Source organism: Chamaesiphon sp. VAR_48_metabat_403, from assembly GCF_031422475.1.
Taxonomy (GTDB): domain Bacteria; phylum Cyanobacteriota; class Cyanobacteriia; order Cyanobacteriales; family Chamaesiphonaceae; genus Chamaesiphon.
On sequence record NZ_JANPLS010000448.1, the window covers coordinates 1 to 43,980 of the forward strand.

General features: G+C 44.7%; 41 protein-coding genes and 1 tRNA gene. 30 read left to right on the forward strand and 12 right to left on the reverse strand.

Annotated features, from left to right (window positions below; genetic code table 11):
* From RMO79_RS21390 to gyrA, 3 genes are all read left to right on the forward strand, one after another.
* The coding region (locus RMO79_RS21390) for a hypothetical protein (protein WP_310485287.1) at positions 1-235 on the forward strand (235 nt) is incomplete at its 5' end.
* A gap of 341 nt (positions 236-576) precedes the next feature.
* Positions 577-2,208 carry a glycosyltransferase family 39 protein gene (locus RMO79_RS21395; RefSeq protein WP_310485288.1) on the forward strand — a complete coding sequence of 544 codons (1,632 nt, stop codon included), beginning with the start codon at positions 577-579 and terminating at the stop codon, positions 2,206-2,208.
* 375 nt (positions 2,209-2,583) lie between these two features.
* Positions 2,584-5,184, forward strand: a complete 2,601-nt coding sequence (gene gyrA, locus RMO79_RS21400) for a DNA gyrase subunit A (RefSeq protein ID WP_310485289.1) — start codon at positions 2,584-2,586, stop codon at positions 5,182-5,184.
* Positions 5,185-5,503: 319 nt separating this feature from the next.
* Here the strand turns inward: gyrA and RMO79_RS21405 are convergent, their stop codons facing one another.
* Positions 5,504-6,031 carry a glyoxalase-like domain protein gene (locus tag RMO79_RS21405; protein ID WP_310485290.1) on the reverse strand — a complete coding sequence of 176 codons (528 nt, stop codon included), beginning with the start codon at positions 6,029-6,031 and terminating at the stop codon, positions 5,504-5,506.
* Between the two features lie 272 nt (positions 6,032-6,303).
* On the opposite strand from RMO79_RS21405, the gene rplS reads away from it, so the two are divergent.
* The 4 genes from rplS (at position 6,304) to RMO79_RS21425 (ending at position 7,554) form a co-directional block, all read left to right on the forward strand.
* Positions 6,304-6,669: a 50S ribosomal protein L19 gene (gene rplS / locus RMO79_RS21410; protein WP_310485291.1), complete on the forward strand. Its 366-nt coding sequence runs from the start codon at positions 6,304-6,306 to the stop codon at positions 6,667-6,669.
* 97 nt (positions 6,670-6,766) lie between these two features.
* A tRNA-Trp gene (locus RMO79_RS21415) sits at positions 6,767-6,839 on the forward strand.
* Between the two features lie 59 nt (positions 6,840-6,898).
* Positions 6,899-7,102, forward strand: coding sequence for a hypothetical protein (locus RMO79_RS21420; RefSeq protein ID WP_310485292.1), 204 nt, complete (start codon positions 6,899-6,901; stop codon positions 7,100-7,102).
* A gap of 8 nt (positions 7,103-7,110) precedes the next feature.
* Entirely contained in the window at positions 7,111-7,554 is a 444-nt protein-coding gene (locus tag RMO79_RS21425) for a PIN domain-containing protein (RefSeq protein WP_396136652.1), read from the forward strand.
* Positions 7,555-7,585: 31 nt separating this feature from the next.
* Here RMO79_RS21425 and RMO79_RS21430 read toward each other — a convergent pair whose 3' ends face one another.
* The gene (locus tag RMO79_RS21430) at positions 7,586-7,936 is read right to left on the reverse strand and encodes a DUF6464 family protein (protein WP_310485294.1); all 351 of its coding nucleotides are present in this window, start codon (positions 7,934-7,936) and stop codon (positions 7,586-7,588) included.
* A gap of 210 nt (positions 7,937-8,146) precedes the next feature.
* Here RMO79_RS21430 and psaC point away from each other — a divergent pair, with 210 nt between their 5' ends.
* The 4 genes from psaC to RMO79_RS21450 all read left to right on the forward strand — a co-directional run bounded on the left by psaC (position 8,147) and on the right by RMO79_RS21450 (position 12,501).
* Positions 8,147-8,392 (forward strand): photosystem I iron-sulfur center protein PsaC, encoded by a 246-nt coding sequence (gene psaC / locus RMO79_RS21435; RefSeq protein WP_015160556.1) that lies wholly within the window; start codon positions 8,147-8,149, stop codon positions 8,390-8,392.
* A 255-nt stretch (positions 8,393-8,647) separates the two neighbouring features.
* Positions 8,648-10,522: a glutamine--fructose-6-phosphate transaminase (isomerizing) gene (gene glmS, locus RMO79_RS21440; protein WP_310485295.1), complete on the forward strand. Its 1,875-nt coding sequence runs from the start codon at positions 8,648-8,650 to the stop codon at positions 10,520-10,522.
* A 75-nt stretch (positions 10,523-10,597) separates the two neighbouring features.
* Complete coding sequence (locus RMO79_RS21445) at positions 10,598-11,809, forward strand: AAA family ATPase (RefSeq protein ID WP_310485296.1); 1,212 nt, start codon at positions 10,598-10,600, stop codon at positions 11,807-11,809.
* Complete coding sequence (locus RMO79_RS21450) at positions 11,809-12,501, forward strand: hypothetical protein (protein ID WP_310485297.1); 693 nt, start codon at positions 11,809-11,811, stop codon at positions 12,499-12,501. Before RMO79_RS21445 ends, RMO79_RS21450 begins: the two co-directional genes overlap by 1 nt.
* 89 nt (positions 12,502-12,590) lie before the next feature.
* Here the strand turns inward: RMO79_RS21450 and RMO79_RS21455 are convergent, their stop codons facing one another.
* Both RMO79_RS21455 and RMO79_RS21460 read right to left on the reverse strand, forming a co-directional pair.
* Positions 12,591-13,496, reverse strand: a complete 906-nt coding sequence (locus RMO79_RS21455) for an AraC family transcriptional regulator (protein ID WP_310485298.1) — start codon at positions 13,494-13,496, stop codon at positions 12,591-12,593.
* A 193-nt stretch (positions 13,497-13,689) separates the two neighbouring features.
* Positions 13,690-14,652, reverse strand: coding sequence for an AraC family transcriptional regulator (locus RMO79_RS21460; RefSeq protein ID WP_310485299.1), 963 nt, complete (start codon positions 14,650-14,652; stop codon positions 13,690-13,692).
* 131 nt (positions 14,653-14,783) lie between these two features.
* On the opposite strand from RMO79_RS21460, the gene RMO79_RS21465 reads away from it, so the two are divergent.
* From RMO79_RS21465 to RMO79_RS21505, 9 genes are all read left to right on the forward strand, one after another.
* The gene (locus RMO79_RS21465; protein WP_310485300.1) at positions 14,784-14,981 is read left to right on the forward strand and encodes a hypothetical protein; all 198 of its coding nucleotides are present in this window, start codon (positions 14,784-14,786) and stop codon (positions 14,979-14,981) included.
* 275 nt (positions 14,982-15,256) lie between these two features.
* The gene (locus tag RMO79_RS21470) at positions 15,257-15,748 is read left to right on the forward strand and encodes a hypothetical protein (RefSeq protein ID WP_310485301.1); all 492 of its coding nucleotides are present in this window, start codon (positions 15,257-15,259) and stop codon (positions 15,746-15,748) included.
* A 213-nt stretch (positions 15,749-15,961) separates the two neighbouring features.
* Entirely contained in the window at positions 15,962-16,567 is a 606-nt protein-coding gene (locus RMO79_RS21475) for a hypothetical protein (protein ID WP_310485302.1), read from the forward strand.
* 260 nt (positions 16,568-16,827) lie between these two features.
* Complete coding sequence (locus tag RMO79_RS21480) at positions 16,828-17,304, forward strand: hypothetical protein (RefSeq protein WP_310485303.1); 477 nt, start codon at positions 16,828-16,830, stop codon at positions 17,302-17,304.
* Positions 17,305-17,499: 195 nt separating this feature from the next.
* The gene (locus tag RMO79_RS21485) at positions 17,500-19,767 is read left to right on the forward strand and encodes a hypothetical protein (RefSeq protein ID WP_310485304.1); all 2,268 of its coding nucleotides are present in this window, start codon (positions 17,500-17,502) and stop codon (positions 19,765-19,767) included.
* A 57-nt stretch (positions 19,768-19,824) separates the two neighbouring features.
* Positions 19,825-21,051: a hypothetical protein gene (locus RMO79_RS21490; RefSeq protein ID WP_310485305.1), complete on the forward strand. Its 1,227-nt coding sequence runs from the start codon at positions 19,825-19,827 to the stop codon at positions 21,049-21,051.
* Positions 21,052-21,116: 65 nt separating this feature from the next.
* A complete protein-coding gene (locus RMO79_RS21495) occupies positions 21,117-21,611 on the forward strand; it encodes a hypothetical protein (RefSeq protein WP_310485306.1) in 495 nt (164 codons plus the stop codon).
* A gap of 439 nt (positions 21,612-22,050) precedes the next feature.
* Positions 22,051-22,617 (forward strand): sigma-70 family RNA polymerase sigma factor, encoded by a 567-nt coding sequence (locus RMO79_RS21500; RefSeq protein WP_310485307.1) that lies wholly within the window; start codon positions 22,051-22,053, stop codon positions 22,615-22,617.
* Positions 22,618-22,628: 11 nt separating this feature from the next.
* Positions 22,629-23,408 (forward strand): anti-sigma factor, encoded by a 780-nt coding sequence (locus RMO79_RS21505; protein ID WP_310485308.1) that lies wholly within the window; start codon positions 22,629-22,631, stop codon positions 23,406-23,408.
* A 446-nt stretch (positions 23,409-23,854) separates the two neighbouring features.
* Here RMO79_RS21505 and RMO79_RS21510 read toward each other — a convergent pair whose 3' ends face one another.
* The 4 genes from RMO79_RS21510 to RMO79_RS21525 form a co-directional block, all read right to left on the reverse strand.
* Entirely contained in the window at positions 23,855-25,054 is a 1,200-nt protein-coding gene (locus RMO79_RS21510) for a DUF4159 domain-containing protein (protein ID WP_310485309.1), read from the reverse strand.
* A gap of 98 nt (positions 25,055-25,152) precedes the next feature.
* Complete coding sequence (locus RMO79_RS21515) at positions 25,153-26,187, reverse strand: phage tail protein (RefSeq protein WP_310485310.1); 1,035 nt, start codon at positions 26,185-26,187, stop codon at positions 25,153-25,155.
* Positions 26,188-26,533: 346 nt separating this feature from the next.
* The gene (locus RMO79_RS21520; RefSeq protein WP_310485311.1) at positions 26,534-28,732 is read right to left on the reverse strand and encodes a putative baseplate assembly protein; all 2,199 of its coding nucleotides are present in this window, start codon (positions 28,730-28,732) and stop codon (positions 26,534-26,536) included.
* A 2-nt stretch (positions 28,733-28,734) separates the two neighbouring features.
* Positions 28,735-29,151 carry a GPW/gp25 family protein gene (locus tag RMO79_RS21525; protein ID WP_396136653.1) on the reverse strand — a complete coding sequence of 139 codons (417 nt, stop codon included), beginning with the start codon at positions 29,149-29,151 and terminating at the stop codon, positions 28,735-28,737.
* 369 nt (positions 29,152-29,520) lie between these two features.
* Here RMO79_RS21525 and RMO79_RS21530 point away from each other — a divergent pair, with 369 nt between their 5' ends.
* From RMO79_RS21530 to RMO79_RS21575, 10 genes are all read left to right on the forward strand, one after another.
* Positions 29,521-29,754 carry a hypothetical protein gene (locus tag RMO79_RS21530; RefSeq protein ID WP_310485313.1) on the forward strand — a complete coding sequence of 78 codons (234 nt, stop codon included), beginning with the start codon at positions 29,521-29,523 and terminating at the stop codon, positions 29,752-29,754.
* Between the two features lie 2 nt (positions 29,755-29,756).
* Positions 29,757-30,287, forward strand: coding sequence for a phage tail protein (locus tag RMO79_RS21535; RefSeq protein ID WP_310485314.1), 531 nt, complete (start codon positions 29,757-29,759; stop codon positions 30,285-30,287).
* A 24-nt stretch (positions 30,288-30,311) separates the two neighbouring features.
* On the forward strand, positions 30,312-33,686 hold the full coding sequence (locus RMO79_RS21540; RefSeq protein WP_310485315.1) for a hypothetical protein: 3,375 nt from the start codon (positions 30,312-30,314) through the stop codon (positions 33,684-33,686).
* A gap of 29 nt (positions 33,687-33,715) precedes the next feature.
* Positions 33,716-34,237, forward strand: coding sequence for a hypothetical protein (locus tag RMO79_RS21545; RefSeq protein ID WP_310485316.1), 522 nt, complete (start codon positions 33,716-33,718; stop codon positions 34,235-34,237).
* A gap of 164 nt (positions 34,238-34,401) precedes the next feature.
* Positions 34,402-36,222, forward strand: coding sequence for a VgrG-related protein (locus tag RMO79_RS21550; protein ID WP_310485317.1), 1,821 nt, complete (start codon positions 34,402-34,404; stop codon positions 36,220-36,222).
* Between the two features lie 70 nt (positions 36,223-36,292).
* Positions 36,293-36,778, forward strand: a complete 486-nt coding sequence (locus tag RMO79_RS21555) for a PAAR domain-containing protein (protein ID WP_310485318.1) — start codon at positions 36,293-36,295, stop codon at positions 36,776-36,778.
* 646 nt (positions 36,779-37,424) lie between these two features.
* The gene (locus tag RMO79_RS21560; protein WP_310485319.1) at positions 37,425-38,156 is read left to right on the forward strand and encodes a response regulator transcription factor; all 732 of its coding nucleotides are present in this window, start codon (positions 37,425-37,427) and stop codon (positions 38,154-38,156) included.
* 14 nt (positions 38,157-38,170) lie between these two features.
* A complete protein-coding gene (locus RMO79_RS21565) occupies positions 38,171-38,341 on the forward strand; it encodes a hypothetical protein (RefSeq protein WP_310485320.1) in 171 nt (56 codons plus the stop codon).
* A 101-nt stretch (positions 38,342-38,442) separates the two neighbouring features.
* Positions 38,443-39,180 (forward strand): orotidine-5'-phosphate decarboxylase, encoded by a 738-nt coding sequence (gene pyrF / locus RMO79_RS21570; RefSeq protein WP_310485321.1) that lies wholly within the window; start codon positions 38,443-38,445, stop codon positions 39,178-39,180.
* Positions 39,181-39,371: 191 nt separating this feature from the next.
* The gene (locus RMO79_RS21575; protein ID WP_310485322.1) at positions 39,372-40,628 is read left to right on the forward strand and encodes a pitrilysin family protein; all 1,257 of its coding nucleotides are present in this window, start codon (positions 39,372-39,374) and stop codon (positions 40,626-40,628) included.
* An 89-nt stretch (positions 40,629-40,717) separates the two neighbouring features.
* Here the strand turns inward: RMO79_RS21575 and RMO79_RS21580 are convergent, their stop codons facing one another.
* From RMO79_RS21580 to RMO79_RS21595, 4 genes are all read right to left on the reverse strand, one after another.
* On the reverse strand, positions 40,718-41,005 hold the full coding sequence (locus RMO79_RS21580) for a DUF5340 domain-containing protein (protein WP_310485323.1): 288 nt from the start codon (positions 41,003-41,005) through the stop codon (positions 40,718-40,720).
* 33 nt (positions 41,006-41,038) lie between these two features.
* On the reverse strand, positions 41,039-41,923 hold the full coding sequence (gene trpC / locus RMO79_RS21585; protein ID WP_310485324.1) for an indole-3-glycerol phosphate synthase TrpC: 885 nt from the start codon (positions 41,921-41,923) through the stop codon (positions 41,039-41,041).
* Between the two features lie 215 nt (positions 41,924-42,138).
* Positions 42,139-43,119, reverse strand: coding sequence for a DNA polymerase III subunit delta (gene holA, locus RMO79_RS21590; RefSeq protein ID WP_310485325.1), 981 nt, complete (start codon positions 43,117-43,119; stop codon positions 42,139-42,141).
* Between the two features lie 104 nt (positions 43,120-43,223).
* Positions 43,224-43,980: pentapeptide repeat-containing protein (locus RMO79_RS21595; RefSeq protein WP_310485326.1), on the reverse strand; the 757-nt coding region annotated here is incomplete at its 5' end.

Consider the following 43,980-nt stretch of genomic DNA (forward strand, 5'->3'; position numbering starts at 1 on the left):
AACCATCCAAACTTCGGTGGTGACTGGTGTAGCTAACGACACTACTCAAGGTAGCTTCACTCGGATCGATAATAGCAAATACGGTCGCACTGGTAATACTAGCAATACTGGTACTTCGATCGTCACCGACCAAGCTACTGACGTTCAAGGTAAATACAACCGGACTACTCAAATCGGCGAAACTAACGTTGATAACTCTCAGCGTAATACTAGCCCTCGCTTCAAACGCTACTAAATCTTACTGGTAGCGAGATCTCATCCTTGAGATCGCCATTAGCCAATCGTGTAAACTCATTATCTTTACTCGCTCTCTTACTATATTTAGTAGGGGAGCGAATTGGCTTGCATAGCCACTAACCAGGTGGTTTGGAGGACATTGAAATTTCGATCGAGGCTAATGTTGCATAATGTCGGCTTTACCCCTAGTAGAATCGATCCGAATCCGCACAAACACGGTAAGATTTGTATCTATGTGCTCTACGTACGATTTCAATTTACCTAACTTTTCGATCGATCCAAGCTGTACCAGTACTGCCACAACTGCCAACTATCAACTGTTAACCGTGCTAAGTATTCATGGCAATCCAACGTTACCCAGGTGTTCCGGCTTACTATCATCGAGCGGCAATAATTATTTTACTGGCTGGCTTCTTCGTCAGATTAGTTATTGCCAGTTGGCTCCACCCAGGATTTGATGAAGCCTATTATTATCTCTACACGCTGCATCCCGACTGGAGTTATTTCGATCATCCCCCGCTGGTTGCCTGGACGACAAATTTGGGTATTTGGTTGACAGGTGGTGAAGTATCGCAATTGACGATTCGGATTGGAACTTTACTGATTTACACTGGCTCGTTAATCTTTTTGTATCTAGCCGCACTGCGCTTATATACGCTGCAAATTGCCATTAATACCCTCGCGATCGCGTCAGTAATTCCAATTTTTCAGATTGCATTTGGGACATTAAATATTCCCGATACGCCGCTACTATTTTTCTGGGCGATGTCATTATGGATTGCTACTCAAGAATTTTTTGATTATCGGGTATATCAACCGAGTTTTCGCCTGACTTTACTATGTTTTACAGTCGGATTAGCTTGTTTGGGTAAATATCATGGTTTTATTTTAGGATTTGGCTTAATTGGTTTTTGTTTATTTAGTCCTAATTATCGTCGGGCACTCAAATCTAAGTGGTTTTTACTGGGCATTCCCATTTTTCTGCTGACAATATCGCCAATATTATATTGGAATATTCTCCATAATTGGGCTTCATTTCGCTTCCAGTCCGAACGCGCCGTTCCCGATAGTGGCTATCAGATCGATCGATTAGCCGTGACACTAGGTGTGGAAATGCTCTATTTATTCCCCACTTTTGGATTACCGCTCTTATGGACGACAATTCGATCTACAATCCAACAAGTTAGAACTTTTAGTTGGCAAGGATCTTTCCGAAATAGAGCTTTTAATGATGAATGGGACTTAGAGAAAAGGGCATTAATCTTGTGGTTTTCATTGCCGTTAATTTTAGGGTTTACGCTGATATCTGGTTATCAGCAAATTTTACCTGCTTGGAAAATGCCTGGATATTGGTCGGCGACGATTTTATTTGCCGAGCGCGTGGCAATTAGTCGGCGTTACTCACATTCTCGGATTCCCTATCGGTGGTTTTTTGGCTCGGTCGCAGTTATTATTTTATTACTATCGATCGGCTTATCTCATGTTGCTTTTGGGACATTTCAGACTCCTGGCAAATTTTCAATTTATGGGTTGTTGCCAATTAAAACAGATGCATCGATTCAACTTTTCGATGTCAAACAACTAGGTCGAGGCTTAGTCGAAAATAGTAAATTAAGTACAGCCTTAAAAAAAGCAGATTTTGTATTTACCAATCGTTATTATCTTGGCGGACAAATTGGCATGGCGATCGAACCAATTTTTCATAAGCCCCTCACCTGCTTTGAGTCCGATCTCAGAGGTTTTGCCTTTTGGTCGAAGCCCAAACAGTGGGTCGGTAAAAATGCCATTTATATAGGTAGTAAAACTTTTAAAGTAGATCTAGAAGCCAAAACAATTTTTCCAAAATATTTTCAGAAAGTCACTAAATTAGGTGAAATTCCCATTCGTCGCGGCGGTGAAATCGTCGAAACATTCAGCGTTTATCAAGCCCAAAATATGCTCAAACCATTTCCACGTCCTTATGGGAATTAGGCTTTAGGTTTTAGGTTTTAGGCTTTAGGCTGTAGAGATTAGTGGCTATTAAAATTCCCTCCAAGGAGCGGCGTGTTTATTCTGGGGGTCCCCCAGAATAAAAAAACGACAAGACAGGGGTGGCGCGCAGCGACGGGGTGGGTAGATCTCCGCAACTCACTAATTCACATTCCCCCATTCCCATCTCCCATCTCCCATCTCCCATCTCCCATCTCCCATCTCCCATCTCCCATCTCCCATCTCCCATCTCCCATCTCCCATCTCCTTGAAATAAACCGCCTTCCAGGCGCGATCGCCAGTCCCCCTGTACCCCCCTAAATGTGATAAAATTGAACTAACGAAACAGTAAAATTAGCAACCTGGACGGAGCATTCCATGACTACTTCCCAAGAGCGGATCGTCCCTACAGATCTAAGAATTGAGATGTCTCGCTCTTATCTAGAGTACGCCATGAGCGTAATCGTCGGACGAGCGTTGCCCGATGCCAGAGATGGTTTGAAACCAGTCCACCGCCGCATTTTGTATGCGATGCACGAATTGGGCTTAACCGCTGACAGACCGTTTAGAAAGTGCGCGCGGGTCGTCGGGGAAGTTTTAGGTAAATACCATCCTCACGGTGATACAGCGGTGTATGACGCGCTGGTGCGGATGGCTCAAGATTTTTCGATGCGGAATCCGTTAATTAACGGACACGGTAACTTTGGTTCGGTCGATAACGATCCGCCAGCGGCGATGCGGTATACCGAGTGTCGGTTGCAAGCTTTGACGATGGAAGCAGTATTACGGGATATCGAAGCAGAAACAGTTGACTTTGCTGATAACTTTGACGGTTCGCAACAAGAACCAACCGTCATGCCAGCACGGATACCCCAATTATTACTCAATGGTTCTTCGGGTATTGCAGTGGGGATGGCGACAAATATTCCACCCCACAACTTGGGCGAATTGATCGATGGTGTTGTGGCATTGATTGCCAATCCAGAGATTACGGATATGGAATTGATGCAATATATTCCTGGCCCTGATTTTCCGACCGGAGCGCAGATTCTGGGTACAGGGCCGATCAAAGAAGCTTATGCAACTGGACGCGGTTCGATTGTCATGCGCGGGGTTGCTAATATTGAAACATTAGAATACAAAGGCAGACCCGATCGCGAAGCGATTATTATTACCGAGTTACCCTTCCAAACGAATAAAGCTGCTTTAATCGAACGGATTGCCGAAATGGTCAACGACCATAAACTTGAAGGCATTTCGGATATTCGGGATGAAAGCGATCGTGATGGGATGCGAATCGTAATCGAACTCAAGCGGGATGCTTACCCTCGCGTCGTTCTGAACAATCTCTACAAGCAAACGCCAATTCAAACCAACTTCGGTTGCAACATGCTGGCGTTAGTAAATGGCGAACCTCAATTACTCAGCCTCAAAAAATTCCTCACCGTCTTCCTCGACTTCCGGATCGAGTCAATTACCCGCCGGACGCGCTACGAATTGCGGAAAGCCCAAGAGCGCGATCACCTGCTAGAAGGTCTATTAATCGCCCTGGCTAACCTAGATGCCGTAATTCGCCTAATTCGGGCGGCTGCGGACTCAGCCACCGCCAAACAGGAGATGATCGAACGGTTCCAATTGACCGAATTTCAATCCGATGCGATTCTTCAGATGCAACTGCGGCGACTCACCGCACTAGAAGCGGACAAAATTCGCCTAGAGCATGACGAACTGACAATTAAAATTACCGATTTACTCGATATTCTCGCGCGGCGGGAACGGATTTTGGACATCATCCAAACCGAAATCGCCGAGATCAAAACCACCTTTGCGACTCCCCGCCGGACGCTAATCGAGCATAGCGAAGGCGACTTAGAAGATACCGACCTGATTGCCAATGAAAAATCCCTCATTCTCGTCACCGAGCAGGGTTATATCAAACGGATGCCAGTCAGCACTTTTGAGACGCAAAGCCGCGCCACCCGTGGTAAAAAAGGCACAGGGATGAAAGAAGAAGATGCGATCGAGCATTTCCTCACCTGTTGCGACCACGATACGATTTTGCTATTTAGCGATCGCGGGGTAGTCTATACAGTCAAAGCTTACCAAATTCCCGTCTCATCGCGCACGGCACGCGGTCTGCCAATCGTCCAAATGTTGCCGATTCCCCGCGAGGAAAAGATCACCTCAGTGGTACCCGTGAGCGAATTTATCGACGATGAATACCTGATTATGCTCACGCAGAAGGGATTCATTAAAAAGACAGCTCTGTCGGCATTCTCTAGCGTTCGGGCTAACGGATTGATTGCGATTTCGCTCGAAGAAAGCGACAAACTCCGCTGGGTACGTCGTGCCAAAGAAACAGATAGTGCGATTATCGGCACCCGCAACGGGATGACTATCCATTTCCGGACCGATCGCGATCAGCTCCGACCCTTAGGACGCGCCACGCGCGGTGTAAAATCGATGTCGCTCAAAAAAGGCGACGAGTTGATTAGTATGGATATCTTACCCAGCCAAGTCATCGCCCAAATGGTGGCGGCGAGCGAAGATCCGGGGGTTGAGGATATCGATGATACCGTGGCTGAAGATGTCGCAGTGCCCGCAGGCGAAGGGCCGTGGATTCTGGTAGTCACCACAGGCGGACTCGGCAAACGGGTGCCCGTCACGCAATTCCGCCTCCAAAATCGGGCGGGGATGGGCGTACTGGCAATTAAATTCCGCAAAAAAGGTGATAAATTAGCCGCCTTACGCGTCGTCAATCCTGACGAGGAGATGATGATCGTCACCAATCGGGGGATTATCATCCGACAAGCGATCGATGCAATTTCATCCCAATCGCGGATGGCGACTGGGGTACGAGTCCAAAAACTCGACGATGACGATGCGATTATGGCAGTAGCCATTGTCCCCGCCTCGACTGGTGAAGAGGAAGTAGATGCCGACGAACTCGATGTAGAAGCAGTCGAAGCAGAAGCTTAAACGGATATTACAAGATCGGAAAGTAGGGGTAATGTCTTGTCGGTTTTTTTATTCGGAGGTTCCCTCCGTTGGCAAAGCCTCTGTCTTGACCCAAACACATGCGGAGGTTCCCTCCGCGTGATTTGGGTCGCTCCGACAGGAGATATAAAACCGCCGCTGTCTTGTCTCGCTAAACCGTCGGGGAACCCGACGAGCGCGAGCCGCTGTCTTGTCGGTTTTTTATTCTGGGGGAACCCCAGAATAAAACCGCCGCTTCATGAATTACCCCTACTTTCCAATCTCAATCGCGAGTCCGTACTTCGATCGATTTTAATCGAATTTAGTTAGCAGCTTCCGCCATTTCGATCGTCCGACCGTCATAATCTTTAACCAGAAAATTCAGCGGTTTCTCATTACGAATTTTATGTTTGACACCACGGGTTTGAATCCGCATTAAAATTTGCTCCAAACAATCGCGGTCGAAACAAACATGTCGGTGCCGATTTTTTTCGCCAAAACTCGCACCAGTAATGACGTGCAACTGGGTATTTTTCTTGAGTTGGTACCACAAACCTTCGGCACCTTTCATCCCTCTGACGCTAGCTCTACCCATCGGTGCGGCTAGATACATTGGATCGATACCCGCAGTCCCGATCGTCTGCTCGTAATCATAATAATAATGCAGTGGTACTTGGGCGATCGACAAATTTAATAATCCTTCGTACAAATCTTGCGCGACTTGGAGATCGGACACCATGACAGTGTAAACCTTGGGGGCACTGGAGAGAAACAGCCACATCGCCCCAGCGTAGGCTGCAAGAAGCATCACCATGATACCTTGGGTCGAAAACAGGCTATCTAAAGGCATAATATCGATCGGGCTAGGATAGAATATATATTAACAGTTTGGATTAATAATGGCGTAAACCAATCGCGATCGTCAGCGTGGTTCAGCTATTAGTCGAGATTTTGGCTGGTACTTATTGCCGATTTAGCCAGTTTCTCGTTGGCGTTGGCGTAAGCCTGCCGTAGGCACAGCCTAGCCTCTGGCTAATCGTCCTCACAAGTCTTTATAGAATAATTTTAGACAAATTCACCCTCGTCTGCTATGATGGTAGTCTGTGAATTTTTTCAAAACACATGAAAGCTCAGGAAATTATTCGCTCGATCGAAGCGGAGTATCTAAAATCCAATCTGCCTACCCTTCACGTGGGCGATACCGTCCGTGTGGGCGTAAAAATTCAAGAAGGTAACAAAGAACGGGTTCAACCTTACGAAGGCATCATTATTGCTACTCGTAACGGTGGCATCAACGAGACTATTACTGTACGTCGCGTCTTTCAAGGGATCGGCGTGGAACGGGTATTCCTGTTACACTCCCCCAAAATCGATAGCGTTAAAGTAATTCGTCGCGGTAAAGTGCGTCGTGCGAAACTGTTTTATCTCCGCGATCGCGTCGGTAAAGCAACTCGCGTCAAACAGCGGTTCGATCGTCCTTTGGAATAATCTCAAATTTATTTCAAATGTCCTGACCATTAACTTTAGTTTCGTACTATACTATTCTACAGGGTCAGGAAGATCGCTTCCCTCATCCATTACATTTGCGCTTTTAGTTCAGTTGGTAGAACGTCGGTCTCCAAAACCGAATGTCGGGGGTTCAAGTCCTCCAGGGCGCGTAAATTAAAATAGATAGATCTGGGCTGAAATAGTAGTTTAGTCTAAACTTACCAAAAGTATGAACCTAAATCCGCTCGCAACAAAAGGCACCCTTCTCGAAACACCAAAACTATCTACCATCGACCTCTTGCAATCTTGGATCGATGGTGAAGATGCTGAAGACCAGAAAAAGACAGGTGACTATCTAATTAAAACTTTGAATGAGGATAGATCTTCACTGCGGGAATTTTATCCTACCGAACTAGAGGGTATCACTTGGTAAAAGCTATCGTGCTAGACGCTGGCATGCTCGGATTACTAACTAATCCCAAACGTTCGGATACTGGAGAAGCTTGTGGAAAATGGCTTCAGTCAGCGATTATAAACGATTGTCAGATCCTAGTACCTGAAATTACCGATTACGAAATCCGACGGGAATTATTAAGAGCCAACAAGCTCAATGGTTTACAACGCCTAGATAATTTCATTTCATCAAATGCGGTAATTTATTTACCAATCGATACAGCAGTTATGCGTCAAGCTGCTTTATTATGGGCAGAAGCTAGGCAACAAGGTAGACCTGCCGCCGATAACAAAGCTCTAGATGCCGATATGATTTTAGCAGCTCAAGCAATCGTTCAGTGTCTGAGCGATGTTGTTATTGCCACTACCAATGTTAAGCATTTCCCCTCGATCGTTCGAGCCGATACTTGGCAAAACATCCTACCAGCATAAAAGCACGGTTGCCAGAAATTCAGGCGACGATCTACGACTTAAACTTGCATCCTTCACACGGCCCAGTGGGATGTACCGCACAGCGAATTAAACTCGATCGAGCATTATACTTACAAGTAGCATCACCGATGACCCATTGACCATCAATTAAGCTTTGTTCTTCGGGACGAGTCGCGGGTTGGACGTAGAGGGCAATTTTGTGTAACTGATAACGCCCGAATTGCAGATGATAGCGATGGCGGCGTTCTAACACAGCATAAGTATTACCTTCGAGATCGAGATAGTTACCCGGTTGCGGTGTCCAATTCAATCGGATCTTAGCAACTACTTCTTGCGATCGGGTCAAAATTACCTCAGTAGGCAAAGACTCGGCTTCCCTCATTAGATCTCCATGATGAGCATAAGATCTTAATTTTAACGCCGATTGTGAGTGAAATTACCGATCGACTCAGATCGATCCCCGATCGGTCAAAAGTTAAAAACCTTTAACTTATGTAGCCTTTTTGAGAACTAGTATCTGTGCCTGCGGTAAACTAAGCCTTGATTCTTAGTTTTAGTTTTCCTAAAACTTTATCGTTGGGAGGATGATTGTATGTCTCATAGCGTCAAAATTTACGATACTTGTATTGGCTGTACTCAGTGCGTCCGGGCTTGTCCTACCGACGTATTAGAAATGGTACCTTGGGATGGTTGTAAGGCGCAGCAAATTGCTTCTTCGCCCCGCACCGAAGATTGTGTCGGTTGCAAACGGTGTGAAACTGCTTGCCCTACAGACTTCCTGAGTATCCGCGTTTATCTAGGTGCGGAAACCACCCGCAGCATGGGTCTAGCATACTAGTCCCCAATTGTGACTGGAGATTGAGGGCGCGTTGTGGTGCCTTCAGTCATCGGTCACTAGGGAATTAGGTTTTAGGTTTTAGGCTTTAGGGGATGAATCGAAATTTTTAGTGATTTTCGCACCATTCGCACTAGTTGTTACATTCAATTGCAAGTTGGGTGACTATAATAGGATGGCAAGGTCAGGATCGACGATTGGTGAGACTGACGTACGAATGCCAAACTTAGGATCGCCGTTGCGGGAGAATTAAACTTTATGTGTGGAATTGTTGGCTATATTGGCAATAAACCAGCTCAATCCATTCTAGTTTCAGGATTAGAAAAACTAGAATACAGAGGTTATGATTCGGCTGGAGTCGCAACTGTTGTTGAAGGAAATTTAGACTGTATTCGCGCAAAAGGTAAGCTACACAACCTCCGCGACAAAATCGAACTAGCTACCAACCGCGCGCCGATTGGAATCGGGCATACGCGCTGGGCGACACATGGTAAGCCCGAAGAATATAACGCCCACCCGCATACGGACACCTCCCGCAGATTGGCGGTAGTGCAGAATGGGATTATTGAGAACTACCGCGAACTGCGCGAAGAATTAAAAAAACAAGGACACGAATTTCGATCGGAAACCGATACCGAAGTTATTCCCCACCTCATCGCCCAATGCTTTGCCGACGGTGCCGATACCTTAATGGTAGCCGTCCGACAAGCCGTACATAAATTATCTGGTGCATTTGCAATCGCGGTCATTTCCGCAGACTATCCCGACGAACTAATTTTAGCCAGACAACAAGCACCGCTAATTATCGGGATCGGGGAAGGGGAATACTTTTGTGCTTCCGATACACCTGCGATCGTCCAATATACTCGCACGATTTTAGCCTTAGAAAACGGCGAAATGGCAAGACTCACCCGCGAGGGAGCCGAAGTTTGCACCTTTGCAGGTGCCAAAGTCCGCCGCACGCCTTATACAATTAGCTGGAATCCGATCGCAGTTGAGAAACAAGGTTTCCGCCATTTTATGGCAAAAGAAATCTACGAACAACCAGCCGTCGTCCGCACCTGTCTCGAAGCCTACCTCGATCTCGATTGGACTCCAGGTAGCAACAAATCTCCATTCAAATTAAACATACCCGAATCTATCTACGCCGATCTTGAAAATATCCAGATCGTCGCCTGCGGTACCAGTCTCCATGCAGGCATGGTTGGCAAATATCTGATTGAAGAACTCGCCCAAATTCCCACCGCAATTCAATATGCGTCTGAATTTCGCTATTCCCCGCCACCACTAACCGCCAATACCCTCACCATCGGCATTACCCAATCCGGTGAAACTGCCGATACCTTAGCCGCAGTCGAAATCGAACGATCGCGCCGTCAAGATAAAGCACCTAAATATCACTCCCGCCTCCTCGCCGTCACCAATCGCACCGATAGTGCCATCACCCGCGTTGTGGATTGCGTAATTGACACCCACGCAGGCATGGAAATCGGCGTATCTGCCACCAAAACCTTCATGGGGCAGCTAATGGCGTTTTACTTCCTATCGCTCGATCTCGCCCATCGTCGCGGGACGATTACCGTCGATCGACTAGCCGAAATCATCGCTGGATTGAAAGTCCTCCCCTCCCAAATCGAAGTCATCTTAGAAACCCAAGAAAAATACATCGAAGAACTATCCCACAGCTTCCTCGATACCCACGATGCGATCTTTCTCGGTCGCGGCATCAACTTCCCGATCGCCCTAGAAGGTGCCCTAAAATTAAAAGAGATTAGTTATATCCATGCCGAAGGTTACCCCTCTGGAGAGATGAAGCACGGCCCGATCGCGTTACTCGATGCGAGGGTACCCGTAATTGCGATTACAATGCCAGGGAAAGTGTATGAAAAAGCGGTATCTAATGCTCAAGAAGCCAAGGCGCGAGATTCACATTTGTATGGGGTAGTTGCCGCCAGCGATAAAGATGCAGCGGAGATATTCGATAAGGTTTTACCCGTACCAGATGTGGATGAATTATTATCGCCCGTTCTAACAGTTATTCCAATGCAATTGATGTCTTATCACATTGCCGCAATGCGCGGATTAGATGTCGATCAGCCTCGCAACCTCGCAAAATCGGTTACGGTTGAATAGTTTATTTAAGTGTAAAAAAGTTGTATATTAGATTCCGTAGGTGTTCTTGCATTTACGGGATTTTTGTCTAAAGATATGCGAATTGAATCTATAAAAGTTGATAATTTTAAATCTTTAGTTAATTTCGAGTTGCCTTTATCTAAGATTAGTTGTTTGGTCGGGCTAAATGGTTCGGGTAAGTCAACCGTATTGCAGTTTTTTGATTTTCTATCTCAGCAAGTTAGAGGCGATCTGAGTGGTTGGTTAAAAGAGCGAGAATGGGAATCATCCGATCTAAATTCAAAATTAACTCGCAAGCAAAATATTAGTTTTGAAGTCTTATTTTCTCATGTAGACTCAGATGATTATCCTACTGAGATTAAGTGGTCTGCTAGCTTTAATCGTCAAACATTACGCTGTACGAATGAGCGAGTAGATCTGAATAACAGCCCACTTTTAAAAGTAGAAAATGAAAGATATACTGTCTGGAATTTTAAAGAGAATCCAGCATCTTTTAATTGGCGTGAAAATGGCAATTTAGTTACACTTCACGATTTTTATGTAAGTTTGTCTGGAGAAATCCCCTTCGATTATCAAGGGTCTATCCTCTCACAGATTAAGGAATCTCAATTACGTAGAGAAGTTCAAGATCTGAAAAAATTCTTTGTCAATTTACATGCATTAGACCTGTTATCGCCCGAACTGCTCAGGCAGAGAACCAGAGATGCAGGGAATAGCTTAGGATTAGGTGGTGAGAAACTATCAGCATTCTTGCATGAAATTGGTGAAGCAAAAAGAGTTGATATTCAAGCAAAACTGGCTAAGATTTATCCGCGATTCAAGCATCTGGATATATCATCCCTGCGCTCTGGCTGGAAAAGTCTCACCGTTCAAGAACAATTTGGAGATACGATCGTCAAGACGGAAGCTCGACATGTGGCTGATGGATTTCTGCGAATGCTGGCGGTTTTTGCTCAGTTGTCTAAAGAGCAGAGTTTTTTGTTGCTTGATGAAATCGAAAATGGAGTTAATCCAGAATTAATTGAGTTTTTAGTAGATGAATTGGTGGGAGCTATTCCCCAAGTGCTGATTACTACTCATAGTCCGATGGTATTAAATTATCTCGAAGATGAAATTGCGATCGAGGGTGTTATTTATATCTACAAGGGTAAGAACGGTGCAACACAAGCGATTAGATTGTTCGATATTCCCTCGATGCGTGAAAAACTGACAGTGATGGGAGCTGGCGAGGTTTATGAGGATACCCTCTTGACTCAACTTAATGAGGAAATTATGGGAATTTTGTAATGTTCTTAATATTAAGTGGAGAAGGGGCTGCGGATATTGGCATTGAAGATAATGCGATCGGCCCGATGACTAAAATTATCGATAATTGGATCGAGTGCCGAATTGGCTACTCTTTAATCGATACAAAGTTGTATAAGATTATCCCCAAGCAACAATTAGCAGATCGAGCCAAACAAATCAAGCCGCTTTCTCGAAAAGGGAAAAAACAGCAAAGTGAAACACGATATTTTTATAAAAATGCACGAGCGTTAGCTTTATTAGCACATCAGCATAGGAAAGAGCTTGGTGAAGACACACCGATTATTCTAGTATTGTTTAGAGATGCCGATGGTACAGCGAGTGCCGAGCGTGGGGAGTGGCAAGATAAGTGGAAATCGATGCTAAATGGATTTGAAGCTGGACAGATTTCTACTGGTGTACCGATGATTCCCAAGCCGAAGTCTGAAGCGTGGGTTTTATGTGCTTTACGAAATAAGTATCAAAATTGTGGCAAAATCGAAGATGAATCTGGTAATGATGATTCGCCTAATTCACTCAAGCAGCAGCTAGAAGAGTATCTAGGTGAGTCTGGATCGAGAATGCTGCTCAATGACAAAATTGATGCTGGTGAAATCGATCTTAACCAGATTATAGATATGCCTAGTCTGACTGCATTTAAAAACAGGTTAGATGATGTATTAGGTGGTTTGTAACTGGGTGATGGGAAATGGGAACCGATCGATCGCTGGAAGCCTGTCTAGAATTTCGATCGATCGTGCTAATTTCCCCGATATTCATACCGCTACATCGATCGAAATTGCTGGGGTGAAATTCCGGTATATTTATGGAAACATTTGGCAAAATGACTGGGGTTGGCAAAACCACATTCTGCGGTAATATCAATAATTCTAAGTTCTGGGTTTTTGAGTAGCAGCTTGGCTCGTTCGACCCTTTGCTGGATAATATACTTATGGGGAGCTATGCCCATCGATTTCTTAAACAATCGGCAAAAATAGTACTGACTCATTCCCACTTCTGCTGCGATTATTGATAGTGATAAGTCTTCACCCAAATGGGCATTCATATATTCGATCGCTCGTTTGAGTCGGAATGGTGGTAGACCATCTTGATAATCCCGTAAAGTATGGTGACGGGTTGCATAGAATTGCACGAGATGAGCCGACATTGCCGTAGCCATAGCATCAGCATAAAAGGAACTATTTTGACTGGCGTGCTGTAATACAGCAGTGAGCGATGAACCGATCTGCCATAATAATGGATCGTTGACGATCGATTTGGTGATGTTTATTTCTACTTTGTCAGGATTCACTGATTCGTGGGCAATCTGGCTCACAAATAGAGGGTCTAAATAATAATGGGTGGTTTCCAGTGGGCAATCCCAGATAATACTCAGTGGTAAGTAAGCTGGGAAAATCACTACATGTTTAGTTTGATGGTTGCAAAAGGGTTGTGGATAAGTCCGACTTTCCGCGAAGACTTTTGAGTTATGAGATTGATGATTGGAGGTTAGGACGATCGTATGTTGCAGTGCAAACCCTTCTGGGAGTTCTCCCGGTGGCAGTTGATAGCGGGCTAGCTGGATATTTTTCCAACCGGAGCCATGACTAGAAATAGTTGCTGGATTGACAATTGGCAAAACTTCTTCTGCATCAAAGAGATCTATATTTAGTATTTTTTGTGAGGACATCGATCGTCGATCCTGATTTCCAGAGCTTAGGCTTAAAATAGCATGGTTGTTTGGCTTTAAAAGAGTTGTTTTTACAATAATTAAAAATCGAATTATATAGATCGTTTTCGATCGTTAAAAGCTCCAAGTAATGGGGATCTGTTGGCAATACGGTTAGCGATCGATCGGGCTAATTCCCCCGATCTTCATACCTCTACATCGATCGAAATTGCTGGGGTGAAATTCCGGTATATTTACGGAAACATTTAGCAAAATGGCTGGGGTTGGCGAAGCCACAATCCGCTGCAATATCGACGATCTTATATTCTGGCTGTCTGAGTAATAGTTTCGATCGTTCTACCCGTTGCTGAATCAGGTACTGATGCGGGGTCATCCCTACCGATTGTTTGAATAATCGACAGAAATAGTAATGACTCATATCTACTTGTGCCGCAATTGCCGTCAACGACAAATCTTCACCCAAATGTTCGTTGATATATTCGATCGCTCGTTTGAGCTTGGCTGGTGGCAATCCATCTGCATATTCTCGTAATGAATGCTGGCGAGTTGTATAAAATTGCAACAGATGAGCCGCCAAAGCTGTCGCCATTGCATCAGCATAAAAAGCACTATTCTGCGGAGCTGTTTGCAATACATTAGTTAGCGATAAACCAATTTGCCAAATTAATGGATCGACTCTGGGGTAGATGAAGTCTAGACCGACTTCTACGCGATCGGGATTCACCGACTCGTGGGCGATCTGACTCAAAAATTCTGGACGCAAGTAAAAGTGAGTCATTTCTACTTCGCTCTCCCAGGTCGATTTTGACGACCAATGAGCGGGAAATAGCTGCACGTATTTTGTGCGACGATCGCAAATTGGAAAGCGATAAACTTTTCCTTCTGCAACTAATCTGGATTTGTCAGTCGGGTTATACACTCCCATCATTATTCCCATCACTGGACTGGAAAATTCGGGCGTTTCTCCTGGCGGGCATCGGTATCGCGCCAAATTCATATGCTGCCACCCAAACTCATAGCTGGAGAGCAGTGGTGGCGGCGCAAACGATTCTGTAGCACCAGCTTGAGACAAATCGATGTTTACTGATTTTTCATCTGACATGCTATCTCGAACTTCAAGCTCGATCGAGGAAGTTTTGCTTTGTTTGTTTACCATAGACAATACATTATGAAATGTATAGGTAACTGTGTAGTTGCACAATTATTTACATAACAATAAATTCACTGCCATCGCTTGCAGTTGTAGGAATTTAGCTCTGTAGTATTCTTGGATCGAATCGCAAGAATATGTTCGATCCACAAGAATATGTTCGACAGAAATTAGGGATTGTGGATATATTTATCTCACTAAAAGATTTTTACAAATGGAATATTATAGCAAAATGCTACTGGAAAGATAAAAACTTTCTGCTGGGAAATCTCAGTCAGGTGTGGTTGTTCTTATCGATCGGATTTTCGTCCGATCGATCTCTAGATCCATACTAATACCAACAGCACAAAACAACCGCTCGACGACTGCAACTGCATCGATTCGGAAAAGCCGACGCTACGCGAACGCTGCTAATAGAAATGCTGTTCGGAACGATCGACTTAAATTATTTTAAATCCGATCGCGCTCGACTTCCGTACTAATACCAACAGCACAAAATAACTGCTCGACGACTGCAACTGCATCGATCCCTGCTAATGACAATGCTGTTTGCTAACACTTTAAATTTCGGACACGATCGACTATCTTCTCTTACTTCGAGGTAAATAATATGTCTAATAAACTCTTCGCACTAGCAATGACTGGCTTGTTAACGGCTTCTGGTGCCGCCGTTTTTAGTGCCTTATCGATCGTCAGTACACCTCTGACTCCATCTGCCAACGCCCAAGCTCAAAGATATAAAGTTGTTTTTTGGTACACCATCGACCAAGCCAATGATGGTGTTCTTGATAATGTCTTAGAGGTATACGGCAAACTTAAAGTTGATGGCAACGATAAATATGAAATCTACAGAAGCCGTCCACTCTCCAGAGAAGCAAATCAAGACGTAAATTTGACAACTATTTACGTTAACAAACCTTCCATTACCGTTAATGCGACTTTGAGCGATGTCGATACTGCTAGTGCTGATGACCCCGTGTTCAGAATGGATGGCTTCACCCTCAACTTGGCAGCTTTTGAGGGTCGCGAAAAAACTGTTCGGTATCGGTCTGGTCAAGGCGAAGGTGCAACTTTACACATGCAGGTTAACCGAGTTCGTTAAGTGTGAATGAAAGTTCACAGTTTGGAGATCGATCGACTTAAACAATTTTAAATCCGATCGACCTCGACCTCCGTACTAATACCAACAGCAAAAAATAACCGCTCGAAGACTGCAACTGCATCGATTCGGCAGAGCCGACGCTATGCGAACGCTGCTAATGACAACGCTGTTTGCTAACAACTTAAACTTTATATCACAACTCAGGAGAAAATCATGAATTCACGTAAGTTATCACTGGCTCTCGCCACAGTCGCAACAATCGTCAGCAGTAATGTACTACCCAGCCACGCCGCACCATCACCCAGCAAAGGGTTCGTCTGTCCCGCAGGTTTTCGTGGTGAAGTTGTCGATAAAGCATTTCTCTGTAAGCGAAGAGTCCGCGTTTTGATCGATAATATCTGTACCAATTCGCAGTTTCCAAAGTTAAATCTCCGAGCTAAAGACCCCTCCAACAACAATCCGAGCGACGTTAATACAAATGGTCGCGATGTGTGTAGTAAGGCAAATGCCACTATCGTTACTGGTGGTCCACTGACAGGTTTGAATTTAAACCGCGATTTTGTCCCTTCCCGTCCAGATCCGGAGGCAAAAAGAAAAGCCGAAGAAAAATTGGAGCAAGCATTTGCACGCGGTACTCAAATACAACTTCCTGTATTAGCACGAAGACGGCAGCCGGAAGCAGCATTACCGCAGATTGCGGCAGCCGAGCGAGAAGCTGTCTTTGTTAGTCAAGAAATTTTAGTTGATGATGCTGGAGACATTGACGATCATACTCGCGTAACGTTTGACTTATTTACTTTCGCAGTTAAGAAACAGTAGTCAACTAGTTGGCAAGAGTTAAATTTGCCCGATATATTTCTCAGCCGCATGAGATTTTGAGGGCAAATCACTTGACTAAAATATCTTCGAGAGCTAAGTGCAAGTCATCGCCTTAAATAATTTTAAATCCGATCGACAATTGACATCGATATTCATACCGATTTTCACAGCACAAAACAGCTATTGGGTGCAACTATCTCGATCGATCTCAGCTAGTAATACCGACAGTTAATAGCTCAACGTTATCTCAGCAGAAAATCATGAACTCACGCAGAATATCTTTGGCTGTCGCTACAGTCTTTACGATCCTCAGCGGAACTGCTTTACCCAGTCATGCCGATCGATCTTGTCCATTAGGCTTTACGGCTGGATCTATGGGATGTCAGAAAGTATTAAAAGTTAAGATCGAAAATGTCTGTCCCGATCGGAGGTTTAGACTCGATCTCCGTGTGGGTCGAGATCTATGTAGAAAGGATAATCCTGTCCTTGGTATAAGTCAGGGGGATATCATCAATTCTGTGGGAGATCCAAGAACGAAACAGAAAGCTACGGAGGAAATTACAAGAGAAGCGGAACAACTTACAAGAGCAATTGGCACTGGATTCACAAATAGTACTCCTGGTAAATATCCTAAAATTGTCACTAGTGAAAGGGTTTTAATTGACCATGTTAGCATGACAAAACAAGACTATACAGAAATAACATTTGATGTAATTATTCTCCCAAGTGCCCCTTAGTATGTCGTAGTTAACTGCTTTATAATTAATGAGATTGCGATCGTAAATTTATTAGCTTAGATATATCGAATAAACTTGAGTTGCGCTAAACTCGATCGTAGTAAACCGTCGCTGGACATAAATTATTAGTAATATTCATACTACTGAGATTGCGACCATTTTAAATTTTTGTTAAACAGTATTTCAGGAATAAGCATGAACCATTACTGTAAATATTTTCTGTGTTTTTCGTGGCTGTTTTGTTTGAGTAGTATGCCTGCTTTAGCACAAGATTCGACTACGAGTCCCCCATCTAGCCAGATTGAGACTACCGCACAGAAAATCGATCTCAAAGTGGGCGAAGTTCTACGAGTAAAAGTGCCCAAGTTACCAGCCAATCCCAGCGGACAAATTGCTGTTTTACTGGGAAGTACCGATATCACCTCCCAAGTTGAGATCGAAGGGAATGAATTAGTATATCGATCGAGTTTAATTCCCTTAAATGTCGGTACTCAAACTTTAACTGTTTATCAAAAATCTCCCAATCGGTGGAAACCTCTCGCCACCTTCAAAATTAAAGTCGAGCCAGGATCGGCTCCAGCACAGACGGCTACCAGGGGTGGCACTAACACCGAATCATCGCCGCCAGCAGACGCAACACCTCCAGCAACTGCTCCCACTACCACACCAGCCGCAGACGCGACACCTCCCGCAACTACTACCACTACGCCACCAGCAGGAACCACGCCACCAGCAGACGCAACACCGCCAGCAAAAGTAAATATTTTTACGCCTAAATTAGCAGTTAATGTCAAATCTCAAATATTAGAAAATCGCAGCCCCGATGCAGGTAGCTCGCAGCGTCCGACATTTTTTAATATCGATTTTAACGGGGGATTGACTACCGAAAATCAAATTAACAACATTAACCTCAAGACCAAATTTACAATTGTCGGTACTACTTTTCAGCCCGAAGCGTTAAGATTTGGCGAACTGCAAGCGGCGGCATCGCAAGTCGATTTGAGTGAATATGCGATCGAGCTAAATGATGGTACTAATCAATTTGCAATCGGGAATTTATGTTTTGGCAATCATCCCTTGTTAGTAAATAATTTATGTTCGCGGGGATTATCTGCCAAAGTTAAATTAAATGATTTTAGCGATCTATCGCTGGCGCGGGTGAGTTCGACGGCAATAGTTGGCTTTGACAATATTTTTGGCTTGGCGCGCAATGAGAATACCTTAGAAGGGGTAATTTTAGGCTTGCAATTGGCGCGAAATCAGAATGGTGGCGTGCGATTAGAAACTACCTGGATGAATGGTAATCGCGCTCCAGTTTCTAATTTTAATGTCGGTGAAGTTGTCGATGCTGAAAAAAGTGAAGGGGTAGGAGTCAGAATTACAGGAAATGACGATACGGGTAGATTGAAAACCGATGCTGGCTTTGCAAACAGTACATTTACTACCAACGCCGACAACGATCCGGAATTGAATGATGGTTTAGCTGTCGTACCGCTAGAAGTTGCCAGTAAAAGTGCTTGGTACGCTGAGGCTAGTTACGATCTGATTAAAGATCTCAAACTCGATCGCGACCGCACTTTATCGGCTGGCATTAATTTTAGAACCGAGCGTGTCGATCCCTTATTTGGCACATTAGGAACAAATATTCAAGCCGATCTATTACAAACTCAATACGCACTCAATCTGAATATTGCTGGCGCAACAGCCCAATTCCAGCAAAGTTTATCTAATAATAATATTGCCAGCTTACCCAATTTACTCAGAACCGATAATCGCAATACTAATATTAACCTCACCATCCCGCTCCAAACATTTTTACAAAATTCTAACTCACTATTGCCGACGGTTACTTATGGCATTCAACAAACCAATCAAGTAGGATCGATCGCCTCTGCTGCGGGTGGGGGTTTCAATAATCCCGCGCAAATTCCCGACCAAGCGAACACTACCCAGCAAGTCGGATTGGATTGGTCGATCGGCAGTGTCAATGTCAATTATAAATATATTAGTGCGCTACAAGATAATCGGCAAGTCGGGCAAGAAAATGCCGATACCCGCAACCTTACCCACCAATTTTCAACTAGTTGGCAAGCTACCCCTCAACTCCGCTTCAATCTAGGTTATAACTTTGTTAATGCTAATAATTTAGAGCAACAAATTACCCGATTTACCAATAGTCCGACCGTAGGCGTAAGTTGGGAATTTAAACCGGGCACAGTCTTTGCTTTTAATTATAATCGTAGTGATGACTCCGATTCGATCGGTCAGGCTTTTAACCGGGGCGAGTCTTTGGAGTTTTTGCTGAGTTGGAGTTTCAAACTTAACTCTCTCGGACGAGAGATGCCTGGTACTACCTTTATTCGTTATGGTAAACAATCGACGCTCAATCTTAACAGTCAAAATAATGTTAATACCAATGCCACGATCGATACGATTAGTGCTGGATTGAGTTTGAGCTTTTAAACTAACGATCGATCGAATGATGCCGAGACTGAAATTATTTGCAGAGGGGTTTAATAGATGATGCATAAAAATATCCAAAAATTGATGGGATGGGGTCTGTCGGTTGCGATCGTTCCCCTCCTCACTCCACCCATTCAGGCAGCTACTGTCAGCCCTACAGGTGTCAATGTGGCAACTTTTGCCACCACGACTGTCTTTTTGACTTTTTTAAATTTAAATAACCAAATTCCGGCTGAGGCTCTGTGGTGTGGTGCTGTTAATGCCAACGGCTCTTGCGTTCCTGGTACTGTCTTTGGAAGATTGCCGCGTCGTTACGATCGCAGTCGAGTCAGCGGTCTGGGAAATACCAACTATACTGACATCATGAGCATCCCGGCATCGATTACCCGCAAAGCTTATCAGGATGCACTGCGCGGCAATCAATCTGATTTCTTCTACGTGCGGAGACTTGTCAGCACGACGGGCGGTATCGACGAATACGTGACAGTCACCTGTCGGCTCACTAGTTCTGGTGCGGGAGTCCCCTTTAGTATTACCAGCGTTAAATATCAACTCGCCGATGGTAGGACACCATCCCCAGTTGGCAGCGGCGAGACTTTGCCCAGATTTGGGGCTAATATCACTTACAACGGTACGGGCAGACTCAAAGGTCGATGGGAAGTAATTTTACCTGGAGACGCGGCACCAACCCAGCGAGACTTGTTAACGGAGGCAACATTACCCCTAGAGGAACGGGGCTTACAGCGACGTTACAAGCAACTAGAACGATTCGATCTATTTTTACAACCGAATGGTAAGGTGTTCTTGCCTGGGCCAGATCCAGCCACTTTACCCACAGGCTCAACTGGTTTGCATCAAGTACTGCTGAGGATCGAAGCAACCGATAATTCGGCGGGAACTTCTTTCAATAATATCAGCATCGTACCGACGGGCGGTGTCGCAGGATTTCCCCTACCGATATTTCGCCACACGATCGTTCCCAAGTCAAGTAGAATTGCGCTCATCCAACCCAATTCCAATACGCAAATTCCCACCGGGCAACAATTACGGTTTAGTTGGCAAGGTATCGATGGGACGAGCGGTTATAAATTGGAAGTCAAGCAATCGGATCGGGTAATTTTCTCGGCATTACTTTCTGGTACTACTACCAGTTATACCGCCCCACCTTGGCTGCAAAAAACGAGCGGAAAAGCTTTAAATTGGCAAATCAAGGCTCTCAAATCTGATGGTTCTATCTTGATGGAATCTGAGACAAGAAACTTACAGCTTACAGGAGGAAAATAATTTTTAAATCCGATCGCGATCCACCTCCGTACTATTAATATCCACATGCACGAAAATCTCTTGATATGAAGCTACATCAATTAACCATCGGATTAACGGTAACTTTCCTGCTCCAATTAGTTGCACCCTCAATTTCACCTACTGGTAGAATCTCGATCGATATCCAGTCAGCGAATGCGACTCAGCAAACCGATGGGTTGTGGCTCAAGTATCTTGGCGGGCGCAAAATTGTCCAATTTGAACGCTATTCTTCTGGCAATGGCGGCGGTGGTATCAGTAGCAAGAAGGAATTTCATTTCTGTACCAATGGACAATTTGCCTATGGATCGCAAGGTTCATTCACAGCTAATGTCCCTGGAGCCAGTGCCAGCGGTAGCGGTGGAAATAGTATCACGGGTACATGGAAAATTATCGAGTCCAATCAATCGCTAGCTGCGATCGAATTTGCTGGTAGTACTGGCGAGAAACAACAGTATCTCCTGGGCTTCGGACAAGATGGCAGACTATACAACAGAGCGGGTGACAAACTATTGACTGCACCTAGTGATGCATGTCGATGAATAACTTTAGACATATCTTGCAATAGTAATTATATTCAGAATGCTTAAAACCCGAACTTTTTAGAGTTGCACTACATCCCCGAATTCTCAAAGAATTCGGGGATGTGTCTTAGTAGAAAAATATTTTTTAAATCCGATCGTCGCCGATCTCCGTACTATAGATATCAATCCGCATAACCATCGACTAATATGAAAATACATCGATTAGCTATTAACGCAATAGCAGATTTTGCAGTAGTTATTTCCTGTCATTTTAATAACAGGAAATAACTACCCTGAACTCCAGATTGGAAGATATATTAATTAGTCAAATATTAAATTAACAATCTTTTTTATTACCGATCGTCATTAATTGTAAAGAATCTGATGTTACTAGATAATTACGAACGATCGCACAGATATAATCTAGTGAGTTTATCACATAGTCAGGACAAATCGAATGAGCCGAATTCATTCTGACACAAGCGATGCTGACTTAATTTTTAGCTTACGCCAAGGCAACCAAAATGCTCTAAGTCTTTTATACGATCGCTATAGTGGATTGGTATATACTTTAGCCTTAAAGTTGCTCGATCGAGTTGATGAAGCTGAAGATTTAACCCAAGATGTATTTCTGAGTTTTTGGAAACAGGAAAAATTCGATCCCACTCGTGCTAAATTAAGTAGCTATCTATGCTTAATTACCAGATCGCGAGCGAGCGATAAATTACGCAGTCGCGCTAGCGAACAAAAATCGATCGTCAAATTGCAACACATCTCAGGCTCCGAAACGGATCGACCTACCCTACTAGACTCAGTAACTTCCGCAGAAGAACAAAATCTAGTTCGTCAATCCTTATCCCTGTTGAGCGAACAACAACGTCAGATACTAGCACTCAGTTATTATCAAAATCTCAGTCAATCGGCAATCGCGCAAACTTTAAATTTGCCGCTGGGTACCGTTAAAACTCACATGCGGCAGGGATTAATAAAACTACGTCAACTGTTGCGATCGCAGATCGGTTAGAGGAGGAAGCTATGCCTAGTTTAATTTCAGAAGATGAACAAATATTAGCGGCTGGCTATGTGTTAGGCGATCTAAGCACATCCGAAAGCCTGGAGTTTGAATCTGCTTTAACTGCTAATCCCGCTCTTCAAGCTGAGGTTGAGGCTCTCCAAATTGCCTTCAATCTGTTACCCCAAGACTTACCCCAAGTTCTTCCCCCGCCACCCTTAAAAGCCAAACTGCTAGATGCTTTTGCAGCGGAATCGAATCCCGACTTGACGCTAAATTCTACTCCGGTAGCCGTTCCTAATCCTAGTCCTGAAACCACGAAAAAATTACCGTGGCGTAAAGTTTTTGCAGGGATTGGGTTGTTAATTGGTGGATTATTGTTATTTGATAATTTCCGACTGCGACAAGAACTACAACTCGCGCAACAGGTCGATCGGCAAGATTTAGCCACTGTCATTCAACAACCCAAAAGCCGTTTAGTTGCACTCAGTAATCGAGAAAATAAAGCAGTTGGAAATATTTTATTCACGCCAGGTAAATGGCAAAAAGTAATTGTTTCTGCCCAAAACTTGCCGCCATTACCCGTCGATCGAGTTTATCGGATGTGGTTGGAGTTAAACAACGGTCAAATACTCCCCTGTGGTGAATTTACAACGGATGCTAACGGAAATGTCTTTGTCAAGCTAAATGCCAAGCAAAATCCACCTCCAGGTGTCAAAGCAAAAGGTGTCTTCGTGACGATCGATCGACCGGATGCTCCGCTTAAACCACAGGGAGAGCGGGTAATTCAAGGTACGATCTAGTTTAGTTAGTTGGCAACCTTTAGCGTCATCCTGAAAAGTCCATTTTCTAGTCATTTTAGGGTAGTAGCTTGAGTGCGATCGCCATAATCTCGCTCTGATGCAATCGATCCAATTTGCCTGAAATCCTTGCTCTGAAAGAGGAAGGCGATACGCTCAAAACCTAAAACTCAAAAACGTAAAATTGCGTTTTAGGTTGAGTAGATTTGATATACTAGCATAATCCGCCCGACAGCAACGACTACTTATCTCAATTCGATAGAACGGCCCATAAATCAAGTTAGTTAATCCTGACATCTGCTGAAAACATATTTGACGCTCTCATGTTCATTTTTTGTTATAGCAACAAATCTAGTCACCAGATGTATTGGTGAATGTGTCTAAAAATTTTGCTTTATTAAGTTTAAAACCTCGAAATTTGCCTAGCCCATTTTTAAGTTAAGCTTTATTTACCAACGCCCCAAGTTATCTTCTTGCTGTAGACCGATTAATTGTCTTCTTTTAACGCCATAGTTAAGAATATTAATTCCTAATTCATGCGCGCTGCGAATCGTCATGCGCGGTAAAGCGAGTTCGCGATCGATCCCCCAGGCGGAGGCAATATCGCCGATAATTAAGACAATGCCACCACCACTTAATAATCGAATTGGTTGTTTGCCAATTACGGGTAAAGCTGCGAATAAAAATGGTCGGATGCGGAGGGGATGATCGCGGCGTAATTCTTCTAACGGTTTTAACGGCGAGCCGACTAGTGTTGCTAGAGATTGGATGCTATCGATCAGCTTTTGAGCATCTACTGGAGCATCGGCGAGTAGCACGCCACCAGCATCTAAATAAGCTTTGAGGGAGGCTACTTCTTGACTATTGAGCGATAAAGCTTGAGTGCCAGTGAGGTAGAGTAAATCATATTCTGAGAGGTTTTCTGATAGAGTAATTTGACCGACTTCATCGGTACCGCGTAGATTAGAACTGAGTGATTCTACTGCTTGGGATAGATAAGCAAGGTTGAAAAAATTTCGCGCGCAATCGCCATCGCTATGATTGACTTGTGCCATCCGCGCGAGTGCTTGAGGGCGAGTTTGAGTTTGGCGGCGATACCGTAAATCGAGATTGTTATAACCAGGAAAAAATACCTCAGAGGCTTGGCTGATAACTACTTCTCCTGGCTGCAATAATATGCGGCAGATTTCTATTTCTGCGCTGTTTGGAGTGGTACTTTTTTCGTCGATCCGAAATGTTTCTTGCACCATTTCCACTTGTTGCTTTTGGCGCAATTCGTCGGGATCGAGATAACTAACGGTGAGATAAAGTAAAACTGGTTCTGCACCTGTTACGGTAGTTGCAATCCGAAATTCGATCGGTTGGGGAACGACAATGACATTACCACTAAGATCGATCGCAATTCCTGGCTGAATTTTTAACCAGCGTTTATCTCGATATTTTGCTTCTACTTGTTTGGGTGCGGGGATAACTTGGACTCCCAATCCACACACGATTCCCGGTTGATTTAATGATTGATAATGGGCATTTTGTCGCCGTCGATGGTAGTCATGCGCTTTGCGCCAGCGTTCGGCATTTACTAGGAGTCCGTCTGTTGCTTGTAAGCGTTCAAACGGCTGAATCGGTGGCGTGGGGAAGGGGTGGGACATATTTGGGAGGTGTGGGAGAGGGGGGACGGGGAGACGAGGAGATGGGGAGACGGGGAGTAATTATTATTTTCTTTACCCTATTCACTATTCACTATCTACTATTCCCTATTTACGATCGATAGTTCGTAGCTACAAAAAGCGGGTTTTTCTTGTTCGATAATTTTCCTAATGAGGCGTTCGTCGATTTGTTGAGATCGATCGGGGCGTAACGTTACGGCAAAATGAAAGGCTCTACCGCCACCTAAAATTGCTTCGCCAATTCTGGCTTCGCCGATGACAAAACTCTCGCCGATCGGTTCGGTAATGCTAATATGTTTGGCAGTTTCATCGGGGATATTGTCATCTAATGGTAAGCCCGTATATAGATGTAAATAAAGCCGCAATCCTCGCCTGGTACCGCGCCAAGTATATATTTCGATCGCGCGCCGCATTAGTCGTCGTTGTTGGTTGCGATCTAAAATCGGATCGAGATCCCAGCCTACCCAGTGGGAGAGAAAAGGGAGAATTAATTCTGGGGCGGTTAAGGGATCGAGATTCGCCCACATCACCTCGAAACTATCGATAATCGGTTGAAAAGCTTGCTCGAAGATTTTCATAAACCGACCGATAAAATCGACTTCACGGTACAACACGGGCAAAAAGTCCATGTAAGCACTATAAGGGCGAATATGTAAACTAAATTCCTCGTAATATGTTTGAGATCGATCGGTATCTAGATCGATCTTAATTGCCAACGAACTGATAAAATCGAGATCTAATTTTTCGGTAGCACCAGGGACGATCGCATCTCGTCCTTCAAAATATGTGGCGGGAATGTTGAAATAAATCGCTGCATCCATCTGCGCTCCCGGCGCGATTTCTGTCCCCTCTGTATGAATAGAGTACCATTCAGCAGGGAAATTTCCGGCAATGCTCAAGTCTAAATTTACCTGTAAAGTCCGCCGTTCGAGGTTTTGAATCTGGACGATTATCTCGCTGGGGGTATCGGGATGGAGTAGCAACCCAGGTCGCTCGGCGACATCCATTCCGCCTGCATTCATCAACGTCCAACCCGCAGAACGCGGTACCGCCTCCGGAATTTGCATCGGGGTTAGTTGAATGCTGACTGGTGCTTGGGTGCGACTTTGAACCATAAGTTAGGTATTAGGGGATAGGGGATAGGGGATAGGGATTAGGGGATAGGTTTTAGCGAAGATCTACCCACCCCACTGGGCGGGTGACAAAGGCGAGTAGCCCTACGGGCACCCCTACAGGGCTACGGTGTATACACAAGTCGAATTTGACTTCGTTTCGAGATCTAAATCCCCCAACCCCCTTGAAAAGGGGGCTTTAAAGTCCCCCTTTTCAAGGGGGATTTAGGGGGATTCCCACCAATTTCGCTTCTCGCCAGAGATGTGTATACACGGTAGCTTCCAGGGAGGGGATTTTCCCAATTCTTACTTATTACTTCTTACTCCTTACTTCTTACTTCTTACTCCCTCATCGCGCGATAACATTAATCACATGATTAGAGCGTAGCCGATCGTCGCCCCAGGAGCAGATCGCGCCGTTAAGACCGGGATCGATCGCAGGTTCTGGTGCTGGTTGTCGTCTCCAGGTGTCGCCTTGTTTGCGAATCGGGAATAACAGGACGGCTCCGAGATAACGCACGCCTATCATCTGTTGCATTAAGGCGACGATATCTGAGGTATATAATGGTCGTCCAAAAGCCCATCCGTTGCCGTCTAAACCACCTGTCAAGGGGTTTAAAAATTGATATAAGGCAATTTTTAATCTGTTGATGATTTCTGCTTCGGCAAACGGGTTTTGATAGGCGGGTTCGAGGGCGATTTCGGTTTGGACGGAAACGCCGACATATTCGGGCTGTTGTAAATGAACTTGCACGCCTAATAACCGCCGTTCGTCGAGGTAGTCGAGAATTTTTTGGCGCAAACCGGGGGTGAGGTCGAATTGTTCGGGGGCGATGCCAACGCCTTGAATGATGCCATCGGGATTGGCTTGGGGGACGATCAGTAAATTTACCGTTCCGGCTTGAGAGCTGGCGGTCATGGGGAGGCACTTGACGCGGGCGACGCTGCCCGCACCGCCCATTCTGGCTAAAACTTCAAAATCTTCGGCAGTGACGGCTCGATCGCGCGTGCGGAGCATTTGGGGGACTCTCAAGACGGCTTGTTCTAGGGATTCGCCATCGGAGCCGCTGGTGGCGGATTGGAAGTTATCGACACTAGCGATGTAGGGCACTGCCGATTTCAAAAATTGGAGTGTATGTCCTTGCACGTTGCCTTCGCGCCCGCCGCCCGTGCGATAGGCGGTAATTCTAATTTCGGCTCCGCGTGGGGGCACTGCACCGTATTGATGCTCTAATAATTGTCGATCTAGTTGGGCAATTTGGACGCGGGTATCTTCGGGTTGCGGTTGTTGAATTTTCGATCGAATCTGGGTTTGCCGTTTGAGTTGGTTGGGTTCGCGAATTAATGGCCCAAATTGGATCGTACCCGTTAGGGAGTCGATCGTATAGTGGAGATCTTCGGGGCTGGAATCGGCAAAATCGGTGACTTCGTGCCATCTTTGGGGCAATCCCCCGATGGGTGTTACCAGGATATACTCGTTTTCCCGCCGTTCTAAAATTGGCGTACTTTGGACTTGAAAAATCTGTCCCGCACTGCCATCGCTGATGCCCAATCGCTCTTCTTCGCTGAGGGTACTGTGGCTGGAGCGTACCATCCCGCCGATCGATCTGACGGCGATCCCGGTGATTCTGGGCGGACGGGTATAGCCGGATCGATCTAGTCTGGAGGGGACGAAGCTACAGCGCAGCCATCGTCCCCGATAACTGGTAAATGAGGTGACGGGAAATTCTTCTGGTAAATGGAGGATGACATCTGCCCCTTGCGTCGGATTTCCACCTTGTTGGGCGATCTCGTAAAAACTAAAGCCTTTAGTTGCATCATCGGCTTCTTTCAACAGCACCGATTTCCAGGCTGCCCCATCCCAGGCTTCCCAATTGCGCGGAGGGCGATCGGGATTGATGCCCGTGGGTGTCGCCGCACCGCCTTGGAACGTTACTGCCAGCACATTTCCATCTAAGGTATCGGCGGAATTTAGCACTAAATAAAAGCAATTCCCCGGTTCTGGCTGTTCGGCAAAAATCGATAAATCGCCCCCACCCATGCCATTCGGCTGGCGAGTCCAGATATTCGTTCCCCGTTCTTGTAATACTTGGGGAGTATCTTCGAGCGTCGGCGAGGTTAAAAAATGCTGGAGATAAGGCTTACCAATAACTAAGGGCGCATCTGTACTAAATGTAATTGCGGGGGTGTTTTCCGTCCGCAAACTGGTAACTTCTACCCCCGCCGGGACGGTATAAGTTTCGGGGAGATCGGTAGTGAGATAAAAAGTTAAGTTCGTTTGGGCGGGCGTGGGGGGTTGTAAGCGGATGCCCAATAATTCGAGAAAAGCGACGTAATTTTTACGCGGTACTTGATTGAACCGCACTAACATCCGATCGGTCAACCAGGCAAATAACTCAATTAAGGTAATTCCCGGATCGCTGAGATTATAATCCGTCCATTCCTGACAATATCTCGGAATCCGCAAGATGCACTCTTCTACCAAGTCATCGAAATTGCGATCGTCTAAATTAGAAGACGGTAATTTGGGTAAAAAGTCAAACTCCACAGTTATTGCGCCCCCGAAAGCAAGTAGAAAGGATAAACAAAACTATGCGTGTCAGGATAATCTTTGAGATAGTAGTGGACGATGATATTCACCAGTCCCCGGATCGGATCTGCTTCGGTTTCAACTCGATCGATCTCGATCCGGGGTTCCCACACTTCTAAAGCTTCCAAAACGTACAGCCGAATTTGAATCAGAGTCGCACTATTGAGAGGTTCAAAGACTAGTTCCGACAATCGCGAACCAAAATTGGGACGGTATACCCGTTCGCCCAAGCTCGTGCGGAGAATAATCCAAATTGATTCTTTAACTTTTTGGGCATCCGAACTCAACTTCAATCCGCCCTGCAAGCTCGATTGCAAGGGAAAAGCCAAGCCAGTACCTAGATATTCCCGATCCTGCCCGTCAAACTCATCTGCCATGTATTGGCGATCCTCATGCGAATGCTCGAATCTATTGAAAGCTAGCTCATATTTTATCAGGCTCGATCGGATAAATGTATTCACTAAAGGTCGAGGATCTACTCGGATGGGGATTTCGATCGGTTTGATTAGAGTTGCTGCGGAGATCTACCCACCCCGCCCTTCTCTTCGAGACGCTTCGCGAACGGGCACCCCTCCGAGGAGGGGATTTTGCCCAACTACAATCTGGTAGGGACAATTCATTAATTTCCCCTATTCCCTAACTTTCGCAGAAAGTCTAAAAGTTCGACGTTTGGCTAATTTTGATTATGGTGAAATAGCTATAGCCTTAAATATACTCAGGCTGTAAAATTCTCGACATTCCCCACCATGAACGAACACAGTCAGAATTCGCTCGCACCGATCGGCGATCTGAGTAGTACCGCTGGGTATGCTGGGCGTGCCAGTGACTCTACTAGCGATCGTGCTGCGAGTATTGCGGGAAAGTATCGTCAAGATGAACTGTTACTAGGTCAACTTACCGATCGAGTATATCAATTATTGCAAGCAGATCTCGATCGCCAACGCGAACGGTTGGCTAATTCTAGTCGCTCTAGGTGGTAGTAATGACGAAGAAGGACGACGAAAATCCAATCACATATAATCAATTACACTTTGTTACGACCAATCGATTTTATGTTGAAATTGGTTCGGAAATTGCGGCATCTTTTACTGAATGTGGTGGATTGGGGCTACAAGTTAAGAAAAATGTCATCCGTGAAGGTGGGGTAAATAATCAACAACGGATTTATTTAGGTCAAACTGAATTTACCGATGTTACGCTCAAGCGGGGTTTGACAAATCGTCAGGAGTTCTGGGACTGGTTGAATGAATTATTTGATGAAACTAAGCCAGTATCTCGTCGGAATGTCAATATTTTGGTGTTCGATCGAGCGGGAGAGACGATGATGAGCTGGACGTTAATTGGGGCGATTCCCGTCGGGTGGAAAACTCCAGCTTTACAAGCAGATGGGAATGCTGTGGCGATCGAAGAATTAACACTTGCTTATGAGGGCTTGAGTATGGGTAAATCTAAAGGTGGTGGAAATACTGTCGATCCTAGAGACAAAAAAACTGGTTTTTTCTATTCTCAATAATTTGCTATTTATTAACTCCGAGCTATGCTAAGTTTTGCACCGACGTTGGGAATTAATTCACATAGATTGGGACGACAGGAATCGCTGGCTATATCTTCGAGACTGTCGTTAAATCGAATGTCTGGCTTACCCACGCTTGGGTTGATGCGAAGTGCGCCACTAGCTTTAAATGCGCCGTTGGTGCGGACATCGAAATTTTTATCGACACGAATCGATCGATCTCATATCGGCTGGGATACTTGGAATCCGCTCGATTATCCGCACGATTCGTCGTTAGATATCGAGAGTTTTAATGAAGGAATCGATCGACCTGAATCTGGCTCGAATCGAGTCGATAGCGAAACATTATTAACAGATGAACGGCAATCAAACAATTTTAGCAATTCAGATAACGGCGAACCAAATTTCTTTGCAAAAATATTGACAAATGAGTCATACAGTGATGCTGGATATGATGAATTAGCAATCGCAGATCGATCGACATCTGATGTACCAATATCGCCAAAAGCATCTCGCTCTAAATCGAAATCTCCAGCTAAATCTAAACCTGAAAAAGTACCAACCAAAGCTAAATCTAAAACTAGTAAGTTACCAGCTAAGGCAAAACCTTCAGAAATATTACCGGAAACTATCGATTCTCTCAAGGAGCGGGCTTTCCGCCAACGGATTCAGCCAGCAATTATCCCCGATTCTCCGGTGGTAAATATTTTAGCAGCTAATGATTCGATCGAGCCGACTAGTTCGGAATCTATACCAGATATCGTTACAACTTTTATCGATAGTTCTAACGATCCGATCGATCCACTAGTTAGTATAGAATCATTTGTCGTTCGCGGAAAGCCCGCTCCTCTGGAGAATCGCGCACAAACATCGCCACCATCTGACAACCTAGAAATAGCAGATGCGCTCGATCTCATACCTGAAAATAGATTACTGCCAGATAATCTTTCCCCAACTTTACCAACACCGCCACAAATAGATCGGGTACAGAAATCTACCCCAAATATCGAAACAAATCCTGAAGTTATTGCTTCAATAGATCCAGATTCGCGCTTATTAGATCCGGTGCGGTTACCCGATGTTGACGCTCCAGCGGTTTCCGCAGCCACCCCACTACCATCAATCCAGCCAGCATTTACAGCATTCCCAACTACCGAGCCAGAAATTACTACCACTATTTCTGCATCTCCACTCCTATTCCCAGATCCCTTATCGCCACCCCCCGCTAACGATATCGCCGAGACAGCAGCCAATGAGTCAGGAATAGACAAGACAATTGCGCCAGCATCCTCGCCACAATTATTACTAGATACTTATTCCACCACCTTATTGCCAGTTCCCGTTGACACAGACGCGACAGTAACCAACACCGAGCCAGGAATCGATAAGACAACCGTGCTGGAATCGCCAGCGATAGTTACAGATATTTTTCCCGCCACTTCCACGCTTGCTCAAGTAGAGCCAACCTCGTTGCGCTCTAACGAGCCAGAAATCGCCACCAAGATTACAACTGAAGCTATCGCTCCAGTCAGCTCCGAAAGTCTCCCCACTCCCACACTACCATCCCCCATAACAGTCAATGACAATGCAAATATTCCAGCAGCGTCAGACACGGTACTTCCAGATATTTTCTCCGCCACTTCCACACCACCTCCATCAGTAGAGTCAAATTCGATCCCGCTAAATGAGATAGAGCGCGAAACTGCAACTACTCCCGAATTTACGACGCTATTTATTTCAGATAGTTTTCCCACTTTCTTATCCCCATCACTCGAAGCAGCCACCGAATTAACACCTGATGACAATGACGAGCCAGAAATCGATAATCTCACTATTCAAACAAACCCAGACGCGATTCCGCCAGATATTTTACCGAATATTTATACCCAAATTTTACCATCAGAGCCAAACTCGACGATCGCCAACGAACCAGATTCGGTAACTACTACTTCTGAATTTGCAGCTCAATTACTTCCAAATAATCTGCCAATTAGTCCGATTCAATCTTCCGATCTAGATGTAGAAAATATCTCTATAGATCGCGATCTAACTGGCATAGAGCAAACGATTATTCCCGAACTTTCAGAAACGGTATTCACAGATATTTCCACACCAATTTCGCCTGTAACGCAAAATCTTATCGCCACTAGCAATCTAGAAATTGCTCTCACAACTTCTCCCGAACCTAGTCAAGATTCTCAACAATTAAATGCACCCTCAATCTTACCCGTAGAAACACTACTACTACCCGACAATATCGATATCGATCGAGCAGCTATGCCAGTATCGATCGATCCTACCGCATCAGCAGACATAATTTCTCCAGCCGTTAGTAATGAAGTTACCGATTTTACTAATTTAGCAGCAAATCAAGAGCTAGAAACATTACCAGATAATATTCAGATCGATCGAGATACAAGTGTTAATGCGATCGAGCTAAATATCGATCGACAATTAGATTTAGATGAACCGATATTACCAAATAATAATCTAATCAAACCAGCCTTAAATATCGAGCCTCAACCCGAAATCGAACAGCTAGTTCCAGTTCGGGGTTATGCAACAGGTGGCTATGTAAAAGCAGCAGATAAAGCTAAAGAAGAATCGATCGCCTCATCAGATACAGTCGCCGCTATGCTCACCCCTGGCGAGTTTGTAATTAATGCTAAAGATGCACAGGAAAATCTCAATTTATTAACACATCTAAATAGTGGTGGCAAAGCCGAAACAATTGCCCGATCGCTCGCACCAGAATTATCAACACAAAACCTTCTAACCGCTCCAACAACCCCGCTTACTAAACCAACAGCTTCAATCCATGAATCGCTAATTTCGCGCTCTTTACAACCAGATCTCGATCGACATCAAATTTCATTTTTAAATCGATCGCCATTAGATAATACTGAAACCAGTCAAACCAATTTAGATCGATTCGTACCCAATTATATATCGCCATCGCTAATTTTTCGGAAACCACAATCTGCCAATCGATCGGATTTTTCGAGATTCGATCCTCCCGATGAATGGAACAGTATCGAAGAACTAATGAATGGTGGAAGTTACGGAGCAGAGCCATTTAGCTTTTCATCTGATGGAGCACAAAATCTCAATAACGATCGATCGAGCATATCATCATCCCAACCCGATCTTTCGCCCAAATACTCATCCCCAATTCTAGGTTTTGCTAACGGTGGTGAAGTTCCCTTACCCGATCTAGCTCCTAAAATCGAGCCAATTACCCAAACTATCGAAGCAGCAGTTCCAGATGAAGGAGGATCGAAAAATAGCGATTCAGCCGAATTAGAAACCTTAGCACGCGAAATTTATTGTCGCCTCAGACAGCGGTTAGAAATCGAACGAGAGCGTCAAGGTATCTATTCTGGAAACCTAGCTTGGTAACTACCATTTATTAAATAAAACCGAATTGTATGTCTACATTAGTCAAAGCAATATTAGAAGCAGTAGATGGAGAAGGTAAAAATATCGAATTAATGTTTAATCCAGAGGACATTAGTTTTACTCGTAATGTAAAGTGGGAAACAGCAAAAGGAAGTAAAGGTGATTCATCATTATTACCAAAAATTAATTTTTCTGGTGTAGAACCTTATAAATTCACCCTCAAACAACTACTTTTCGATACTTATGAATCTAGAGAATCTGTAATGACAAAATATGTAAATGTCATTAAAGCAGGTGTAGAAGCTATGAATAAAAAAACAGATTCTCGCCCACCAGTATATCTTTTCAAATGGGGGGAAACTTACTTTTATTGTGTAATTACTAGCTTGACTTATAAATTGACAATGTTTCTAGCTAATGGCACCCCGGTAAGAGCGATCGTCGATATTGCCCTCCAAGAAGTCGAAAAAAATAATCTACCAGGTCCCAGAAAATCTGAATCTACAGGCAAAAGTCGCACCACAGGCACATCACCTATGAAAAATCCATAATTTCAATTTTTTGGCTGTTCTGCTATTGTGGGGCAAACAGGATCGGGCAATCCTAAGATACTTTTCGATTCACCCCTTTCCATAACATTAAGTTATTATCATAAGCACGGGAAAACAGATTGAGTATTTTTTTATTTTAATTAAATTATTTTTATCAAATTTTTATGCCAAATTCATCCAGAGATAATCACTATATATCAGAACTAAAAATAGATCTACTCAGCGGATCGAGCTGGAAATCGATCGGGCAAGAATTATATAAAGATGTCTTGCAGGTGAATATCGAAGAAAGCTTACATTTACCAGCAATGTTTTCGATCGTTATCCATAATAGCTACTTACCAGCAAGCCAAAGAAATCCGCCGTGGCGACATCCCGAGAAAGACCGAAATTTATTTGAAATTGGGACGAGATTGAGAATGGGAGTCGTCTCTAGTACGACTGAAGATCGTCACTTTAACGAACAATCAGCCGCCTGGCTGATCGAAGGCGAAATCACCGCGATCGAAACTCATTTTAACGAAAAAGCTGAAGCCCCAATTATCGTTCGAGGATACGATTTATCCCATCGACTGCATCGCGGCCGTCACAATCGGTCTTTTCTCAATCAAACTGATAGTGATATTGCCAAGCAAATTGCTAAAGAAATGAAAATTAAGGTTGTAAATGCAAACTTTGATGATACCAAAGTGATTCATGAATATGTCTGCCAGCAAAATCAAACCAACATGGAATTTTTGCGCGATCGGGCAGCCGCGATCGGTTATGAATTATTCATTCAAGAAGATAAACTATATTTTCAAAAACCCAGAACAGACACAAAATTAACATTAAAATGGGGTGTAGACTTACTCGGATTTAGCACTCGTATAACTAGTGCCGAACAAGTTAGTGCTGTTGAAGTTCGCAGTTGGGATTATGTTAATAAAAAGACGATCTCTAGCACTGCTACTTCCGAGCAAGTAGTCACAGCAACTGGTAATAACAAGGGTAGTAGTGCATCTACAAAATTTGACTTTCCCGCACCTAAAATTACCGTCGTAGATCGACCTGTCAGTAATGCCCAACAATCCCAATATATGGCTCAGGCACTATGTAATGAATTGGGCGGAGAATTTGTATATGCAGATGCCAAATCTGAAGGAAATCCACTAATTCGACCCAGAACCGTGGTAAATTTGCAAGAGATGGGCGATCGATTTAGTGGGAAGTATTATATTACCGAAACCCGTCACGTTTTCGAGCAGCGCATTTATAAAACCGAATTTAGCGTGCGCGGATTGCGGACTGGCAATTTATTAAGTACTCTCTCTCCACCCATCCACCTGAAACCAGGGCAAACTTTTTTAGTCGGTATCGTCACCGACAATAAAGATCCCCATGATTGGGGACGAGTAAAAGTCATGTTTCCCACCCTCACCGAAAAACATGCCAGCCATTGGGCGAGACTCGTGGCATTAGGAGCCGGAAGTCAGCGGGGCTGTCACTGGATTCCAGAAATAAATGATGAGGTGCTAGTCGGCTTCGAGCATGGCGATATCCACCGTCCCTATATCATCGGGGGTGTTTGGAACGGTAAAGATGCACCATCAGAAAAGATTGCTGACTCACTCAAGGGTGGTAAAGTGCGCTTGCGTACCCTTAAAAGTCGTACCAATCACATATTACAGTTCGTAGAAGAAGATAGTGGTGCCAGCAAAGCTGGTATTATCGTCAAAAGTAGCAAAGATCATCAAGTTTACTTAAACGATAGCGAAGGATATATTGAAATAAAAACAGAAAAAGGTCATACCGCAAAGTTAGACGATCGAAATAAGTGCATTAATATTGAAACCAGTGGCGGGCATAAAATCACCCTAGACGATCTCGGTAAATCGATCTCCATCAGTTCTCAAGGCAATCTCTCAATCAAGGCAGTCGGTAATATCGAAATTAAAGCCAATGGTACGATTACCATTAATGGTGCGTTAATCAGCCTGAATTAGAGAATAGGGAATAGGCTTAATAGTTTTTCACCTCCCACACCCCCCACAATCCCCACCCTCCCTCAAAAACATGCCAGGAAAACCCGCTGCTCGTGTTGGAGATATGACCGCTCATGGTAGCCCCTTAGGTGTCGGCCCAGGTAGCTTTAACGTGCTGATTGGGAAAAGACCCGCATGGCGGGGTATTTCTGCCGCCCAAGCCGCGAAATTGGCACAAACGTTTACCGAAGGTATGGAAAAAATCATCAAGGCACAAGCGAAGGTAACTGCGACTATGGGTACGCCAGCAGCACCAGTCGCTGCGGCAGATTTGGTTAAAACAGTCGCCGAGACAGTCGCGCAGATGGCTTCGTTAATGGCTAGTTTTGCGGCAGATACTCATGCTTGCCCGATTGTCAAAGTCGTAGTTCCCGATGGTGCAGGAGTGGTGATAAATGGCAGTCAGACAGTATTAATCAATGGGATGGCGGCTTGTCGATTGGGCGATATAATTCAAGAAGCCACTAGCGTAAATTCGATCGCGGTGGGCGAGTTTACTGTTTTAATTGGCGGTTGAAGAGATCGAAAAATGGCGATTTATGCCCCCGTTTTGGTCGGCTCGATTCTCGATGCTCAGATCGTTACTAAGGTCTCCGGAGGGAAATACCGATCTGTTGCGGATAAATCCGATATTCTATTTTCACCAGCAATGTTTTCGATCGCAAGATCGAGGTTACCATGTTTGGAATTGACTACAGTTGTCAGATCGGAGCCAGGTCGCGCTAAAGTCAAATATCTACAACTGTGTCATCTGGCGAAATTAAGGGAATACTATGATAGCTGGGTACGATCTATCACCTGTGATATAGATGTAATTCACTACCAGTTGTTGGTTATAAAAGTTCTGAGAACATATTTAGTAACTTTCCTGGTTGTATAGTTGTATGTGTGAATATATAAAGTAGCTAAACGATCGCGATGCGGAGCGCGCTCTGCATTGGAGAGTTTCGAGCTAGCTCGAAACTCTCTATCGATGCCAGATAGCGTGCGCTTGCAAAGGTAACTATCGGCAACTTAGCGATTTTCCCCCAGATTGTAGGTAATTAGCAACGTATATATAAATTCTCTATTCCTAAAGTAGATCGACTGCATTGCTAAATTTATTAATTTCTATTCTTACCCCTATTTACCCGCCAAATCGTTGAGACCCAAAGGATTCAAACGTGAAAAAAATTTTACTAGTAGACGACGATAAAACTCTCCAAACCGTACTGACGCGCTATCTCGAAAAGCGCGGTTATTCCGTACGCGTTGTAACCTCTGGAGTTCAAGGATTAAAACTTTTCGCTCAAGATCCGCCAGATCTGGTCGTATCGGATATCATGATGCCCGGAATGGATGGTTTGGAATTTTGTCGCCGTCTCCGTGCGACCAGACCCGGACAGTTGGTACCGTTTATCTTTTTAACTGCCAAAAAGGATCTCGAAGACCGCATTCAAGGTCATTATATTGGGGCGGATGACTATATCACCAAACCATTCGAGCCGTTAGAACTGCTCGCAAAAATTGAAGCGCAACTAGAACGCTCGCGTCGCATTCACTCAGAAATGGTGCGGTTGATGCAAAAAGTTCCTGAAGATAGCGACTCTGGAGCTGAATATGGCGACGGTTCCTCGGATTCGGTCGTTCAAACTAAAGACCCAGAACCAGGAGAAGACTTACCATTAACTCCAGCCGAAGCACGAGTATTCTGGGAAGTAATCCAAGGTTTGACCAACAAACAAATCAGTCAGCGGTTATTTATCAGCCCTCGCACCGTTCAGACGCATCTGAGCAATATTCTGACGAAGTTAAATCTCGAAAATCGATCGCAGTTGGTTAGATTTGCCTTCGAGCATGGCTATCGTCCACCACAAACTCAAGACGAACAAAAAGCGGCTGAAGCCAGAGGCTAATCAGGTTATCGATCGTGACATCACGCAAAATCGAGGTAGGGGCAATTCATGAATTGCCCCTACCTCGATTTTGTGTGATGTCAATCTCTACATCTGTCGTCCAGATCGATCTATGGAGAAGATCTGCAATTCTGCTGCTCGGTAATGCTGCTTTTAGAGCTAAACTTGAAAAGTATGGTTATTAAGTTGCTAGCAAGTCTCATTTCAGACCATTTCCAAAAACAATGGTGACAGATGAGGTAGCAGATTCCAATCATAGACAGGTTTTCCCAATCCACAATCCAAAATGGCATCAGACGATCGAGCCTATCTTTCGCAAAAAAATATCGACCCCAAGGAAAGACCGATCTTTGCACTAGACGTGCAGAGTAAGGAACAAGCGCAGCAAATAGTCGAGCGACTCGACGATGCGATCGTGTTCTACAAGTTAGGACTGGAACTATTTTTAGGCGGACAATACTTTGAAACGATCGATTGGTTGCTAGCACGCGATAAAAAAGTGTTTGTCGATCTGAAATTTTTTGATGTACCGCAAACCGTCGGCGCGGCGGTTAAACAACTTACCAATCGCGGGATTAGTTTTGTCACCGTGCATGGTAACGATGAAATTATGCGCGCCGCAGTCCGGGAAAAACAAGATTTAAAGATCTTAGCAGTGACAGTTTTGACTAGTCTCGATCGCGGTGACTTAAACGACCTGGGATTCGAGTGCGATCCTGACGCGCTAGTGCTTTCTAGAGCCAAGCGGGCGATGGCGATCGGCTGCGATGGTGTGATTTCATCTGGGCGGGAAGCTAAGGCGTTACGTGCCGATTTAGGAGCCAATTTTTTGGTGGTGACTCCGGGCATTAGACCTGTCGATAATACCGAAGCACCAGACGACCAGAAGCGAACTGTGGATGTTAAAACCGCGTTTCTGAATGGAGCCGATTATATTGTCGTGGGACGACCGATTAAACTCGCGCCCGATCCTTATGTGGCTGCTTGTGAAATTCAGCAAACAATTGCCGAACTATTTGGCTAATAATCCAAGTTGCTAGTTATGGGTTTTTAGTGGGATGGGTATTAGGTTTTAGCTATTAGGTATTAGGTTTTATCCCATTGCTAATACCCAATACCTAATACCTAATAACCAAATCAGGAGATTCTGAGGAGCCAAATATGATGTAGCTTGGATCGTGAAGCTTATATTTAGTACCCAGAATTATCCACCTAATGATTAATCCCCCAGTTCGCCGGAGCCAATTAGCAAACGGTATTACAGTTTTGACAATTCCCAATCCCAGTGCGGATATTGTCTCTGGGCGATTTTTCATACCAGCGGGGAGTCGATGGGAAACACCAGCGAGAGCTGGGTTAGCCCAACTATTAACATCTGTAATTACTAAGGGGACAGAACGGTTTTCGGCTCTGGAAATTGCAGATCGGATCGAATCGGTGGGTGCGGGTTTGGGTGCGGATACGACAACCGATTATATTAAGTTGAGTCTCAAGACTGTCAAAGCAGATTTAGTCGATATCTTTAAATTAGCTGGTGAAATTCTCCGCAGCCCCAATTTTCCCCAAGCGCAAATCGAACTCGAACGCAAACAGATTCTACAAGCAATTCGATCGCAGACAGAGCAACCATTTAATAATGCCTATCGCCAATTGCGGACGGTTCTATATGGCGAACATCCTTACGCCCGATCGACTTTGGGTACCGAGACGACGATCGCCCAAATTACCCGTCAGGACTTAGTAAACTACCATCAGACTCATATCCGACCCGATCGACTAATTATCAGCCTTGCGGGGCGAATTACCCCCGATGAGGCGATCGATTTAGTCACTCAAGTTTTCGGTGATTGGAGCATCCCCGAAATCGAGCCGCCAACTCTCGATCCTCACGGGGTTACTACCCAACCTCAATATCAATTCGAGTATCAAGCCACCCAACAGGCGATTGTCATGTTAGGCTATCTCGCCCCACCGATTCAAGATCCAGACTGCATCGCACTCAAATTAATCGATAGTTATCTGAGTAATGGCATGTCCAGCCGCTTATTTGTCGAGCTGCGCGAAAAACGCGGACTCGCCTACGATGTTTCGGCATTTTATCCTACTCGCTTGGATACTTCGCATTTTGCCGTATATATGGGCACTAATCCCAGCAATACTCGTGTTGCTGTCAGCGGCTTACGTGCGGAAGTCGATCGATTGTGCATAGAGCCGTTATCGGCGAGTGAAGTTCAGACAGCAAAAGATAAACTACTCGGACAATATGCGCTAGGAAAACAAACTAACGGACAGCTAGCACAAACTTATGGTTTGTACGAGCTATTGGGATTGAATGTAGATTTTGACTTGCAGTTTAACCAAGCCATTCAAGAACTAACTTCAGCACAGTTACGCACCGCCGCCGATAAATATCTCAGCGAGCCATATATTTCGATCGTCAGTCCCGAATTTTCAGCAAGCAGCGAGAGTTAAATTAGTGCAAGTTGCTAGCGATCTTTTTTGAGTACGGGGAGACGGGGAGCAGGAATGGATTTTCAATCCGAAATCCAAAATCCAAAATCCTAATCCCTCGTCGTCACCTCATTCCTACCGACAACCGAATTAAGTGCCCAAACGTGTTCTACTTCCATCTTTTGATGGCGGCAGACATCTTCTAACAACTTGTGTTGAGATAAAGCCTTCCGCAGCGTGACAATTAACTGTTGTACTCGCTCCCTGACGATCGGATCGCGATCTGCGGCGACTGTTGCTTGACGTTCGAGCACCTGTAAAATCAGTTCGTAGTGGACTAATGAGGGTAACTTAATTCGATCCATGAATATGCTTTCACCTGAGACACCGGATTGCACGGTGATATTTGAATGGGTAGATTGCAGCAGTAGCTATGTGACAAACATATCGCCGATCGCGAGTCCGGGATCGTCCTGCTTTACTAATGATTCCCCAATTAGCACCGCATTAGCTCCAGCCTCAGTTACTATTTTAATATCTTCAGCCGTATGTAGTCCTGATTCGCTGACGATCGAGATGCCGCGATCGCTAATTTGCTGTCGTCGCGGGGCTAAAAGTGTGGCAGTAGTATGTAAATCTACACTAAAATCGGCAAGATTCCGGTTATTAATGCCAATCAGCTTCACCCCATCTAATTTTAAGACTCGATCGAATTCTTCCTCGGTATGTACCTCGATTAGAGTTGTCATTCCCAATCCCCGCGCGATCTTCAGAAAATATTGCAAATCGACATCTTCTAGAATCGCCGCAATCAACAGCACCGCATCCGCACCATGTACGCGCGCGTAATAAATTTGGTAGGGATAAATAATAAACTCCTTACACAGCAACGGTAAATCCACCGCTTGACGCACCGCCGCTAAATTCTCAAAACTCCCCTGAAAAAACTTGCGATCGGTCAATACCGATAAGCAACTCGCCCCACCGCGCTGGTAAGATTTAGCAATCTCCACTGCATCAAAATCTGCTCTAATTACCCCTTTACTCGGACTCGCCTTTTTCACCTCGGCAATTACCGCCGGATTCGTCTTCCCCTGCTGGATTGCTCCTAAAAAATCTAATGGTGGAGCCATTACTGCGACTTTCTTTTTCAAGTTGTCGAGGGGCATTTTCTCCCGCAGCATCGGCACTTCTCGCTCTTTATACCAGACAATTTCTTCGAGAATATGCTGGGGTTGGTTATCAGGAACGATAATTTGATACTCAAGTGGGCCGACATTTACAGACGAACTAGGCGGACGACGACGAATTTTCATTTAGGTTTTAGGCTTTAGGTATTAGGCTAAGTTCTTAATTTGGTAAACTATTTTTGAGATCGACATTATCCGATCTATTTTTATTCTATCGATCGACACTCCGATCTCGCCGCGACCACAACAGCATCTAATTCTCCCACATCAATCCCCCTCTTCATTCCCCAGCCTAGAGCCTAAAACCCAAAACCTAACACCTAAAGCCTAAAGCCTAAAGCCTAAAGCCTAAAAATCTGACACAATTCGATCGCGTGCATTTGCAAGGTAGATGTCGTTTCGCCACCGCGTTTGAGGTTAAATTCTAGATCTAGCAATTTAGGGAGACTGGCGGCGAGTCGATCGGTAGTGGTAGCTTGAAGTTCTTGCTTGATGAAAAATAGGCGTTTGGGGTTCCCCAATCCGGCGGCGGTAGCAATGACTCGATCGTCCTTTTCCCCTGCGTCTAGAAGCATTTTCACCCACAACCAGGTACGAAATTGACCGACGAGGGTGGCAACTATTTTGAGTGCGGGTTCGTTGCGATCGATTAATTCGGTAATTAGTTGCAAAGCCGTACCGACATCGCCGATCCGAATCGCGGTAGCTAATTGCAGGCTATTTTGAGTATTTGCAGTTACCAGACTAGCTACCATCGCTCGATCTATCTGTTTGCCTTCCCCAGCTAAAAGCTGCAATTTAGCTAATTCTAGATACAGTTGACGGGTATTATTACCGACAGCTTCAGCGAGCAGTTCGATCGCATCTGATGTTAGTTTTAGACCCAATTCTTTGGCGACAATTTGGACTCGCTGACTGAGTTCTGCGGTTTTCCAGGGGGGAATTAAACTAAATTCCTGGACGTTGGCATATTTCTGAATTGTTTTGGTCGATTTTAACCGTCCATCGGGTTTATTTTTACTAGTCAGCAGCAGAATTGTAGTTGCTGGAATTTGCGGTAAAGTTCGTTCTAATTCGGCAAGTAATCCTTCCGAACATTGCTGCATTAAAGTCGTATCTGCCAGCCAAACCAACCTTTTACCCATGCCGAATGGCGGTGTCATGGCCGAGTCTAACGCGGATATTGCAGCATCCTCGCGATCGGGCGAAATCTTTTCATAATTAAAGCTCATCCAAGCCGGATCGAGTGCCGATTGTTGGATGGTACTTACCGCTTTGGCGATCGCAAAATCATCATCGCCCCAGTATAAAATAACAGTCATATCGATTTTAGATTTTAGATTTTGGATTGATTTAATATCATATCTGTAGGTTGGGTTGAAGAATAAAACCCAACAACCACTCTCAATAACCACTTATTAGATAATTAATCATCATCAAACGATCGAGCTGAAGATATAAATTCGATCGATGTTAAGCGATTGGGAAAATCGCGACAACCGCCAGGAATAGTGCGACGCGAGGCTTCACCACTCCAAGTGCAACAATATTGGCGTTGTTCCTCAGACATGCCGCGCACATTAGTAAAATCGGCATCTTCTACTACCGCGCCACTAAATTCACCCGTAATATAATCTGGAGCGCGATCGGGAATGCGGGGACTAGCAACGTTAACATCACCATAAAAAAGTCTAGTTCCGCCAATGTCGGCACCATTTAATCGAGATTGATAAAGAATTGCTCTCGCTAAATTTGCTTTCGATAAATTACAACCGCGTAAATTAGTCCGAATTAAATTAGCATCGCTGAGATCCGTCCACCGCAGATCGGTTTGTGAGATATCCACACTCGCCAGCATCGTCCCCACATCGATGACTCGAACGCCATAAATCCGATCTTCATCATAACCGCCACTTCCATTCAAAATCACCTTTCCCAACCGCAGATCGCGTTGCAGGGGAGTCAACAATTTAGAGCGCGATAAAAATCGAATTACCCGCGCTTTTCCCGCAGCATTAACACTGCCTAATAATGCTCCCGTCCGTCCCACTGCAAAAGCCCGCTCTTGCGGCCAATCTTCCAGAAAACCATCATCATCTAATACTAAATCGGAAATGCCCTGAAAATAATTATCGATCGTTTGTTGCTGAGTAATAATATTTTGTTGGCGATTGAGCCGATTT

Coding starts and splice junctions, on each gene's coding strand:
- RMO79_RS21395 (WP_310485288.1), top strand. CDS start 577: ATGGCAATCCAACGTTACCCAGGTGTTCCGGCTTACTATCATCGAGCG.
- gyrA (WP_310485289.1), top strand. CDS start 2,584: ATGACTACTTCCCAAGAGCGGATCGTCCCTACAGATCTAAGAATTGAG.
- RMO79_RS21405 (WP_310485290.1), bottom strand. CDS start 6,031: ATGCCTTTAGATAGCCTGTTTTCGACCCAAGGTATCATGGTGATGCTT.
- rplS (WP_310485291.1), top strand. CDS start 6,304: ATGAAAGCTCAGGAAATTATTCGCTCGATCGAAGCGGAGTATCTAAAA.
- RMO79_RS21420 (WP_310485292.1), top strand. CDS start 6,899: ATGAACCTAAATCCGCTCGCAACAAAAGGCACCCTTCTCGAAACACCA.
- RMO79_RS21430 (WP_310485294.1), bottom strand. CDS start 7,936: ATGAGGGAAGCCGAGTCTTTGCCTACTGAGGTAATTTTGACCCGATCG.
- psaC (WP_015160556.1), top strand. CDS start 8,147: ATGTCTCATAGCGTCAAAATTTACGATACTTGTATTGGCTGTACTCAG.
- glmS (WP_310485295.1), top strand. CDS start 8,648: ATGTGTGGAATTGTTGGCTATATTGGCAATAAACCAGCTCAATCCATT.
- RMO79_RS21445 (WP_310485296.1), top strand. CDS start 10,598: ATGCGAATTGAATCTATAAAAGTTGATAATTTTAAATCTTTAGTTAAT.
- RMO79_RS21450 (WP_310485297.1), top strand. CDS start 11,809: ATGTTCTTAATATTAAGTGGAGAAGGGGCTGCGGATATTGGCATTGAA.
- RMO79_RS21455 (WP_310485298.1), bottom strand. CDS start 13,496: ATGTCCTCACAAAAAATACTAAATATAGATCTCTTTGATGCAGAAGAA.
- RMO79_RS21460 (WP_310485299.1), bottom strand. CDS start 14,652: ATGGTAAACAAACAAAGCAAAACTTCCTCGATCGAGCTTGAAGTTCGA.
- RMO79_RS21465 (WP_310485300.1), top strand. CDS start 14,784: ATGTTCGATCCACAAGAATATGTTCGACAGAAATTAGGGATTGTGGAT.
- RMO79_RS21470 (WP_310485301.1), top strand. CDS start 15,257: ATGTCTAATAAACTCTTCGCACTAGCAATGACTGGCTTGTTAACGGCT.
- RMO79_RS21475 (WP_310485302.1), top strand. CDS start 15,962: ATGAATTCACGTAAGTTATCACTGGCTCTCGCCACAGTCGCAACAATC.
- RMO79_RS21480 (WP_310485303.1), top strand. CDS start 16,828: ATGAACTCACGCAGAATATCTTTGGCTGTCGCTACAGTCTTTACGATC.
- RMO79_RS21485 (WP_310485304.1), top strand. CDS start 17,500: ATGAACCATTACTGTAAATATTTTCTGTGTTTTTCGTGGCTGTTTTGT.
- RMO79_RS21490 (WP_310485305.1), top strand. CDS start 19,825: ATGATGCATAAAAATATCCAAAAATTGATGGGATGGGGTCTGTCGGTT.
- RMO79_RS21495 (WP_310485306.1), top strand. CDS start 21,117: ATGAAGCTACATCAATTAACCATCGGATTAACGGTAACTTTCCTGCTC.
- RMO79_RS21500 (WP_310485307.1), top strand. CDS start 22,051: ATGAGCCGAATTCATTCTGACACAAGCGATGCTGACTTAATTTTTAGC.
- RMO79_RS21505 (WP_310485308.1), top strand. CDS start 22,629: ATGCCTAGTTTAATTTCAGAAGATGAACAAATATTAGCGGCTGGCTAT.
- RMO79_RS21510 (WP_310485309.1), bottom strand. CDS start 25,054: ATGTCCCACCCCTTCCCCACGCCACCGATTCAGCCGTTTGAACGCTTA.
- RMO79_RS21515 (WP_310485310.1), bottom strand. CDS start 26,187: ATGGTTCAAAGTCGCACCCAAGCACCAGTCAGCATTCAACTAACCCCG.
- RMO79_RS21525 (WP_396136653.1), bottom strand. CDS start 29,151: ATGGCAGATGAGTTTGACGGGCAGGATCGGGAATATCTAGGTACTGGC.
- RMO79_RS21530 (WP_310485313.1), top strand. CDS start 29,521: ATGAACGAACACAGTCAGAATTCGCTCGCACCGATCGGCGATCTGAGT.
- RMO79_RS21535 (WP_310485314.1), top strand. CDS start 29,757: ATGACGAAGAAGGACGACGAAAATCCAATCACATATAATCAATTACAC.
- RMO79_RS21540 (WP_310485315.1), top strand. CDS start 30,312: ATGCTAAGTTTTGCACCGACGTTGGGAATTAATTCACATAGATTGGGA.
- RMO79_RS21545 (WP_310485316.1), top strand. CDS start 33,716: ATGTCTACATTAGTCAAAGCAATATTAGAAGCAGTAGATGGAGAAGGT.
- RMO79_RS21550 (WP_310485317.1), top strand. CDS start 34,402: ATGCCAAATTCATCCAGAGATAATCACTATATATCAGAACTAAAAATA.
- RMO79_RS21555 (WP_310485318.1), top strand. CDS start 36,293: ATGCCAGGAAAACCCGCTGCTCGTGTTGGAGATATGACCGCTCATGGT.
- pyrF (WP_310485321.1), top strand. CDS start 38,443: ATGGCATCAGACGATCGAGCCTATCTTTCGCAAAAAAATATCGACCCC.
- RMO79_RS21575 (WP_310485322.1), top strand. CDS start 39,372: ATGATTAATCCCCCAGTTCGCCGGAGCCAATTAGCAAACGGTATTACA.
- trpC (WP_310485324.1), bottom strand. CDS start 41,923: ATGAAAATTCGTCGTCGTCCGCCTAGTTCGTCTGTAAATGTCGGCCCA.
- holA (WP_310485325.1), bottom strand. CDS start 43,119: ATGACTGTTATTTTATACTGGGGCGATGATGATTTTGCGATCGCCAAA.